The organism is Micromonospora sp. NPDC048898 (assembly GCF_043198035.1).
Taxonomy (GTDB): Bacteria; Actinomycetota; Actinomycetes; order Mycobacteriales; family Micromonosporaceae; genus Micromonospora.
On sequence record NZ_JBICUF010000001.1, the window covers coordinates 521,941 to 578,847 of the forward strand.

The window sequence follows — 56,907 nt, forward strand, 5'->3', positions numbered from 1 at the left end:
GCCGCGCGCCCCCCCCCCCCCGCCCCCGCCCCCCCCCCCCCCCCCCCCCCCCCCCCCCCGCGCGCCCCCCCCCCCCCCCCCCCCCCCCCCCTCGGTGTATTCCGCCAGAAGAAAGTTGGCAGACGCCTCAGCCCTTCTCCAGGTATTCGGCGCGTTCCTCGTCGACGAGTGCGGCCACCGAGGCGGCCAGCGCCGGGTTGCGGGTCAGGTCCGGGTCGTCCTCGATCAGGGTGATCGCCTCGGCGCGGGCGTCGCGGATCAGGTCGGCGTCGCGGCGCAGCGACAGCAGCCGCAGGTGCGAGCGGTGCCCGGACTGGGTCGCACCCAGCACGTCGCCCTCGCGGCGCTGCTCCAGATCCAACTCGGCGAGTTTGAAGCCGTCGCTCGTGGACGCCACCGCGTCCAGCCGTTCCCGTGCCGACGAGCCCTCGGCCGCCTCGCTGACCAGCAGGCAGAGCCCGGCGGCGGCGCCCCGGCCGACCCGGCCCCGCAGCTGGTGCAGTTGGGAGACCCCGAACCGGTCGGCGTCCAGCACGATCATCACTGTCGCGTTCGGCACGTCCACGCCGACCTCGATCACGGTGGTCGCCACCAGCACGTCCAGGTCACCGGCGGCGAAGGAGCGCATCACGGCGTCCTTCTCGTCGGCCGGCAGGCGACCGTGCAGCACCCCGATCCGCAGGCCGTGCAGCGGCCCCTCGGCCAGCAGCGGGGCCACCTCGGTCACCGCCACCGGCGGCCGTCGGCCGTTGTCGTCCTCCGGCGGCGGTTCCTCGTCGCTGGTCGGCCCGTCGCCGATCCGCGGGCACACCACGTACGCCTGGTGGCCGGCGGCCACCTCCTCGCGCAGTCGACGCCAGGCCCGGTCCAGATAGGCGGGTTTCTCGGCGGCCGGCACCACGTGCGAGGCGATCGGCGACCGCCCCCGGGGCAGTTGGGAGAGGGTGGAGACCTCCAGGTCGCCGTAGACGGTCATCGCCACCGTGCGCGGAATCGGGGTGGCCGTCATCACCAGCACGTGCGGCGGCTGGTCGGCCTTGGCCCGCAGGGCGTCGCGTTGCTCCACGCCGAAGCGGTGCTGCTCGTCGACGACCACCAGGCCGAGGTCGGCGAAGTCGACTCCCTCGTAGAGCAGGGCGTGGGTGCCCAGCACGATGCCTGCGGCGCCACTTGCCACCTCGCCGAGCGCCCGCCGGCGGGCCGCCGCGCCCAGTGAGCCGGTGACCAACTCGACCCGGGTGGCGTGCTCGGCGGAACCCAGCTCGCCGGCCCGCCCGAGCGGCCCGAGCAGGTCGAGCATGCCGCGGTGGTGTTGGGCGGCCAGCACCTCGGTGGGTGCCAGCAGCGCGGCCTGCCCGCCCGCGTCGACCACCTGGAGCATCGCCCGCAACGCCACCACGGTCTTGCCCGAACCCACCTCACCCTGCAACAACCGGTGCATCGGGTGCGGGGTGGCGAGATCTGCGGCGATCTCCACGCCGACGTCGCGCTGACCGGCCGTCAGCTCGTACGGCAGTCGGGCGTCGAAGGCGTCCAACAGCCCGCCGGGGCGCGTCGGGCGGGGCCGGGCCGGCCAGTCCGCCGCCCGGTGCTTGCGCTGCACCAGGGTCAACTGGACGGCGAACGCCTCGTCCCACTTGAGCCGCCGCCGCGCCCGGTACAGTGCCTCCTTGCTGGACGGCCGGTGGATCTCCGTCAACGCGGTGCCCAACCCGACCAGCTTGCGGCTGGCGCGCACCTCGCCGGGCAGCGGATCGTCCGGTGGGGTGAACGTGTCCAGCACGACCCGCACACACCGCGCGATCACCCAGGTCGGCACCGCCGCGGCGGCCGGGTAGACGGGGATCAGCGCACCGGCGAACTCCTCGATCTCGCCGTTGGCCGCCGCCTCGCCGTCACCACCCTCGCCGAGCAGGACGTACTCCGGGCCGTTGAGCTGCCGGTTGCCCCGGAACTCGGTGACCTTGCCGGCGAACAGCCCCCACCGGCCGGGGCGCAGCTCCCGCTCGCGCCACGCCTGGTTGCCGAAGAAGGTCAACGTCAGCAGCCCACCGGAACCGTCGCCGACTGTCACCTCCAGCAGGTTGCCCCGTCGCTGCCGCATCGGGCGCACGGCGGTGCGTTGCACCTGGGCCAGCACGGTGACCTGCTCACCGACGTCCAGCGAGCGGATGTCGGTGTGCTCGCCACGCTCGTCGTAGCGACGCGGGAAGTGGTAGACCAGGTCACCCGCGGTGTGCAGGTCGAGGTGCGCGGCCAGCGCCTTGGCTGTCTTGTCCCCGACCAGCTTCTTCAGCGGAGTGTCCACGGTGGCTGGTTCGCTCATTCGATCCCTACCAGGAGCGGATAAAACGGTTGGCCGCCCGGGTACGTGTGCACCTCGACGAACGGCCAGCGCCTCGCGACGTGCGCGCGGACGGCATCGGTGAGCCCGGCCGGAGCGTCGGCCCCGGCCAGCAGGGTGACCAGCTCGCCCCCGCCGCCGAGCATCCGGTCGACAACTGCCGCGCAGGTGTCGGTGAGGTCGGTGCCGATCAGGTGCACCTCACCCTCGACAAGCGCCAGCACGTCGCCCGGACGGCACGGGCCGGCCACGGTCAGCGCCTCCCGGCTGGCATGGCAGACCTCGGCGTAACGGCAGGCCCCGGCGGCCTCGGCCATCGCGATCACGTCGTCCTCGAAGCGGCGGTCGGCGTCGCGGACCGCGAGGGCGGCCAGCGCCTGCACGGGCGAGCGGGTCGGCACCACGCTCACCTTGATGCCGTGTCGATGCGCCTCACGGGCTGCCGCGCTCGCCACCGCCTGGGTGTTGGGGTCGTTGGGCAGCATCACCACCCGGGCCGCGCCGGTGCCACGGATCGCGTCCAGCAGCTCACCCGTGGACGGGTTGCCCGGCACCACAGTCGCGCCCTCAGCGGCGAACAACTCGGCGATGCCGCCGCCGGTGGCCACCACCACCGCGGCCCGGCCGTCCGACACCGGGCCGCGGGGCGGCTCCGGTTGGTCGGCGAAGCGGGTCACCGAGATCCGGTACGGGCGGCCGGCGGCGACACCCGCCTCGACCGCCGCGCCCACGTCGTTGACGTGCACGTGCACGTTCCAGGTGCCCTCCGGCTCGCGCCCGTCGCCGACGACGACGAGCGAATCCCCAAGTGCGGCAAGCGCCCGCCGCATCCCGGCCACCGCCTCGGCCCCCGCGTCGAGCAGGAACTGCACCTCGTACGCGTACTCGTCGGAACCGGCCTCCCGGGCGACGGTGGCCGCCGGCCGGGCGGAGCGCGGCGTCGGTGCGGGCCCGGCGGTGCTCTCCCCGGTCAGCACCTCCACCAGGGCGTCCAGCAGCACGCAGAGCCCCCGCCCACCCGCGTCGACGACGCCCGCGCGGGCCAGCGCCGGCAACTGCTCCGGGGTCCGGGCGAGCGCCTCGGCCGCCGCCCGGGCCGCGAGGCGGGCCACCGCCGGCAGGTCGTCGCTGTCGGCCCGGTCGGCCGCGGCGGCGGTCGCCGCGACCACGGTGAGCAGGGTGCCCTCGACCGGCCGGGCGACAGCGGTGTACGCGGCGGCGGTGCCGGAGCGCAGCGCGGCGGCCAACTCCCGGCCACGCACCGCCGGGGCCACGGCGAGCTCGTCGGCGAACCCCCGCAGGATCTGCGCGAGGATCACCCCGGAGTTGCCCCGTGCCCCGAGCAACGCGCCCTGGGCCATCAGCCGCAGCGCGTGCCCGTGCGCCGTCGGGCCGCTGTCGGGGAGGGTGTCCAGATCCATCGCGAGTGCCTGCTGGGCGGAGGTGAGGGTGAGCACCAGATTGGTGCCGGTGTCGCCGTCGGGCACCGGATAGACGTTCAGCCTGTCGATCTCACCCTGGTGACGCTTCAGCGCGGCCAGCCCACCCGCACACCAACGGCGCACCGCAGCGGCGTCGAGGGTGTCCAGCACGGCCAGAAGCCTACTGGCGCGCACCGACACGCGCCGGGCTCGTCCGGCGTGTCCGGTTACCCCGCACCCGGCCGGGCCGCCCCCCCCTGGCCCGGGCGGACGGGATCCGCCCTCCGGGTACAGTTGCCGCCGGAACCACCGCCGCCACCCGGCGGGCCGACCACCGCCCACGTGCGGAGGGGCGGCTGATCACCGGGCCAGGGCGGTTGGTCACCTCGGCGGGGCATCGGGTAGGCTGACGCGGTTGCCCGTGCAGCACCTCTGCCGGCAACCTCATGAACGTTTCAATCCCAGGAGTATCCCGTGGCTAGCGTGTGCGACGTCTGTGGCAAGGGGCCGGGCTTCGGCCACAACGTGCCCTGGTCCAAGAAGAAGACCAACCGCCGCTGGAACCCGAACATCCAGTCGGTGCGCACCCCGGCCGGTGGCGGCAACACCAAGAAGCTGCAGGTCTGCACCTCGTGCATCAAGGCCGGCAAGGTCACCCGCGCCTGACGCGGCGGCACCACAAAACTTCTCGTACGGCTCAGCCGGCGGACCCTGAGGTCCGCCGGCTCTGTCGTGCTCCCGCGACACCAGCGCCGAAGACCCCGGCTCAGAGCGTGCGGCCGAAGGAGATGCAGCCCTCCGCGTCCTTGTAGAAGCCGAAGTTCGGGATCCGCTCGTAACCGGCGGAGCCGTACATGGCGATCGCCTCGGGCTGCTTGTCACCGCACTCCAGCACCACCCGCTTGCGGCCCTGCTCACGGGCCGAGCGTTCGATGGCCGCCAGCACGGCGCGGGCCACGCCCCGCCCCCGCGCCGCCGGGGCCGTGTACATCCTCTTCAGCTCTGCGGTGTCCGCGCCGTGGCTGCGCCAGCCACCGCAGCCGACCGGGTCGCCGGCCAGATAGGCGACGAGGAACGCGCCGTCGGGCGGCTCGAACTCGGTCGCGGCGACCGGGGTGTCGTCACCGGAGCCGCCGTAGCGGACACCGAGGTCGGCCAGTGCGGCATGGATCAGCTGCTGCGCCACAGGTGCGTCGAACCGCACGGCCCGGATCTCAATCTCACTCACGGTATCCAGAATACGACCGGCGCCGGGCCTCACCGGAAGTGGTCCCAGCCGGCCGGGCCGTCGTGGGGTGCGCCGTCGACAGTCACCCCGACACCGTCCGTGACCACTCCGATCGGCCGCCAGTCCGGCGGCAACACCACCCCCGGCGGGAAGGTCGCGACCAGCGCGTGGTCGTCGCCACCGGTGAGGATCCAGGTGTACGGGTCGACGCCGAGGGCCTGCGCCGCGTCGGCCATCTGCCGGGGTATCTCGAACGCGGCGCGGCGCACGTCGATCGCGACCCCGCTGGCCGCCGACACGTGCCCGAGGTCGGCGAGCAGCCCGTCCGACACGTCGATCATCGACGTGGCGCCGAGCCGGGCGGCCAGCGGCCCGGCCGGGTAGGGAACCTGTGGCCGCCGGTACGCCTCGACCAGCAGCCGGGGGGTGCGGAAGCCCCGGGTGAGCACGGTCAGCCCGGCTGCCGCGTACCCGATTCGCCCGGCCAGGGCGAGCACGTCCCCCGGGCGGGCACCCGAGCGCAGCACGGGCGGGCGGCCCTGCAGGTCGCCCAGCGCGGTGACCGCGACGGTCAGGGTGGGGCTGGCCGACATGTCGCCGCCGACGACGCTCGCACCGACCGTGGCCGCCTCGGCGGAGAGCCCGTCTGCCAACTCCTCCGCCCAGCCGGTGTCCAGGTCCGCGGGCATGCAGAGGGCAACCAGCAGGGCTGTCGGTGTGGCGCCCATCGCCGCGATGTCGGCCAGGTTGGCCGCCGCCGCCCGGTGTCCGACGTCACGGGCGGAGGACCAGTCCCGCCGGAAGTGCCGCCCGTCGACGAGCACGTCGGTGGAGGCCGCCACCCGTCCGTCCGGCGCGGCCACCACCGCGGCGTCGTCGCCGGGGCCGAGCAGGGTCGTCGGTCCGTACGTCAGTCGCGCGGTGATCCTTCCGATCAGCCCGAACTCCCCGATCCCGGACACGCTGGTGCCCCCGCCGGCGTTCCGTCCGCGCTGCCCGGCTCCGCCGTGCTCGCTCACCGCTGCTCCTTGACCACCGATAGGGATCGGACCTGCTCCGTAAGGTAGTTTCACCGTTCGGGCCGCTCCTGAGCGGCGACGGACGGAGGTCTACTCGTGGTACAGGCGTACATCCTCATCCAGACCGAGGTCGGCCGCGCACGCGACGTGGCGGGTCTCATCGCGGACCTCGCCGGTGTGGTGCGCGTCGACGCCGTCACCGGGCCGTACGACGTGGTGGTCCTCACCGAGGCGAACACCGTCGACGAACTCGGCAAACTCATTGTCAGCAAGGTGCAGATGGTGCCCGGCATCACGCGCACCCTCACGTGTTCGGTGGTGCGGCTGTAGGTGGACGAGATGACGAGCTCCTCCGCTGCGGTGGACGACGACGGCCCACGCGACACGTCCGACGGGACACGCGAGCCGGCTGACGGTATCCGCGAGCCGGCCGACCCGGCCGCCGCCGCGCCGGTCGGCCGGGACCGGAGCAATCGTGGCGCCGCTCTGGTGGCCACGTTGATCGCGGTGCCGGTCACGCTGCTGGTGGCCGTGCTGGCCGTCACCAAGCTCGCCCCGGACACGCCGGCCGCCGCGCCGTCCCCGTCCGCGACCACCGCCCGGGTGCAGTCCACCGCCCCGGTGGAGATGGCCGCCCCGGCGCTGGCCGCCCGCCCGGCCGTGGTCTGCCGGGCCCTGCTCTCCCAGCTGCCGACGACCATCCGCGACCTGGCCCAGCGGCCGGTCACCGCCGGCCCGGAGCAGAACGCCGCGTACGGCGACCCCGCGCTCACCGTGGCCTGCGGCGGCACCGAGCCGACGTTCCCCGCCACCGACGAGGTCTGGACGGTCAACCGGGTCTGCTGGCACCTGGCCGAGCAGGGCGCGGAGACCGTGCTCACCACCGTCGACCGGGAGACGCCGGTCGCGGTGCGGATTCCGCGCTCGTACGAGCAGCCGTTGCAGTGGGTGTCACCGATCTCCAGCACGATCGTGGCGAGCGTGCCGTCCGGCGGCGCCATCCCCTCCGGTTGCCAGCGCTGAGCTGACCCCGTCCGCGCCGGCTGACCTGCGCGAGCGGGGCCGGGCGACTCAGTGCAGGCCGACGCCGCGCCGCTGGGCGGTACGGATCAGCCGGTTGACGAGCTTCGGGTATTCCAGGCCGGAGGCCGCCCACATCCGCGGGAACATCGACGTCGGGGTGAACCCGGGCATCGTGTTGATCTCGTTGAGGTAGACGTCCAGCTCGGGCGTGACGAAGAAGTCGGCACGGGCCAGGCCGGCGCAGTCCAGCGCGGTGAACGCGCGGACCGCGTACTCCTGCACCTGGCGGGTCACCCGCTCCGGCAGGTTGGCCGGAACGTCGTACTCGCAGGAGTCGTCGAGGTACTTCGCCTCGAAGTCGTAGAAGTCGTGGTCGGTGACGACCCGCACCTCGGCCAGGACCGACGCCTCGGGCGCGCCGCCGGCCTCGCCCTCCAGCACGCCGCACTCGACCTCGCGGCCGACGATCGCGGCCTCGATGATGACCTTCGGGTCGAACTGCCGGGCGGCGGCGACGGCGGTGTCCAGATCCGCCCAGTCGGTGACCCGGGTGATGCCGAACGACGACCCGGCCCGGGACGGCTTGACGAAGACCGGCAGCCCGAGCCGCTCCTTGTCCTGCTCGGTGAGCGTCATCCCGTTGCGCAGCACGGCGTACGTGCCGACCGGGATGCCCTCGACGGCGCAGAGTTTCTTGGTGAACTCCTTGTCCATCGCGGCCGCGGACGCGAACACGTTCGCCCCGACGTAGGGGATGCCGGCCATCTCCAGCATGCCCTGGATGGTGCCGTCCTCGCCGTACGTGCCGTGTAGCACCGGGAAGACCACGTCGACGTCGGCGAGCACGCGGGGGCCCTCGGTCGGGTCGAGCACCATCAGCCCGTTGCCGGTGGGGTCGGCGCGCAGCACGATGTCGTCGCCGGAGTCGGCGGTGATCTCCGGTAGCTGACGGGCGTTGATCGCGAGTTGGGCGGGATCTCCGCTGGTCAGCACCCACTGGCCGGCTCGGGTGATGCCGACCGGCACCACCTCGAACTCGTCCGGGTCGAGTGCGCCGAACACGCTGCCGGCGCTGACGCAGGAGATGCCGTGCTCCGGGCTGCGGCCGCCGAAGACGATCGCCACGCGGGTTTTGCCTGGGGTGGTCACTCCGGTCACCTCTTCGTACGCGACTGCGGCTGGTCGTGCTCGCGGGTGGCGCTCACCCGGTTGACCTTACTGTGCGTGGCGATAGGGCGAGGCGATACCCGGCGAGCCGCAGCGCGACACGGCGATTGGCCAGCACAGGATATACGGTGCGTAACGGGACTATTGCCGTGCGACAGATCGGTCATCGTGCCCGCTCAGTCGCGGGAGTGCCGGCGGCCGACGGCGATCACCTTCACCCGCTGTCGACCGGCGCGCACCATGCCCAGCGCCATGAACGCTCCGGCGATCCGGTCGGCGGCCTCCCGGCTGCTGGCGCCGACCACCTGGCGGCGGCGCTCCGGCGCGGTCCGCTCGTCGCGGTCGATGCCCTGGGCCGAGCGCACGTCGGTGAGCACCACCAGGAAGCGGGTCATCGAGGGCCGACCAGCCGCACGGCGGGGGGCTCCGGAACGGTACGCACGTCGTCGTCTCCTTCCGGCGGGCCGGGATGGCGCGGCACGCGACGATCGGGCACGGGGGAGAAACCCGATCGCCGCGCGCCCCATCCCTCCGGTCGCTCACCACCACCGTCGCCACGACAACCGGCGGTGAGGACGCGCTAACAGATTGACACGTGGACAGCCATGAATGCAACTCTCATCGCCACTCTCCCATGCAGACGTTCTCACGAATGTGTGCGACCATCGATGCATGGCCCCGAAGACAGCCCGTGCCCGCCGGCTCGGCATCGCCCTGCGCCACCACCGGGAAGCCGCCGGCCTGACACTGGAGACCGCGGCGGATGAGATCAACAGCACCCGCAGCACCCTCTCCCGGTACGAGAACGCCCAGTCCCTGGTCACCCCGGCCACCGTGCGCGCGCTGCTCACCTCGTACGGGGTGGGCGCCGAGGAGGTGGCCGCCGCGGTGCAACTCGCCAAGGACGCCCGCAAGCCAGGCTGGTGGGTCTCGTACTCCTACCTGCTCGATCCGCGCACCATCGACTTCATCGCGCTGGAGGCCGAGGCGACCGCCATCGCCAACTTCGAACCCTCGGTGGTGCCCGGCCTGCTCCAGACCGCGGACTACATCCGTGGCGTGATGCGCGGTGGCCCGCACACCCTCGGCGACGACCTGGTGGAGCAGCGGGTCAAGGTCCGACTCGATCGGCAACAGCGGCTCACCGGCGACGACCCGCCCATCCTCGACGCGATCATCGACGAGGGCGCGCTGCTACGCCCGGTCGGCGAGCAGTCGGTGATGGACGGCCAACTGCGGCACCTGGTCAAGATGGCCGAGTTGCCGAACATCACCGTTCAGGTGATCCCGCTCTCCGCCGGCTACCACCGGGGCACCCGAGGCTCGCTGCACATCCTCGAGTTCGCCGATCCGGAGGATCCGATCATCGCCTCGGTGGAGACCGTCGCCGGCCAGATGATCCTCGACCGAGCCGGCGAGACGCGGACCTGCACCAAGATCATGGAGCATCTCCGAAGCGTGGCGCTCAGCCCGGCCGACAGCCGCGGAATGCTCCTGACAGCCCTGAAGGGACGGTAAGACCGATGACACCGACGATCACAGCGGCCCTGTCCGCGGCGGCGTGGCGCAAGAGCAGCCGCAGCGGCGACGAGGGCGCCTGCGTGGAGGTGGCCGCGATCCCGCGGCTGGTGGCCGTCCGCGACTCCAAGGACCCGGCCGGCCCGGCGCTGCTGTTCCCGCCGGCCGCCTGGGCCGTCTTCGCCCAGGCACCACCCCTGCGGTGACCGGGAGGCCGCAACGCTGACCCGACCGGCCGCACCACCAACCCGCCGCCCCGACCGCCCGCCCCGCTGACCACCGGGCGCGGCGGCCGGGGCGGGCTCAGGCTCAGGCGACAAGCGGACGGGGCTCCGGGACGGCACGGAGCGCCTCCAACGCGGCGATCGCCACGCCCCGGGCGCCGGCCATGTCCCGGTCCGGCACCAGCGCGAAGGTGGCCACCGCCGCCTGTTCCTCCCGAAGCACGGTGTGCTCGCGGACCGTCGCCAGGAACCAGTCGCGGAACTCCGGCGTCGCCTCCACCACCCCACCACCGACGAAGTACGCGTGCGGATCGGTGAAGTTCGCCGCGACGGTGAACAGGCGGCCCAGCGCCATCGCCTGCTGGGTGAAGAGGTCCCGCGCGAGGGCGTCCCCGCGCTCGCCGTGCCCCCGGACCAACTTCGCGGCCCGGGCCACCGGCTCGGCGGCAAGGGGGTGGTCGGGATAGCGGGTCAGCCAGTACGGCAGCAGATTGCGTTCGATGCCGGTCAGCGAGGCGATGCTCTCCACGTCCCCGGTGAAGCCGCAGGCGCAGCTGGGCTCCCCCTGCCCCGGGCCGAGCAGCCCACCCAGCGGGATGTGCACGTGACCGAGTTCCCCGGCCATCCCGGCGGCACCGGCGATCACCCGGCCGCCCTCGACCACACCGCCGCCGAGCCCGGTGCCGACGATCGCGGAGACCGACGAGCGGTTCATCGCGTCGTCGCCGAAGTGCACGTGGTGGGCGTAGAGCGCGGCGGCGTTGCCGTCGTTGTGGTAGATCACCGGCAGGCCGAGGCGTCGCTCCAACGCGCCCCGCACGTCGAAGCCCCGCCAGGCCGGCTGCGAGAAGTTGGTGGAACCCCGCGACGAGATGACGCCGTCGGCACTCGCCGGGCCGGGCGTGTCCAGTCCGACCGCCCGGACCAGCTCACGCGGCACGCCGGTCTGCGCCAGGGCACCGTCCAGAGCCCGGGCCAGCGCCTCGATCGCCGTCTCCGGCCCGGCCCGCACCTCGCTGGGGATCTCCAACAGCCCGTCCACCAGGAAGCGGCCGTCCACCGTCAGCACTGTGGCGTTGTTGCTGGTGCCGCCGTTGTCCAGCCCGACGACCACCGGCACCCCTGCGCTGCCCACCGAAAACCGCCTCCCGCCCGTAAGAGTGTGAGCCGAGGCTAGTGCCAACCCCTCTCCCCCGCCACGCCCGGCCACCCGCCGGATGGCAGAGGTACCGACAAGCGTCACCGCACGTCCCGTTTGACCAGAAGATCTGGTCTCGCGCGTGCCGCGGCCAGCTCGACGGTGCCGTGGCGCCGCCGCCAGGTCTCGCCCCCACCCTCCTCCTACCCGCCTTTGCTCTGCACCCGCCCATGCGCCGGTTACGGACCGTTCGTGGTGCGCGGGCGGGTGCAGAGCAAAGGACGCGCAAGGGGTCCCGGCAGGCCCTGCCCTCGACCGAGGAGCGGCCGACGCGGTGCCGTCCGCGACGCGGGCTCAGTCGGGCCGTCGGGCAGTCACCGCGGTGCCGTCCAGGTCCTCGTCCTGCCGCACGTCCGGCACCAGCCCAGCTGCCTCGAACGCCGCGCAGAGCGCTGTCACCTGCGTGACGCCGGCCTCGACGACCAGGTGCCCACCGGGCGCCAACCAGTCGGCCGCCTCGGCACCCACCCGGCGCAGCACGGCCAGCCCGTCCGGGCCGCCGTCGAGTGCCACCGGGGCCTCGTGCAGCCGTGCCTCCGGCGGCATCAGCGCCACCGCGTCGGTCGGCACGTACGGGGCGTTGGCCACCACCAGGTCCAGCCGACCCCGCCAGCGCGCGGGCAGGGGCGCGAAGAGGTCACCCTGGTACACCTCGACGGCCAGCCCGGCGACGTTGCGGCGGGCGCACGCCACGGCCGCCGGGTCGATGTCGGCGGCGGCCAGCCAGCGCGGAGCGAGCCGGTGCGCCAGCGCGACGGTGGTGGCCCCGGAGCCGCAGCACAGGTCGACGACGGCCGGAGCCGGGCCGGTCACCTCGGCCGCCAGCTCGACCAGCAGGGCGGTCCGGGCGCGCGGCACGAAGACGCCCGGGTCGACGGCGATCCGCCGGTCGCAGAACTCCGCCCAACCGAGCAGGTACTCCAACGGCTCGCCGGCCACCCGACGGTCGGTCAGGTCGGCCAGCACCGCCGGGGTGTCCGCGGCGGCCAGCAGCAACTCGGCCTCGTCCTCGGCGTAGACGCAGCCGGCGGCGCGCAGCCGGCTGACCAGGGAGAGCCGGTCGATGGATACCACCGGTCCCCTCAGACCGGCCCGGCGGCGTCCAACGCGGCGGCGATGTCGGCCACCAGGTCGGGGGTGTCCTCCACACCGCAGGACAGCCGGACGAAGCCGGGGGCGGTGTCGTCACCCCACTGCGCCCGCCGGTCCGCGGTGGTGTGCAGCCCACCGAAGGAGGTGGCCGCCGCCACCAGTCGGGCTGCGGCGACGAACCGGCCCACCCGGTCGGCGTCACCCAGGTCGAAGGAGAGCACCCCGGGCATCCGGCGCATCTGCGCCGAGGCCACCGGGTACGCCGGGTCGTCCGGCCGCCCCGGCCAGCGCAGGCCTGTCACGTCCGGCCGGTCGGCGAGCAGGTCGGCGACGGCGGCGGCGTTCGCGCTCTGCCGGGCCAGGCGCAGGTCGAGGGTCGCCAGCGACCGGTGCCCCAGCCAGGCGTCGAACGCGCCCGGGACCGAGCCGGTGGCGGTACGCCAGGTCGTGACCGCCTCGATCAGCTCGGTGGACCGGCTGGCCAGGTAGCCCAGCAGCAGGTCGGAGTGACCGGTGAGCGCCTTGGTGCCGGAGGCGACCACCAGGTCGGCACCGAGGTCCAGCGGGCGCTGACCGAGCGGGGTGGCGGTGGTGTTGTCCACCGCGAGCAGCGCACCGGCGGCGTGGGCCTGCTCGGCCAGGGCGGCGACGTCGACCACGTCCAGACCCGGGTTGGCCGGGGTCTCCACAAGCACCAGCCGGACGCCCTCGAAGGACGGGTACGGCCCCACGGTCGGCACGAAGAGCACCCGCACGCCGATCGTCTCCAGCACGGCGGTGGCGAACGCCCGGACGGGGAAGTAGCCGTCGGCGGGCAGCACCACGGTGTCGCCCGGGCGCAGCAGAGTGAGCAGCGTCCCGGTGATGGCCGCCTGACCGGTGGCGAAGACCCGACAGTCCCCACCCTCCAACTCGCCCACGGCCGCCTCCAGCAACCGTCGGGTCGGGTTGTCCGGGCGACCGTAGCCGTTCGGCGACGTGCCCTGGCCCTGCCACGGGTCGAGGTGGTACGGCGCGGCGAAGACCGGCCCGGGCAGGAACGGGTCCCCCGGTGCCGGCTCGGGCAGGCCGGCGCGGACGCAGCGGGTGCCGTCACCCAGTTCGCTCATCGGGTCCTCACTCGTACGACTCGGGCTTGGCGGTCCGGCTCATCAGGGTCTCCACGGCGAGGCGCGGGTCCATCCCCTCGTGGCAGATCCGTTCGACGTGCTCGGTGATCGGCATCTCCACACCGTGCGCCCGGGCCAGGTCCCGGATAGCCAGGCAACTCTTCACACCCTCGGCGGTCTGCCGGGTGGCGGCCTGGGCCTGTTCCAACGTCTCGCCGCGGCCCAGGTGCTCGCCGAAGGTGCGGTTGCGGGCCAGCGGGGACGAGCAGGAGGCGACCAGGTCGCCCATGCCCGCGAGGCCGGCGAAGGTGATCGGGTCCGCGCCGAGCGCCACGCCCAGCCGGGCCGTCTCGGCCAGCCCCCGGGTCATCAGCATGGCCCGGGTGTTGTCGCCGAAACCCATCGCGGTGGCGATGCCGTACGACAGGGCGATCACGTTCTTGACGGCCCCGCCCAGCTCACAGCCGATCACGTCGTCGTTGGTGTACGGGCGCAGGTACGGCGTCCGGATCGACGACTGCACGAGCACGGTGCGGTGGCTGTTCGTCCCGGCGACCACTGTCGCGGCGGGCTGCTCGGCGGCGATCTCCGGAGCCAGGTTCGGGCCGGAGACGACGACCACCCGGTCGGCGGCGACCCCGGCGGTCTCCACGATGACCTCGCTCATCCGTTTGGTGGTGCCGAGCTCGATGCCCTTCATCAGCGACACCAGTGTCGAGTCGGGGTGCAGGTGCCCGGCCCATTCGGCGAGGTTGCCGCGCAGGGTCTGCGAGGGCACGGCCAGCACCACCACCTCGGCGCCGGTGATCGCCTCGGCCGCGTCGGCGGTGGCGGTGACCCGGGCCGGCAGCAGCACGCCGGGCAGGTACTCCCGGTTGCGACGCTCGGTCCGGATGCTCTCGGCGACCGGCGCACGACGGGCCCACACCGTCACGTCCCGCCCCGCGTCGGCGAGGATCTTGGCGAACGCGGTGCCCCAGGAACCGGCACCGAGCACCGCGACGTGGCCGGTCACGCGACCGCTCCGGAGCGCGTCGGGGCGGCCCCGGTGCCGGAGCTGACGCCTCGCCCGTTCACGCCGCTTCACCCTGCTGCTCGTGCCCGGCGGAGGACCGGGCCGGTCGCTCCCACAGCGGCGGCGGGGTGCCGCCGCGGATCTCGCCGAGCATGTCCCGCAGCCGCAACATGATGGTGTCCGTCATCTCCTCGAGGGTGACCCGGGTCGGCTGGGCGTCCGCCCACCGGCTCAGGTCGATCGGTTCCCCGGCGACAACCGTCACCGGGATCCGCGGGCGCGGGTTGACGCGGCTGGTCCGCGGGTCGAAGAGCCGCTCCGGCCCCCACATCACCACCGGCACGACGGGAGCGCCGGTGGCCAGAGCCAGCCGGGCGGCCCCGGTCTTGGCCTTCATCGGCCACAGCTCCGGCTGTCGGGTGGTGGTGCCCTCCGGGTAGATCACCACGGCGCCACCCTGGTCGAGGGCGGCGACCAGGGAGTCCAGCGAGCGGACCGCGTCGACGCTGCCCCGCTCGACCGGGATCTGCCGGCACCGGTGCAGGATCCAGCCGACCACCGGCACCCGGAACACACTGGCCTTGCCCAGGTACTGCGGCCAGCGCCCGGAATCGTAGATGAAGTGCGCGGAGACCAGCGGGTCGGCGTGCGAGAGGTGGTTCGCCACGATGATCATGCCGCCGTCGCGCCGGAGGTGCTCCTGGCCACGCCAGGTCCGCCGGGTCCACACGGTCATCACCGGTTTCACCAGCCCCACGGCGAACCGTTGCCAGAACCCCAGCCTCCGCCGTGCCACTCTGCCTCCTCGTCGCGCCCCAACCCCGCCGCGAAACCCCGCCCGCGACACCCGCAGCGGAAATCATGCCTGCTCGCCCCCGGTACGGCCAGCGAGGGTCCCGCCGTCGGGCTGGCAGGATTGCGGGCGTGAGTCAGCCGAGGTGGGCCGTGGTGGTGCCGGTGAAGCATCTGGCAGCGGCCAAGAGCCGGCTGCGGGGCGCGCTGCCGGGCGTACCCCACGAGGAGCTGGCGCTGGCCCTGGCGGCCGACACGCTCCGCGCGGTGCTGGCCTGCCCGGCGGTCGCCGAGGCCCTGGTGGTGACCGACGACGCCCGGGTGGCGGATGCGGCGCGGGCCGCCGGCGCGCGGGTGCTGCCCGACGAGCCGGCCGCCGGACTGAACGCCGCGTTCCGGCACGGCGCGACCGCGACGACCGCCGGGTGGGTGGCCGGGCTCACGGCGGACCTGCCGGCGCTGCGCCCCGCCGAGCTGGCCGGTGCGCTGCTCGCCGCGCGTAACGGGCGACCCGCGGTACGCCGTTTCGTGCCCGACGCGCCCGGCAGCGGCACGGTGCTGCTCACCGCCCCGCCCGGTGTCGCGCTGGACCCTCGCTTCGGGGTGGGTTCGGCGGTCGCACACGAGGCGAGCGGGGCGCTGCCGCTCACCGGCGACTGGCCCAGCCTGCGCCGGGACGTGGACACCGCCGCGGACCTGACCGCCGCCGCCCGGCTCGGGCTGGGGCCGCGCACCGCCGCCCTGGTCACCGCCGGCCGCACGGCCCGCACGGCGGGCTGACCCGCACGGCCCGCACGGCGGGCTGACCCGCACGGCCCGCACGGCGGGCTGACCGCCGGGTGTACGGTGCCAGCATGCAGGGCACGGTGGCCAGCTATGACGCGGCGACGCGCAGCGGAGTCCTGCTGCTCGACGACGGCACCGAGATGCGCTTCCCCGCCCGGGCCTTCGACGCCTCCGGGCTGCGGCTTCTCCGGCTTGGCCAGCGGGTTCGCATCGACACCGATCCCGACGGCGAGGTCGTCCGGGTGACATTGCCGACGATGATCTGACCCGGCGAGCCCAAGTTCATTTTGCGTTTACCGTAATCGGGTGATTATGAGCGGGTGAGCACCCCTCGCGAGCACCCGGCCAACCCGCCCGCCACCGACCTCCGCAACGGCTCCCGCGCACGCGGTACCGACGGCCGCTTCCGCCCGTCCCGTGCCGAACGGGCCGGCGCCGCCCGCGCCGACACCCTCGCCGACGACCCCGGCGCCGCCTCCTCCGGGCTGGACGAGGTCCTCGACCCCGCGCCGGTGATCGAGGCGGACGGCCCGGCCGCCGGTGACGTCCACCCGGTCCTGCCGAGCGACCTACCGACCGGCGCCCAGGAGGACGACGACGAACCGCCGGCGGCCCCGCCGCTGCCGGAGGACCGTTTCCTCAACCGGGAGCTCTCCTGGCTCGACTTCAACGCCCGGGTGCTCACCCTGGCCGAGGATGAGCGCACCCCGCTGCTGGAACGGGCCAAGTTCCTGGCGATCTTCGCGAGCAACCTGGACGAGTTCTACATGGTGCGCATCGCCGGGCTGAAGCGGCGGCTCTCCGCCGGCCTGCCGGTGCGCGGCGGGGACCGGCTGCCCCTGCGTACCCAGTTGGAGCTGATCGCCGACCGGACCGCCGCACTGGGTGCCCGGCACGCCGCCTGCTTCGTCGACGACGTGCTGCCCAGGCTGGCCGACGAGGGCATCCGCATCCTGCGCTGGGCCGAGCTGGGCGACCCCGAGCGGGAGCGGCTGCGCACCTACTTCCGGGAGCACATCTTCCCGGTGCTGACGCCGCTCGCGGTGGATCCGGCGCACCCGTTCCCGTACATCTCGGGACGGTCGTTGAACCTGGCGGTGGCCGTTCGCGACCCGGACGGGGGTTCGGAGCTGTTCGCCCGGGTGAAGGTGCCCAACAACGTCCCCCGCTTCGTCCGGGTGGACCGGGACCAGCCGGGCGTGCGGATGCTGCCGGTGGAGGACCTGATCTCGGTGCACCTGGGCCAGCTGTTCAGCGGCATGCAGGTGGTCGAGTGCCACCTGTTCCGGGTCACCCGCAACGCCGAGGTGGAGGTCGACGAGGACCGCGACGAGGACCTGCTCCAGGCCCTGGAGCGGGAACTGGCCCGGCGACGGTTCGGCCCACCGGTCCGCCTGGAGGTCGCCGCGTCGATCTCCGACCACATGTTGGAGCTGCTCCTTCGCGAGCTGGACATGGACGACCAGGACGTGCTGCGGGTGCCCGGCCTGCTGGACCTGTCCGCGTTGTGGCAGGTCTACGGCGAGGCCGACCGGCCGGACCTCAAGGACCCGCCGTTCGTGCCGGCCACGCACCCCCGGCTCGCCGAGGGCGAGGTGCCACGCAGCGTCTTCTCCACCCTGCGCGACGGGGACATCCTGGTGCACCACCCGTACCACTCGTTCGCCACGAGCGTGCAGCGCTTCATCGAGCAGGCCGCCGCCGACCCGAACGTGCTGGCCATCAAGCAGACCCTCTACCGCACCAGCGGCGACTCCCCGATCGTCGACGCGTTGGTCGACGCCGCCGCCGCCGGCAAGCAGGTGGTGGTGCTGGTGGAGGTGAAGGCCCGGTTCGACGAGGTGGCCAACATCGGCTGGGCCCGCACGCTGGAACGCGCCGGCTGCCACGTGGTGTACGGCCTGGTCGGCCTGAAGACGCACTGCAAGACCGCGCTGGTGGTCCGGCAGGAGGGCAACCAGATCCGCCGCTACTGCCACATCGGCACCGGCAACTACCACCCGAAGACGGCCCGGCTGTACGAGGACTTCGGCATGCTCACCGCCGACCCGGAGATCGGCGCGGACCTGACCGACCTGTTCAACGTGCTCACCGGGTACAGCCGGCAGACCGCGTTCCGGCGGTTGCTGGTCGCCCCGCAGGGCATCCGCAGCGGGCTCGTCGAGCGGATCGAGCGGGAGATCTCGCACGTCCGACTGGGCATGCCCGGCCTGGTCCAGTTCAAGGTCAACTCGCTTGTCGACGAGGGGGTGACCGACGCGCTGTACCGGGCCTCCCAGGCCGGCGTGCACGTCGACCTGCTCATCCGGGGCATGTGCACCCTGCGCCCGGGGGTGCCGGGCCTGTCGGAGAACATCCGCGTCCGCTCGATCCTCGGTCGCTTCCTGGAGCACTCCCGGGTCTTCCGGTTCGGCAACAACGGCGAGGCCGAGTTCTGGATGGGCTCCGCCGACCTGATGCACCGCAACCTCGACCGCCGGGTGGAGGCGCTGGTGCGGGTGAGCGACCCGATCGCCCGCGCCGAGCTGGACCACGTGCTGACCGCCGCGATGAGCCCCGACGTGGACGCGTTCGAACTGGCCGCCGACGGCACCTGGACCCGGCGTACCGGCGAAGACACAAAAGCGCGGGCCCACCTGCAGGAACTGCTGCTGCGCCGGGTCGGTGGCACGGCCAGTTGACCGATCAACGCCTAGGCTGAACCGATGGTCGAGGAGGAACAGAAGTACGAGGTGGACGACGCCTACGTGCTGCCGGACCTGGCCCCCACGGCACCGGCCGGGGGTCGGGTCCGGGAGCTGCCACCGGTGACGCTCGTCGCGCGCTATCTCGACACGGTCGACCTGCGGCTGGCCCGCGCCGGTGCCTCGCTGCGCCACCGCCGGGGCGACGGGCAGCCGTGGACGGTGAAGCTTCCCACCGGGACGCCGGGCGTCCGGCACGAGATCTCCCGCCCCGGGCCCAAGGGCCAGCCGCCGCCGGAGTTGGTCGAGCTGGTCACCGTCCTGCACCGGGGGGCGCCGCTGGCACCGGTGACGGTGGTCCAGACGGTCCGGCACGCGTACGAGGTGTGTGACAGGGCCGGCACGGTGCTCGCCGAGGTGGTGGACGACCGGGTGACAGTGCTCGACGACACCGGCGCCGCCACCGGCACGTTCCGCGAGTTGGAGGTGGAGTTCAAGTCCGGCGACCGGGCACTGCTCGACCGGGTCGGCGCGGTGCTGCGCGAGGCGGGCGCCCAGAGCGGCACGTTCACCCCGAAGCACGTACGGGCGTTGGGGGCGCCGGCGCAGGCCGACCCGGACCTGGTCGCGCCGGCCGGGCTGACCGCCGAGCCGAGCGCCGGCGACGTGGTGACCGAGGCGGTCCGCAAGGAGATCCGCCGACTGTTGGCGCACGACCCGCTGGTCCGGCTGCGCGCCCCGGCGGGCGGTGGCGACACCGCCGTGCACCAGATGCGGGTGGCCTGTCGGCGACTGCGCAGTGACCTGCGTACCTTCAAGCCGTTGCTCCGCAGGGCCTGGTCCCGCCCGCTGCGCGACGAGCTGCGCTGGCTGGCCGGTGTCCTCGGCGCGGCCCGCGATGCCGAGGTGCTGCGCGAGCGGCTGCGCGACACCGCGAGCGCCGACCCGCTCAGCCCGCTCGACCAGGGCGCGGTGGAGCGGCTGGACGAGGTGCTCGCCCAACGGCAGCGGCGGGCGCTCGCCGCCATCGACGAGGCGTTGCGCTCCCCGCGCTACCTGGCCCTGGTGGACTCGCTGGTGCTGGCCGCCCGCACGCCCCGGTTCACCCGTCGGGCGGCTGCCCCCGCGGCGCAGGCGCTGCCCGCGCTGGTGGCCCGCCCGTGGCGGCGGCTGACCGGGCCCGACGGCGTCGACGGGCTCGACGCCGAGGCACCGGACGACCGCTGGCACGCCGTTCGCAAGGAGGGCAAACAGGCCCGGTACGCGGTGAACGCGGTGGCCTCGACCGTCGGCAAGGGTGCGCGCCGGCTGTCCCGCGCCCTCGCCGGCGTGCAGGACGTGCTCGGCGAGCACCAGGATGCGGCGGTGGCGGCGGACACCTGGCTGGAGATCGCCGCCGAGCGGCCGGACGACCACGACCTGGCGGTCACCGCCGGGCGGCTGGCCGAGCGCGAACGCCAGTCGGTACGCCGGATGCGGGCCCTCTTCCCGGGCGCCTGGCACCGGGCCACCCGACGGCGGCGGACCAGTTGGCTGCCGTGACCGGCATCCGGGCGGCGGGCGGGGTGCCGTGGCGGCCCTCGGCCGACGGTGTCCGCGTCTGCGTGGTGCACCGCCCCCGCTACGGTGACTGGACGCTGCCGAAGGGCAAGCTGGAGCCGGGCGAGCACGCACTCGCCGCCGCGGTCCGCGAGGTGGCCGAGGAGGCCGACGTGCGGGGCGTACCGCAGGTCCGGCTGCCGTCGGTGCGCTACCGCAGCGAGGGGCAGGCCAAGCTTGTCGACTACTGGTCGATGCTCGCGGTGGACAGTGGCGGTTTCCAACCGGACACCGAGGTGGACGACATGCGCTGGCTCGCGGTGGACGACGCGATCCAGTTGGTCAGCTACCCGCACGACGCCGAGGTGTTGGCGGCGTTCGCCGCGCTGCCGGCGGTGACCGCGACTGTCGCGCTGGTCCGGCACGCACACGCCGGAAAACGGGCCACCTGGTCCGGTCCGGACGTCGGCCGGCCCCTGGACGCCGAGGGATGGGCCCAGGCGAGCGCGCTTGCCGGTCTGATCACCCTGATCCGACCGGCCCGGCTGGTGTCGGCGTCGCCGCGACGCTGCGTGCAGACCCTGGACCCGGCCGCCGCGCTGCTCGACCTGCCGATCGAGATCTGCGGCGACCTGGACGAGCCACAGCCCGGCCAGCAGCCCGACGAGCAGATCCTCGCCACCGCCGCCACCGTGCTGGAGTTGGCCAGCGCCGGTGGGCAGGTGGCGGTGTGCAGCCAGGGCAAGGTGCTGCCGGGTGCCCTGAAACGGTTGACCGGCCGCACCGACGAGGACTTCGCCACCCCCAAGGGCGGCGGTTGGCTGCTCGCCTTCAGCGGCGACCGGCTGCTCGCCGCCGACCGCCTCTAGGCGCGGCGGTCAGCGGGGCGGGAGGGTCAGGGTCACCGCGACCGGCAGGTGGTCGCTGGCCGTGCCGCGGGGTGCGACCGGGTCGGTCGCGGTGAGGCCGGGCGAGACGAAGACGTGGTCGATCTGCTCGCGCGGGTCGTCGGCGGGGCTCGTCGCCAGCGGCCGGGCGGCTGCCAACGCGTCGACCAGACCGGCGCCGGTGAACTGTTCGAACGCCTCGTCACCCGGCTCCGTGTTCAGGTCGCCCGCCACCACCAGGGGCCGGCCGGCCGCGTACTCGGTGGCGAAGGTGGCGACCGCGCGGGCCTGGACCACCGGGCCCTGCCCGGGCGGAGGTTGCAGGTGGGTGCTGACCACTGCGGTACGGACGCCGGCACCGAGGTCCAGCGTGACCGCGAGTGCCTGCGCGCCGGTGGGTGCCCCGACGGCCGGCAGGGCACGGGTCCGCAGATCGGTGACCGGCCAACGGCTGAGCACCGCGTCGCCCCAGACCGGGTCGGCGGCCGGCCCGAAGACGTACGCCATACCGAGCCGGTCGGCCAGCAGGTCCAGGGTGTCGTGCCCGCCGTTGAGCAGCCAGGCCCGGTCCACCTCGCTGAGCAACACCACGTCCGGCCGCTGCCGGTCGACGGCGTCGGTGAGCCCGGCCAGGTCGAACCGTCCGTCCAGCCCGAAACCCATCCGGATGTTGTACGCCACCACGGTCAGTCGCTTCGGTGGACCTTCGCGGTTGCTGGCCACCGGCACGTCGTCGGCGAACACCGGCGCGAGCAGGGCCAGCGCGGTGACCGCGGCCGTGGCCCGCAGCGGCGCAAACGGCCCGGGGAGGCGGTGCACGACGGGACGGGCGGCGAACGCCACGACGGCGACCAGCACCGCCACCAGCACGGGCACCGCCGCGTTGGGGTACCCGAGATCGTAGGCGGAGTAGTACCCGACCGCCCCCAGCGCGAAGACGAGCATGCCGGTGGCGACCGCGTACCCCCGGCGGGCCGCCCACCTCCGGTCATCCCCGTCAGCGCCGGCAGCGTCGGCGGTACCGGCAGCGTCGGCGGTGCCGCTGTTCGGGTGGGTGGCGTCGTCGGTGCGGGAGAGGCAGGCACCGAGACCGACGGCGGCGAGCAGGACGGCTGGGAGGAGCAGGTCACCCTGGTGGAGGGCGAACAGCACCGCGCCGGCCAACAGCGCCGCCGGCCCGTACGCTCGGCCCCACCGCTCGTGCGGCCGGGTCAGGGCGGTGTACAGGAACCCCGCGACCGCCACCGGCACCGGTGCCATGCCGAGCAGCGGCGAGCGCGCCACACCGTCGCCGGCGACCAGGTACGACATTCCGGTCCGGGCCAGCGCCGGGGAGAGCGCCACCATCCCGGCCAGCAGCAGCGCCGGCCCGGCCAGCAGCCAGGCCCGCACGCCACCAGCGCCCGCCCGACCGCCGGACCCCGCCATCTCGGCCCGCGGCTCATCGGCCGGGAAGGCGGACGCCTCCGCCACGGCCCGGGAGCCGGGCCGGATGGTGCCGAACAGGAAGAGCGCCACCGCGACGAAGCTGAGCAGCCACGCCACCCAGTCGCCCCGCCAGACCAGGTCGAAGGTGTCCAGCACCGCGTGCAGCGCCGCGTCGACCGCGAGCCCCAATGCCAGCCCCGGGACCGGTCGGTCGGTGTCGGCGGCGACGCCGACCAGCCAGACCAGCCCGGCGAGCAGCCCGACGGTGGCCAGCCAGAGCTGCGTACGCCCTCCGGGCGCGGTGGTGAGCACGAGCCGGGCGAGGGCGAGCACGACGGCGGCGACGACAGTGACCGGGCGGGCGCCCACCCGCCGGACCACCGCCGGTGCGCCCATCGCGAGCACGAACCAGCCGAGGGCGAACGCACCCATCAGCTCGGCCGGGGTGGAGGCGGCCTGACCGAAGATGGTGATGATGCCGGGCAGCCAGACGCGCAGCACGTCGATGAGGAGCAGGACGCCCAGCGCGAGCGTCCCGGTGGTGACCTGGCGGTAGCGCACCGGCGCCCCATTTCCGTGTCGGCGGACCGGCGGAGGGGGGCCGGCACGGCGATTCTGCGCGAGCGAGCCGACCGGGTCAACGGCTCCCTCGTACGCCGAAAGGGCGTCCACCAACGGGTGGACGCCCTTTCGGAGAAGCTCGGTCAGCGCTTGCTGGCCGCCTTCTTCGCCGGGGCCTTCTTGGCCGCCGTGCTCTTGCTCGCCGCCGCGGTGGTCTTCTTCGCCGTGGTCGACTTGGTCGCCGCGGTGGTCTTCTTCGCCGCGGTGGTCTTCTTGCTGGCGGCCGTCTTGGTCGCCGTGGTGCTCTTGCTCGCCTTGGCCGGGGCGGTCTTCTTGTTGGCGACCGTCTTGGTCGCCGTGGCGGTCTTGCTCGCCTTGGCCGGGGCGGTCTTCTTGCTGGCCGCCTTGGCCGCGGTTGCCTTGCTGCCCGTGGCCTTGGCGCCCGCGGCCTTGGCGCTTGTCGCCTTGGTGCCCGCGGCCTTGGCGCTTGTCGCCTTGGTGCCGGTCGTCTTGGCCGCGGCGGTGGTGGTGGCGGTCTTCTTCGCCGCCACCGTGGCCTTCGGCACCTTGCCGCTGGCCACCATCTCCTTGAAACCGGCGCCGGGGCGGAAGGTCGGGACGGATGTCTTCTTGACCTTCACCGCCTCGCCGGTCCGCGGGTTGCGCGCTGTTCGCGCACCACGCACACGCTTTTCGAACGCTCCGAATCCGGTGATCGCCACCTTCTCGCCCTTGGTGACCGCCGCCTGGACCTCGGTGAGGACCGCCTCGAGGGCGTTCGTCGCCGTCTTCCGGTCCCCCAGGCGAACGGCGAGCGCCTCGATGAGCTCGGCCTTGTTCACGACTTCCTCCCGATTGTGCAACTGACTCGTCGCGAGCCATTCTGCGCGCACGTTATGCCCTGCGCTGCCGGGACACAAACATTCGGTAGAAAAAAGCCCTTGTGTCGTAACGGATTCACCCCCACCGGTCGGACCGATGGGGGTGAAATCCGCTGTGCGGCCGGGCGTACGGCTATGCCACGGAGGGCAGGAACGGCAGTCGCCGGGCCTCGTAGGAGTCGATGTCGGCGACGTTGCGGAGGGTGAGTCCAATGTCGTCGAGGCCCTCCAGCAGCCGCCAGCGGCTGAAGTCGTCCAGCGGGAACGACCAGTGGGCGTCCCCGGCCCGGACCTGGCGGGCGGTCAGGTCGACGGTCACCGGGGTGGTCGGATCCGACTCGACCAGGTCCCACAGCTCTTCGACGGCTTTCAATTCCAACTCGACCGGCAACAGACCTTCCTTGAGGGCGTTGCCGCGGAAGATGTCGCCGAACCGGGGTGCCACCACCGCGCGGAAGCCCCAGTCCCGCAGTGCCCAGACGGCGTGCTCCCGGGATGAGCCGGTGCCGAACTCCGGGCCGGCGATCAGGATCGACGCACCGGAATAGCTTTCATCGTTGAGGACGAATGTCGGATCTTCCCGCCACGCGCTGAACAGCCCGTCGGCGAAGCCCGTACGGGTCACCCGCTTGAGGTACACGGCGGGGATGATCTGATCGGTGTCCACGTTGGACCGCCGCAGCGGCACGGCCGTGCCGGTGTGGGTGGTGAACTTGTCCATCTCCTCGGTCCCTTCTACAGGTCGGCGGGGGCGGCCAGCCGGCCGACCACGGCGGTCGCGGCGGCGACCGGCGGGGAGACCAGGTGGGTACGCCCACCCCGGCCCTGACGGCCCTCGAAGTTGCGGTTCGAGGTGGAGGCGGAGCGTTCGCCCGGCTTCAGCGTGTCGGGGTTCATCCCCAGGCACATGGAGCAGCCGGCGAACCGCCACTCGGCCCCGGCGTCGGTGAAGACCTTGTCCAGCCCCTCGACCTCGGCGGCCTCCCGCACGGCGGCGGAACCGGGCACCACGAGCATCCGGACGCCGTCGGCGACCTGGTGCCCCCGCAGCACGTCGGCGGCGGCCCGCAGATCCTCGAGCCGACCGTTGGTGCAGGAGCCCACGAAGACCACGTCGATGGGCAGCTCCCGCAGCGGGGTGCCGGGGCGCAGGTCCATGTATTCCAGGGCACGGCGAGCGGCGGCGCGCTCCGAGTCGGTGGTGAACTCCTCCGGGTCCGGCACGGGCGCGCTCAGCGGCGCCCCCTGCCCGGGGTTGGTGCCCCAGGTGACGAACGGGGTGATCCGGCTGGCGTCCAGGGTCACCTCGGCGTCGAAGCTCGCGCCGTCGTCGGTGGGCAGCGTCCGCCACCACGCCAGCGCCGCGTCCCAGTCCGCGCCCTGCGGCGCGTTCGGTCGACCCTTGAGGTACGCGAAGGTGGTCTCGTCCGGCGCGATCATGCCGGCCTTGGCACCCCACTCGATGGACATGTTGGCGATGGTCATCCGCCCCTCCATGGAGAGGGCCCGGATCGCCTCGCCGCGGTACTCGACGATGTGCCCGCGCCCCCCACCGGTGCCGACCTGGGTGATCAGCGCGAGCACCAGGTCCTTGGCGGTGACGCCGGGGGCGAGGCGGCCGGTCACGTTCACGGCCATCGTCTTCGGTCGGCTCTGCGGCAGCGTCTGGGTGGCCAGCACGTGCTCCACCTCGCTGGTGCCGATGCCGAAGGCGAGCGCGCCGAACGCGCCGTGGGTGGCGGTGTGTGAGTCGCCACAGACGATCGTCATGCCCGGCTGGGTGACACCGAGCTGCGGGCCGATCACGTGCACGATGCCCTGGTTGTCGTCACCGAGCGGGTGCAGCCGCACCCCGAACTCGGCGCAGTTGCGGCGCAGCGTCTCGATCTGCGTACGCGACGTGGGGTCCTCGATGGTGAGCAGGTCACCACGGCGGAGGCGAAACGCCGGGTCGGCGTACCCGGTCGGGGTGTTGTGGTCCTCGGTCGCGAGGGTCAGGTCGGTACGACGCACCCGGCGCCCGGCGAGACGCAACCCGTCGAACGCCTGCGGGCTGGTCACCTCGTGCAGCAGGTGCAGGTCGATGAAGAGCAGATCCGGCTCACCAGCGGCGGATCGTACGACGTGTGCGTCCCAGACCTTCTCGGCCAGGGTCCTCGGCTCAGGAGTGACTCCCACCATCTGGACATCCTAAATTCTGGGAGGTAAGTTTCGGCTTGTGGGACACAGTATGAGCGGTGTCGGCGTTCTCGACAAGGCGGTGGTCATCCTGGCCGCCTGCGTCGACGGCGCCAGCCTGGCCGAACTCGTTGATCGCACCAAGCTGCCCCGAGCCACCGCACATCGGCTGGCCCAGGCCCTGGAGATACACCGGATGCTGGTCCGGGACACCCAGGGCAGGTGGCGCCCCGGGCCTCGTCTGGGCGAGCTGGCGAACGCCGCACCGGACGTGCTGCTGACCGCCGCCGAGCCCCTGCTCGCCGCACTGCGGGACGCCACCGGGGAGAGCGCCCAGCTGTATCTGCGCCGCGCCGACGAGCGGATCTGCGTGGCGGCGGCGGAACGCGCCAGCGGCCTGCGGGACACCGTCCCGGTCGGGTCGGTGCTGCCGATGACCGCCGGCTCCGCGGCCCAGATCCTGCTCGCCTGGGAGCCACCGGAGGCGGTGATGCCGCTGCTGCCGCGCAGTAAGTTCACCGGGCGCACCCTCGCCGAGGTACGCCGCCGTGGCTGGGCGCAGAGCGTCGCCGAACGGGAGGCCGGTGTGGCGAGCGTCTCCGCCCCGATCCGTGACCGCACCGGCCGCGTGATCGCCTCGGTCAGCATCTCCGGCCCGATCGAGCGCCTGGGCCGCCGCCCCGGCGAACGCCACGCCATGGCCGTAGTAAGAGCCGGCCAACGCCTGTCCGGCCTCTAACCCCCGCCGCCCCGCTCTCTCCCCTCTCCCCCACCCCAGTTGCGTTGATCATGGAGTTATGGTCGCGACACGCCGAGGCCAGTGGCTATAACTCCATGATCAACGGGGGGATTTAGGCGTGTGAGCCGGGAACGGGAAAGGCTCACCTCGCGGAGCGAGATGAGCCTTTGGGTGTAGCCCCGACCGGATTCGAACCGGCGCTACCGCCTTGAGAGGGCGGCGTCCTGGGCCGCTAGACGACGGGGCCAGAACTTTCCTGTTCACCGCCCTCGCGAGCGGTGCGGCTGTAGTCTAGCGGCACCGCCGGTTGGGGCGAGCGCGGGGTGCAGGACCCGCGGCGGCGCGGCACGGAGGCCATGGCAGCGCGGCACGGCCCCTCACGGCAGCTCCGGCACGACCCCCGGGGCAGCTCCGGCACAGACAACGAAACAGCCCGCCTCACCAGGTGAGACGGGCTGTGCACGATGTAGCCCCGACCGGATTCGAACCGGCGCTACCGCCTTGAGAGGGCGGCGTCCTGGGCCGCTAGACGACGGGGCCAGAACCACTTTTCGCTCCCCCACCCCTGCGGGCGGAGGAGCTGAAACTCTGCCGGAGACCACTCTCCGCCCCCGAGGGGGCGGAGTCGAACTCCGTCAGAATCCAGCGTCCGGAATTCTCGCGAACTCCGGTAGCGCTGGGGTACCAGGACTCGAACCTAGACTAACTGAACCAGAATCAGTCGGGCTGCCAATTACCCCATACCCCATTGGCCCCTTGCGGCGCCGGGAGTGAACTTTACCCTCCCGGTGCCGGCAGGCCAAATCGGATCCCCCCGAACCGCCCGTGAGCTGCGGAAACAGGGGCATCCGGCCGATCAGGCGACCGGAACCACCGGGTTGCTGAGCTCGCCGATGCCCTCGATTCGCACGGTGACCGTATCCCCCTCGGCAAGCGGGCTAACCCCTGCCGGAGTGCCGGTGAGGACGACGTCACCGGGCAGCAGGGTCATCACGTGCGAGATGTACGACACGAGGCCCGGCACGTCGAAGACCATGTCCTTCGTGCGGCCGAGTTGGCGTACCTCCATCTCCTCCGGGTTGCGACCCACCTCACAGCGGATCTCCAGGTCGGAGACGTCCAGACCGGTGGTGATCCACGGGCCGATCGGGCAGAACGAGTCGAAGCCCTTGGCCCGGGTCCACTGCCCGTCGGAGCGCTGGAGATCCCGAGCGGTGACGTCGTTGGCGCAGGTGTAGCCGAAGATGGCGCGCTCGGCGGCGGCCCGGTCGGCACGGCGCGCGCCCGGCGCACCGATCACGACCGCCAGCTCCGCCTCGTGCTCGACCTGCTTGGAGAAGATCGGCAGGCGGATGGCGTCCCGGGGGCCGATCACCGAGGTGGACGGCTTGAGGAAGAGCAGCGGCTCCTTGGGCACCTCGTTGCCGAGTTCGGCGGCGTGGTCGGCGTAGTTGCGACCGACACAGACCACCTTGCTGGGCAGGATCGGCGAGAGCAGCCGAACGTCGGAGAGGGCCCACCGGGCCCCGCTGAAGGAGAGTTTGCCGAACGGGTGGCCCTCGATCTCGGCGATGGTCAGGCCCTCCGGCCCGGCCCCCGCTTCACCTTCGACGGCACCGAACGACATTCCCTTGGCATGGGCGAAACGAGCGATACGCACCCGGCCAATCTAGCCCCGCCGACACCCCCACCGGCCAGGACCGGCCGTGGGGTGTGCTCAACCCGTCAGCGGGCGGCAGCCTACCGGTGCGGGAGGTGACCGGGGCGGGGTTCCCGACTTCGTACCCGCCCGGAGGCGGCTCGCCCCTAGCGTCGGCTCCGGAGGTTCGTTCGTATGCCTGCATCGACACGACACCACAGAGCCCTCGCAGTGTTCGTCCACTGCCTCGGCATCCTCGCCGCCGTGCCGGCCCTGCCGGCGGTGGCCCCGGAGGCGCCGCCCGCGCACGCACCACCGGCCGCGCCCCGACCACCGGCCGCGCCACCACCATCCGCCGCGCCAGTGCCAGTGGCCGGGCGAGCACCATCCGCCGCGCGGGCCCCAGCGCCCGCGCAGGCCCCAGCACCCGCGCAGGTGCCAGCAGCCACGCTGACACCACCACCGGGCGTCGCGACTCGACCGAGCGCCGTGCCGACCGGGGCGACGGCCGGGGTCGCGGCCGGGGCGACGGTCGCCCCGGCGACGACCACGCGGCCACCGGTCGCGGTGCTCGCGCGGATGGCCGTCGAGCCCACCCCGCCGTCGGCGCCACCGGCGATGGGGCCGCCGTCCCGGGCACCGGCGTCGGCGCCCCCGCAGCAGGTCACGGTGGCGGTCGCGCCGGAGACCAGCCCCGCACCGAGGTACCGGATCCAGGTGCGCAACGTGGGCAACGCACCTGTGGACACCACCGTGCGCCAGGAGCTGCCGGCCGGGTCGTCGCCGACCGCGATCAGCGCCGGCGGCCGGTCCACCCGAGCTGGCGGGTCGACCACCGAGGTGACCTGGCGGTTGAGGCTGCCGGCGCACAGCAGCACCACGCTGGGCACCGCGCTCGCCGCGACCGCGCCCGGTCAGCCGCTGACCGCGCCGGCCTGCGCGTTCACCAGTGACGGCACCCGGCCGTACGACTGCGCCACGGCCACCTGGAAGGCGGCGGCGGCACCGGCGGCCGAGGTCACCGAGGCACCGCCCTGGCGCCGGTACCCGGTGCTGCTCGCCGGCCTGGCGGTCCTGCTGCTGGTCAGCGCCGCCCTGGCCTGGGTGTGGCGACGTCGGCGCGCGGGGCGGGTCACGGCTGCCGCACTGGCCAGCGGGGGCGGGTCCGACGGTGGTCGCGGGACGATCTATCCGCGCCCGGCAGCCCCGAGTGCGCCGCGGCGTCGGCGTACCCCGCCGGTCTGGTTGGTGGTGGGTGCGGCCGTGGTGGTCCTCGCGGGCGTCATCGGCACCGCGGGTTGGACGGCGACCCGGCGGGTCTCGGCGATCGACACGCAGAAGCAGCCCACCAGCGGCGCGTGGACGGGGACCGGGGTCACCGGGCCGGTGGGTGTGCCACTTCGCGAGTCGGCGTTCGAGTTCACCGTGTACCGGATGTCCTGCGGCACACCAGGGAAGGCCGACGGCGGCGGTGCCGCCCCGGCCAGCGGCCGACGCTGTCAGGCCACCGTGGGTGTGCGTAACGTCACCGGTGACCACCAGCCCTGGCACGGCCAGCTGCAACGGGCGTACCTGCCCGGCGGGCGCTGGGTGAGCACCGACGAGTCGGCCACCCGGGCGGCCAACCTGGGTCGGGACATCTTCGCCGACCCGTTGGCCGCGGGCAGTCGGATGGTGCTGCCGCTGGTGTTCACCGTCGACGGACGGGACCCGCCCCAGCAGTTGGAGCTGCGCAGCGGGGTGTTCTCCGCCGGCGTGCGGGTGCACATGCCCTGACCGGGTGCGCGGGCGGCGGTCGTACCCTGGGGTGCGTGACCGCCGCCCTCGCCCCCGCCGTGCTCGACGCGGCGGCGTGGCACGCCCGCCGGCGCACCCACGAGGAGCGGGTGGACGTCTGGTTGACCCCGCACCTGGCCCGCCGGCGGCGCGGTGAGCGGCATCCGGTGGCCGACTTCCTGTTCACCTACTACTCGCACCGCCCGGCCCAGCTCCGTCGCTGGCATCCGGGCGCCGGGGTCAAGCTGCGCGATGCCGATCCGGCCGAGTTCGGCCGGGACTACCGCGCCACCACCGCCGGGGTCACCCTCGACACCGATGGGGTACGCGCGCGGCGCGGCGAGTCGATCGCCTGGATCCGCTCCCTGCTGGCGGCCACCGCCGGGCGGGCGCCACACTTCGGCTGCTTCGGGATGCACGAGTGGGCGATGGTCTACCGGCAGACCCACGAGGAGGTGCGGCACAACGCCTGGCCGCTGCGGCTGACCCCGGAACGGACCGCCGCGGTGGTGGAGGAGCGGGGCGTGCGGTGCAGCCACTTCGACGCGTTCCGGTTCTTCACGCCGCCGGCCCGCTCGTTGAATCTGCTCACCCCGACGCGGGAGACGCAGCACGCACTCGACCAGCCGGGCTGCCTGCACGCCAACATGGATCTGTACAAGTGGGCGTACAAGTTGTCGCCGCTGGTGCCGTCCGAGCTGGTCGCGGACTGCTTCGAGCTGGCTCGGGAGATCCGCACCCTGGACATGCGGGCCAGCCCGTACGACCTGGCGGCGCTGGGTTACCCGGCGGTGCGGGTGGAGACCGCCGACGGGCGGGCGGAGTACGCCGCCGCGCAGCGCGGGTTCGCCGAGCGCGCCGCCGTGCTGCGCGACCGACTGCTCGCCGCCGTCCCGGGCTGATCGGGGGGGGGTCGGCTCAGCCGGCCGTGCGGGTACGCAGACCATCGACGAGCAGGTCGACAACGGCCGTCAGGTCGTCGTCGAGCCCGGGCTCGGTCCACTCGGTGCGGTGTGCCGGGTGGTGGAACCGGGCGGTGGCCTGCAGCAGCGCCCGCCCGGCCACCGCCGCGTCGGGCACGCTGAACTCTCCGGTCGCCACACCGTCCGCGACGATCAGGCTGAGCTGACCGGCGAGCACCTCCAGGTGGTTGGCGACGGCGCCCTCGGAGAGCGTGGCGAGCTGGTGGAAGTTGTCGAACAGCTCCGGGTCCTCCCGGGCCATCCGGCGTTTGGTGCCGCTCAGCTCGGCCAGCCACCGACGCAGCCGCTGCGCGGCCGGCTCGGGGCCGGCGCCCACGTCGATCAGTGGGGTGGAGACCCGGGCCAGCCAGCGTTCGGCGACCGCCTCGCGCAGGGCGGCCTTGCTGGCGAAGTGCCGGTAGACGCTGCCGTGGCTGACGCCCAGCGCACGTGCGACGTCCAGCACGGTGGCCTTCGCCGGCCCGTACCGGCGCAGCACCTCCTCGGCGGTGTCGAGGATGCGGTCGGCGGTCAGGGCGGTGGCGTCGCTCATCAGGCCAGCCTCCCTGACCGCGCCGGCAACCGTGGCGCGGCCCCCGGACCGGCGGTCGCGCCACGGCCCGCGGTCATGGGCGCTCGCTGTCCAGGAAGGCCATCTGCGCCTCGTCGTAACGGGTTCCGGCCGCCGCGCCGGCCGGGACGGCGGATTCGATGGCGGCCAGGTCCCCCTCGGTCAGGGTGACGGTCGCGGCGCCCAGCGCCTCGGTGAGCCGCTCCCGGGTGCGGGCGCCGATCACCGGGACGATTGTCGCGCCGCGGGACAGCACCCAGGCGATGGCGATCTGCGCCACGGTCACGCCGCGCGCCTCGGCGATGGCACGCAGCGCGTCCACCAGGGCGAGGTTGCGGTCCAGGTTCGCGCCGGCGAACCGGGGCAGGTGACTGCGGAAGTCCGTACCGGTGGTCTGCTGCCCGGGCTGCCAGTGGCCACTGATCAGCCCGCGGGAGAGCACCCCGTACGCGGTGATCCCCACGCCCAGCTCGCGGGCCGTCGGCAGGATCGCGGCCTCCGGGTCGCGGGAGATCAGGGAGTACTCGATCTGGAGGTCGCTGATCGGGTGCACGGCGTGTGCCCGGCGCAGCGTCTGCGCGTTCACCTCGGACAGGCCGATGTGCCGGACGTGACCGGCCTTGACCAGCTCGGCCAGGGTGCCCACCACCTCCTCCACCGGGACGTCGGGGGAGAGTCGGGCGGGCCGGTAGACGTCCACGTGGTCGGTGCCGAGCCGGCGCAGCGTGTACGCCAGGAAGTTCTTGATCGCGACCGGCCGGACGTCGTTGCCGTTCCAGCCGCCCGCGACGTCGCGAAGCGCACCGAACTTGACGCTGATCACCGCGTTGTCCCGGTTGCGACCGCGCAGCGCGTCGCGCAGCAGCATCTCGTTGTGGCCCATGCCGTAGAAGTCGCCGGTGTCCAGCAGGGTGATGCCGGCGTCCAGGGCGGCGTGGATGGTGGCGATGCTCTCGGCCTCGTCGGCTTCGCCGTAGAAGTCGGACATGCCCATCAGGCCGAGCCCGAGGGCGGAGACGGTGGGCCCGGTGGTGCCGAGGGAGCGGGTGTCCATGGGGGTTCCTCTCGCTGGATGACCCACCCACCGTACGACATCTGGCTGACAGATTCCACATTTTGTCACCGAGGGTCCGAACGACGACGGCCGTCGAGCCACCGAAGGGCAGGGCCGCGTGCTCCCCGCGCCGGGCCGCGATCGACTCAGCTTCCCGGCAGAATCGCCAATGTGATTGATGGGGATAGGATTTCTCATCGATGATTCCTCGTCTCGTGTTAGCTTGATTATCGTGATTACCGGTGCGCGACCACTACTGTTCCTTGCCGGTCTTCTGACGATCGGTGTGACGGCATCCGGGACGCCCCTTTCCGCGACTGCGGCGTTCGCCAGTCCCGTGCCTTATGGGGCGGCCGGGGCATTCGGCCCCTTCGGGCCCTCCACCTGCACTCAGGGAAACGTGTGGCGGGAGGCGACGCCGGGCGACCACGTCTGCGTGGACCCGAAGACCCGACAATCTGTGAAGCTGGACAACGGAAACCCCAATCAGTTTCGCAACCCCGCCGACCGGACGTTCGGGCCCGACACCTGTCAGCAGGGGTTCGTGTGGCGGGAGGCGACGCCCCAAGACCATCGCTGCGTCGCGCCCCAGGTCCGCGAGACGCACAGGAAGTTCAACGAGAGCGCCGCCACCCGATGGGTGGCCACCGTTTCGAAGCGGGGCGAGACCACAACCGTGCCATTTGTGCAATTCGGCGAACTCGAACGACTCCACAGCGTCTATTCGGGCCGAAACGACCTCGCCGTCGACGTGACGGACATGAAGGTGCAACCCGATACAAACAGGCCGAGTCAGCGATTCTTCTTCCTCCGCCGAGGCGGGAAGGTCGCTTACCAGAATGCCTTCCAGCTCAGGGACGCCGCCGGCCGGCGGTGCCTGAGCGTACGCGACGCCGCGACGGGAAATGGGGCTGGTCTGGTGCTGGAGACCTGCGGCTGGCGGCCGAACCAGACCTGGCACCTACAGCGTCGCGCCGATGACAAGTGGGAGCTGCGGGTCGGGCACAGCGACAAGTGCCTCGATGCGGCCAACTCCGCCCTGACGGCCCCTGCGCCCGGCGCCTTCGTGCAGCAGTGGGAGTGCATCGGCGGCCAGAACCAGGCCTGGAGCTTCACTGGCTGACGTCCACGGCGGGGCCAGCCGCGTACCCGACAACCCCGCTCGACACACGCCCTAGTCGTCGTCGGCGCGGCGGTCCCGCTTGCGCTGGGACTGGCGCTTCTTCTCGGCCAGCCGGCGCTCCTTGGCCCCACGGGACGGGCGGGTCGCCCGCCGGGCCGGCGGTGGGGGTGCGGCGGCCTCCCGCAGCAGCGCGGTCATCCGCTCGCGGGCCGCCTCCCGATTGGCCAGCTGGGCTCGATGCTCACTGGCGGCGATGGTCAGCACCCCGTCGACCAGACGGTTGGCCAGCCGGGCCAGCGCCCGGGACCGCAGCCACTCGGGCACGGCCGGCGAGTTGGCCAGGTCGTAACTCAACTCGACCCGGGAGTCGGCGGTGTTCACACCCTGCCCACCCGGCCCCGACGAGCGGGAGAAGCGCTCCCGCAGCTCCCCGGCGGGGACGACCCACCGATCGGTCACCCGCAGTCCGTCGTCCACGCCCCGAGGCTAACCCGTGGGGACTCAGCAGGGGTCATCGGCGCGGGGTCTCACTCTGCGTCGGGGACTCGCCGGGCGCCGGCCCCGCCGTCTCCTCGTCGGAGCCGACCGCCGCGTACGCCACCGCACCGAAGAGCAGCAGCGCGATCACGCCGGCCTTCACGGCGACCCCGCGGATCAGCGACCAGGCGCCTCGACGGGCGCCCGGCACCGATTTCCGGACGGTCTGGTAGTCGGTCCACCCGCGTCGTGCCCGGGCGTACGCCGACCCCACCGCACATCCGATGACCAGGCCCACCAGCAGGAGGACCGCGAGAAGAGGACGCTCCACCTCCGCCAGTATCCATACCGACAGTAATATTTCCATGGCCCGATGCCGTCACGCCGGATATCTGACACTGGCAGCGCGCCGCCAGGCTGTCTGGGCAGGTCAGCCGCCCTTGCCGATGATCGTGTCGGCCGTCTGCTGCACCTGGTCGATCGGGATGGCGAACCCGATGCCGATCGAACCGTTCCCGTCGATCGTCGCGATGGCGGTGTTCACTCCGACCACCTCCCCCCGGGCGTTGACCAGTGGTCCACCCGAATTGCCAGGGTTGATGGACGCGTCGGTCTGCACCGCGCGGTGCCGGTTGTTGCCCAGCCGCACCTGGCGGTCCAGCGCGCTGACGATGCCCGCGGTGACCGTTCCGGCCAGGCCGAGTGGTGAACCCACCGCGAGCACCGGCTCGCCGACCCGGGTCGCGCCCGGCTTGGCCAGGGGCAGTGGGGTGAGACCGGCCGCGGCCGGCACCTTCAGCACCGCCAGGTCGCTGCGAGGCTCCCGCCCGATTACGTCGGCGGCGAACCGGCGGCCGTCTGGCAACTCCACAGTCACCGGCCCGCCACCGCCCTTGGCCAGGATGTGATCGTTGGTGATCAGGTGCTGCTGGTCGTCCACCGCGAAGCCCGAGCCGGTCGCGGACCCGGCCGACGTACCGCCGGCCAACACCGACACCACCCCGGGCACGGTCCGTTCGGCCGCGGTGACCAGCTCGGCCGACACCGGGGCGGCGGACGCCGCGGCCGGGCCGCCAGCCCCGTCCCGGGCGGCCACCACGCCGCCGGCGACGGCCCCCGAGACGGCGGAGAGCGCCACCACGGCCAGTGCGGCGAGCAGCCGTCGCGGCCTGCGCTCACCCGGGTCACGCTCGGGCGTGTCCCACCACCCGCGCCCGTCCGGGTCGAGTTGCGGTGAGATGAACCAGGGACCGCGCGGTTCGCCCAGTCCGGTCTGTACTGCCATGCGTACTCCTCACGGTCGACAGCTGTGGTGCGCGGCGGTCAGGGCAGGCGGGAGAACCAGCGCATCGAACCGGCCGCGGCGCCCATCGCGAACACCAGTCCGAGGCCGATGAACCGGGCCGAGACGTCCTGCCGCTCGGTGCGGTAGCCGACCGAGCTGCCGATGTCGTCGTAGACGGCCCGCAGCTCGTCGGTGGTGCTGGCCTCGTGGAAGATGCCGCCGGTCTCCTCGGCGACCGCCTTGAGGGTCTGGCCGTCGACCGGCACCTGGATGGGCCGTCCACCGCGGTCGACGAACCCCGACGGCGTCCCGAAGGAGATCGAGTGCACCGGCACCTCCGCCTTCACCGCCTCGGCGGCCGCCTCCATCGGGTCCATTCCGGAGGTGTTGGCGCCGTCGGAGAGCAGGATGATCCGGGCCGGTGGGGTCTCCTTCGCGGCCTCGCTGTCCAGGCTCTTGACCGCGCCGAGGGAGGTGTTGATGGCCTCGCCGATCGCGGTGCCCTGGACACCGGTGATGCCCTCGGCGAGCCGGTCGATCCCCTCGTCGAGGGCGTCCCGGTCGGTGCCGGGTGGCACCAGCACGGCCGCGCTGCCGGCGAACGCGACAAGACCCACGTTGAACTCGTCGGGCAGGCCCTCGACGAACCGTCGGGCGGCCTCCTTCGCCGCGGCCAACCGGTCCGGGTCCACGTCGGTGGCGAGCATCGACGTGGACACGTCCACCGCCACCATCACCGTGGCCCGCTCCCGGGGCACCCGAACCTCGGCGCTGGGACGGGCGAACCCGACCACCAGCAGGGCCAGCATCGCCAGGAAGAGCCCGGCCGGTACGTGCCGACGCCAGGCGGGCCGCTCCGGCGCCACCCGGTCCAGCAGTCGCAGGTTGGTGAAGCGGACCGCGTACCGGCTGCGCCCCCGTTGCATCAGCAGGTACACGCCGACGAGAGCGAGTACGCCGAGCAGCAGCCAGAGTCGCAGCGGCGACTGCCAGGTCACGCGACACCTCCCCGTGCCGGGCCGACCGGCGCGGCGGCCAGCCGACGCTGGGCCCGCACGTGCCGGACGATGTCCGCGCACCAGTCCCCGTCGGTGCGCAGGGGCAGGTGGGTGGCTCCGCTGCGGCGCAACGACCCGTGGATCTGGTCGCGCTGGGCGGCGGCGGCCTCGGCGTACCGCTCGCGCAGCCGACGGTCCGATGTGCACACCTCGCGGCGACGACCGGTCTCCGGGTCCATGAGCGTGATCAGGCCGACGTCCGGTAACTCCAGCTCACGTGGGTCGGTGACCTCGATCGCCAGCACCTGGTGTCGGGCGGCGAGGCGGCGCAGGGTCCGTTCCCACGGCGCCGGCTGGCCGGGGTCGTCGGGCAGGCCGTCGAGGAAGTCGGAGACCACCACGACCAGACCACGCCGGTTGGCGACCCGGTGCAACGCGTCGAGCCCGTCGGCCAGGTCCGGCGGCCTCGCCGACCCCCACCCCGGCCGGTCGCCGGGCGCGGTGGGTCGCGGGGCGGCGAGCAACGTGCGCAGCAGAGCGAGCAGATGGGTACGCCCGCTGCGGGCCGGAAAGCGGCGTACCCCGTCGACCCGCAGCACCTGGGCGCCGAGGCGGTTGCCGACGCCCGCGGTCAGGAAACCGATCGCCGCGACCGCGGCCACGGCCAACTCCCGCTTGTCCAGCTCGGCGGTGCCGAACTCCATGCTGGCGCTGCCGTCGACGAGCAGCCAGGTGGTCAGTTCCCGGTCGGCGTCGACCTGCCGGACGTGCGGCACGGCGGTGCGGGCTGTCACCGCCCAGTCCATCCGGCGGACCTCGTCCTCGCCCGGCCGGTACTCGCGGCTGCCCGCGGGTTCACTGCCCGGTCCGGGCAACAGCCCGCGGTACTGGCCGTGCAGCAGGCCGTTCAGTCGACGCGTGACGGTCAGCTCCAGGCGACGTACCCGCTGATCCGGGGCCAACTCGGCCAGGCCCGGGCCGGCCGGCGCCACGATCGCTCGTCTCATGCCGCCGCCAGATCCGGCGTCTGCTGCGGGTGGTCGGTGGCCAACCGGGGCGGTGGCACCGCCTCGACCAACCGCCGCACCACGCTCTCGGCCGACACCCCGTCGGCCACCGCGTCGAAGGAGAGCACCAGCCGGTGGGCGAGGACATCGACGGCCAGGTCACGAACGTCCTCGGGCAGCACGTACTCCCGGCCGCGCAGCAGCGCCTGGGCCCGAGCGGCCGCGACCAGGCCGAGGGTGGCCCGCGGGCTGGCACCGTACGCCAACAGCGGGGCGATCTCCGGCAGCCCGAACCGGCCCGGGTCACGGGTGGCGAGGATCAGCCGCACCACGTACTCGGCCAACGCGTGGTGGACGAAGACCCGCTCGGCGTGGGCCTGGAGGTCCCGCAGTCGTTGCGCGTCGAGCACCGGACGCGGGCTCGGCCGGTCGGTGCTCATCCGGTAGAGGATGGCCAGTTCGTCGGCGTCGCTGGGGTAGTCGACCACCACCTTCATCAGGAACCGGTCCCGCTGCGCCTCCGGGAGCTGGTAGACCCCCTCGGACTCGATCGGGTTCTGGGTGGCCAGCACCAGGAACGGTTGCGGGACCGGCCAACTGCGCCCGCCGATGGAGACCTGCCGTTCCGCCATCGCCTCCAACAGCGCCGACTGCACCTTGGCCGGGGCGCGGTTGATCTCGTCGGCCAGCACCAGGTTGGCCATGATCGGACCCAGTTCGATGTCGAAGGTCTCCTTCGAGGCCCGGTAGATCCGGGTACCGACGATGTCGGAGGGGACCAGGTCCGGGGTGAACTGGATCCGGGAGAAGGTGCCGCCGACGACGGTCGCGAGGGTCTGCGCGGCCAGGGTCTTGGCCACACCGGGTACGCCCTCCAGGAGACAGTGCCCATTGGCGATCAGTGCGGTGAGCAGGCGTTGGACGAGCCGATCCTGCCCAACGATCACGCGTTTGACCTCGAAGAGGGTCTGTTCCAGCTCGACGCCCGTCGGCTCGGGATCGACCGAGCTGGGCATGCTGGCCAGGGTGTCCGAGATGTCCGTCACGGTGCTTGCTTCCCTGGCCGAGGGCCTGGCAAACGTCGGATTGTGCGGCCGGGACGGGCCCGGAGTGGCCGGAACAGGGACAAGTCGCACGGAAGCGCGACGATCGGCACGAGCCCACCAAGGAACCCTCAACCGTGCCGCCGCCGAGGGTCAGCGGCAGCGCGGGCAACGAGCGGCAGCGCGAACAACGAGCGGCCCCCGCGCACGAAGCGCGGGGGCCGGGTTGTCGATTCGGTCAGGGCGTGTGGGTGAGCAGAGTGAAGCCCAGGTCGGCCGGCACTCCCGCCGAGTTGCGGGTCTGGATGAAGACCGCGTTGGGCGTGCTCAGCCGCGGGGCAACCGCGACCTCACCGGCCGGCGGGATGCAGCAGGCGTCGAATCGGGAGATGGTGGCCAGGAAGGCCCCCGCCGACACGTTGTAGCCGAACTGCACCTCGTACTCGCCGGTGCCGTACTTGAGCACCGTGCCGGTGCCGCGCGCCTTGGTGCCGTTGGCGTTGACGACGGTGAACCAGTTGGCAGCCGCCATCGTGGTGACCCCGCCGGCCTTCAGCGCGGCCTTCGCCGAGCGTGCGGACTCGGCGGTGACCGGCGGCTGGCTGCTCGTGCCGCGGACCGTCGGCTTGACGGCCGCCTGCGGCGCCTTCGCCGACGGCTGGGCGATGGCGATCCCCCCGCCAGCCAGGGTGAGCGCCAGGACAGCGAACGTGACCGCTGCCGCCTTACGTCGGAAGGATTTTTCCATGACAGGTCCCCCTTGTATGACCGTGCGAATTCGACCGACCCGCGGGGCGGGACGGATGACTGCCCATAAATAGGCGGACGACGACATTGGGGTGCCGAAAACCTAGCCCACTGGCAACCGGTGAGGTTGATTTCTGAACGTTCTACATCCCATCTGAGCTGCAGTTACTACTCAGAGTGGCGTCGCTTGAACCAGATGGAACGTAGCACCGCAAAAAGCCCGCCGTCAATAGTTGATCTCACTTTGTCGAGGTGTCGACCAGCCGTCAGATAAACTGTGAAATGTGAAGGCGCTGCCATTCACGAATTGCATTCGGAGCGCCCACTAGGATCACCGTCATGATCGTCGACGGTCCGACCAGGTCCACACCCACGCCCACGCCGAGGTGGTACCGCGGCGCTCGGCTCGGCACGGTGCTCTGCTGGCTGACTGTCGCGCCGACAGCCCTCTGGGCCGCCGTGCGGCTGCTCGGCCTGGACCGGGGTCCGTTGGTGCAGGCGCTCGCCTTCACGCCGTACATCGCAGGTGTCAGCGTGCTGCCCCTGGCCCTCGCACTCGCCCTGCGGCGATGGTGGCCGGCGGCGGTCGCGGCCCTGGCGGCGGTGGCGCTGCTCGGCGTCGTCGCAACCCGGGCGTTGGCCGCTCCGCAGCCCGCGGCGGCCGGGCCGACCGTGCGGCTACTCACCGCCAACCTGCTCGCCGGGACGGGCGACGCGCGGACGTTGGTCGAGCTGGTCCGGCGGTACGAGGTGGACGTGCTCACCGTGCAGGAGTTCACGCCGGACGCGCAGGCCGCCCTGGATCAGCTCGGCCTCGACCGGCTGCTGCCGCACCGCCAACTCAACGCGGAGGTCGGCACTCCCGGCTCCGGGCTCTACTCAAGGTGGCCGCTCACCGACGTGGGCCTCCGGCACAACCTCAACGGCTGGGGCTTCACCCAGGCGTACGGAACGGTGACCATCCCCGGCGCGCCCCCGGTGCGGGTCGAGTCGGCGCACCCCTCCGCGCCGTATGCGCTCGACCAGGTCGGTTCCTGGCGTGCCGACCTGGCCGCACAGCCACCTGCCACTCCGGACGGCGGCCTGCAGATCCTCGCCGGGGACTTCAACGCGACCCTCGACCACGGCCCGCTGCGAGCCCTGCTGCGCACCGGTTACGTCGACGCCGCCGACGCCGCCGGCGAGGGCCTGGTCGGCACCTGGGGCCCGTACGACGGTGACCTCATCCCACCGGTCACCATCGACCACGTGCTGGTCGACCGGCGCATCGCGGTCCGCTCGGTGCGGGTGCTCACCCTCCCCGGCAGCGACCACCGCCCCGTCCTGACGACCCTCACCCTCCCCACCTCCCGCGATCTTGCACTTTCTGCCTCGACATAGAGGCCAGAAGCCGCAAACCGGCGACACAAAGTGCAAGATCGCGGGGGTGGGGTGGGGTGGGGTGGGGTGGGGTGGGGTGGTTAGACCGTGGTGGGGGCCAGGCCGTAGGTGAGGGCGTCGATCAGGGCGTGCCAGCTGGCCTCGACGACGTTGGGGTGTACGCCTACCGTCGTCCAGTCGCGGCCGGTGCCGTCGGCGGTCTCCAGCAGCACCCGGGTCACCGCGCCGGTGCCGTGGCTGCCCTCGAGGATGCGGACCTTGTAGTCGGCCAACTCGAAGGCGCGCAGCTGTGGGTAGTGCCGGGCGAGCCCCACCCGCAGCGCCTCGTCGAGCGCGTTGACCGGGCCGTTGCCCTCGGCGGTGGCGATCACCCGCTCCCCACGTACCCGGATCTTGACGGTCGCCTCGGAGACCACCGAACCGTCCTCGCGGTGCTCGACGAGCACCCGGTACGACTCCAGGGTGAACGGTCGGGCCGGGCCGCCCTCCGGCAGCTCGGAGCGGACCAGCAGCTCGAAGGAGGCGTCCGCGGCCTCGAAGGACCAGCCGCCGGCCTCCAGCTCCTTGACCCGCTTGGTGACCCGGGTCAGTGCCTCCGGACTGGCGGCCAGGTCCAGACCGAGCTCGCGACTCTTGAGCTCGACGCTGGCCCGGCCGGCCATCTCGGTGATCAGGATCCGCATGTCGTTGCCCACCACCGACGGGTCCACGTGGTTGTAGAGCAACGGGTCGACCTTGATCGCGCTCGCGTGCAGCCCCGCCTTGTGGGCGAAGGCGGCGGCCCCGGCGTACGCCTGGTGGGTGTCGGGGGCGATGTTGGCGATCTCGGCGATGGCGTGCGAGACCCGCACCATCTGCGCCAGGCAGCCCTCCGGTAGGACCGGCATGCCGAGCTTGAGTTGGAGGTTGGCGGCGACCGCGAAGATGTCGGCGTTGCCCGGACGCTCGCCGTACCCGTTGGCGGTGCCCTGGACGTGGCGGACGCCCGCCTCCACGGCGGCGATCGTGTTGGCCACCGCGCAGGAGGTGTCGTTCTGGGCGTGCATGCCGAGCAGCGCGGGGTCGATCCCCAGCCGGTCGGTCAGGTCGGTGACGACGGCGGTCACCTGGGACGGCAGCATGCCGCCGTTGGTGTCGCAGAGCACCATCCGCTCGGCGCCGGCGGCCAACGCGGTCTGCACCACGGCCGCGCCGTACGCGGGATCGTGCCGGTAGCCGTCGAAGAAGTGTTCGCCGTCGACGAAGACCCGTCGGCCCTCCCGGACGAGGTGGCTGACGGTGTCGTGGATCATCGCCAGGTTCTCCGCGCCGGTGGTGCGCAGCGCGCGCTCGACGTGCCGGGTGTCGGCCTTGGCGACAAGCGCCACCGCCGGGGTCTGCGCGTCCAGCAGTGCGCGCACCTGGGGGTCTTCGGCGACCGCGACACCGGCCTTGCGGGTGGCGCCGAACGCGACGAGCACGGCGTGCCGCAGGTCCAGCTCGGTGCGCGCCCGGCGGAAGAACTCGGTGTCCTTGGGCACCGCGCCCGGCCAGCCGCCCTCGATGAAGCCGACGCCGAACTCGTCGAGCAGCCGGGCCACCGCCAGCTTGTCGACCACCGAGTAGGTGAGCCCCTCGCGCTGGGCGCCGTCGCGCAAGGTCGTGTCGTAGACCTGGAACGTCATCAGGATCCTTTCTCTGAGCAACAAAAAGACCTCCCGCGGGTGCGGGAGGTCTGCGCGCTCGGCGGAGGGGAGAGCCGGCGCGCTAGGTCGCAATAATCAGGGAGGTGTTGCTCACGGTCACCACTTTGCCACCCGCCCCCGAATGTGGGAAGAACAATCCACATACCGGGACCACTACGGACGGTGCATTCGGCAAGGGGGCAGCCGGAGCCCGCCATCGGTGCTCGGCCCCACCAGCCCCTAGGCTGCCAACCGGCGAAACAGCGATGCGAAAATATCTGGAACAGATCCAGTTTACGGCCACCGTGCCGCCCGAAAGGAGGACCAGTGCTCACTGTCGGTGACCGCTTCCCCGAGTACGAACTCAGCGTCTGCGCCTCTCTGGACGCCAACAAGGCGTTCGACGTCTCCGAGGTGCTGCGGGTGCTCGACGCGCTGCAGACCGACGAGCTGTGCCCGTGCAACTGGAACAGGGGCGGCGGCACCCTCGACGCCAACGCGCTCCTCGCCGGCGCCGGGGTCTGACCATGGGCCTGGACGCGATCAAGGCGGCCCTGCCGGAGTACGCCAAGGACATCAAGCTCAACCTGGGCTCCACGGTCGGCACCTCGACACTGACCCCGACGCAGACCTGGGGCACCGCGCTGGCCTGTGCGGTCGCCGCCCGCAACCCGGTGGTGCTGCGGGAGATCGCGGCCGAGGCACTTGGGCACCTCGGGCGGGAGGGTGTCGAGGCGGCCAAGGGCGCCGCCGCGATCATGGCGATGAACAACGTCTACTACCGGGCCAAGCACCTCATCGGCGACGACCAGTACGCCTCGATGCCGGCCCGTCTGCGGATGCAGATCATCGCGCGGCCCGGCGTGGACAAGGGCGACTTCGAACTCTGGTGCCTCGCCGTGTCGGCGATCACCGGCTGCGGCGTGTGCCTGGAGTTGCACGAGAAGAAGCTGCGGGCCGGCGGCCTCACCCGCGAGCAGGTGCACGAGGCGCTGCGGATCTCCGCCGTGGTGCACGCCGCGGCGGTCACCCTGGACGCCGAGGCCGCCCTCGCCTGAGCAGGTACGCCCCGACGTGCCGACACCGCACCTCGCGGCGTCGGCCCGCCGCCGCATCTCGCGGCCCGCGACCCGCCGCCACACCTCACGGCCCGCGACCCGCCGCCACACGTCGCGGCCCGCGACCCGCCGCCGAGCCTCGGCCCGCCGCCGTTTCCGGCCCCCGACGGCCGGGTAGCTCCTGCGGGGACGACGTACCCGCCTACGCCGAGACGATCGGCGACAGTCAGGAGTGAACGGCATGGACAGCATCGATCCGCACGCCACCCACGCCGGGCCGGACCCGCTGCGCGGCGGCGACCAGGGTGCCGTGCCCGGCGGCGCGCCGACCGGCACGTTCGACCCCTGGCGGTACCGGGACCAGGCCGGGGTGGCCGACGCCGACCTGGTCGGCTACAAGGTCGAGGCCAGTGACGGCGGAGTCGGCAAGATCGACAGTGCCAGCCACGAGGTGGGCGGCAGCTACCTGGTGGTGGACACCGGCCCCTGGATCTTCGGCAAGAAGGTGATGCTGCCGGCCGGCACCGTCAACCAGGTCGACCACGACCAGCGCACCGTTTCCGTCGACCGGACCCGGGACCAGATCAGGGCCGCCCCGGAGTACGACGAGAGCAGCCACAGCGACCCGAGCTACCGGGATCAGTTGGGCGGCTACTACGACGAGACGTACGGCGCCCTCCCGCCGGGCACGGCCCGGTAACTGTTCGCCCCGACGGCCGGTGGGGTGCGGCCCCGCCGGCCGTTACCGTGTGCACGTGGACGCCATCGACGACAGCCGCCAGATCTCGTTGCCCGCCACCTTCAACTTCCGGGAGGTCGGTGGCTACCTCGGCCACGGCGACCGACCCGTACGCCGGGGCCGGCTCTTCCGTTCCGACTCGCTGCACCGCCTCACCGAGCAGGACCAGGACGCGTTCGCCGCGATCGGGATCCGCACCGTCATCGACCTGCGCCGCCCCAGCGAGGTGCAACGGGACGGCCGGGTGCCGGCGTACCAGGGGCTGACCTACCGGAACATCCACCCGGAGCACGACGACTGGGCGGGCACACCGCACGAGGAGGGTGCCAGCCTGGCCCGTTACCTCGCGGACCGGTACGCCGACCTGGCCCAGACCGGCACCGCCGGGCTGGCCGAGGCGGTCGGGCTGATCGCCGACTCCGCGAACGCCCCGGTGGTGGTGCACTGCGTCGCCGGCAAGGACCGCACCGGCATCGTCTGTGCGCTGACCCTCGCCGTGCTCGGTGTCGACGACGCGGACATCACGGCGGACTACGCGCTCAGCACCGAGGCGTCGGCCCGGTTCAGTGCCTGGCTGAAGGCCACCAGCCCGACCAGCGGGGACGTGCCGGCGCCGTTCCTGGCCTCGCCCGCCGAGGCGATGCAGATCTTCCTCGACGAACTACGCGAGGGGCACGGCTCGATCGAGGCGTACCTGCGGCACGCCGGGGTGACCGACGAGCAGCTCGCCGCGCTCCGCGACCACCTGCTCGACGAGCCGACCGAGGCGTAACCCGCCGAGGCGCAGCCCGCCCAGGCGCAGCCCGCCCAGGCGCAGCCGACTGTGCCGGCCCGTCCGGTGGGGACGGGCCGGCCAGCCACGTCGGTCAGAGGACGCGCTGCACCCAGCCGTACTCGTCGGCGGTCTTACCACGCTGGATGTCCATCAACTGCTCACGGAGGGTCATGGTGACCCGGCCGGGCTCGCCGCCGCCGACCAGGAACTCGCCGTCCGGGAAGCGGACCTGACCGATCGGGGTGACCACCGCGGCGGTGCCGCAGGCGAACACCTCCTTCAGGCGTCCGCTGGCCGCGTCGGCCTGCCAGTCGGCGAAGCTGACCGGCCGCTCCTCGACCCGGTGCCCGGCTGCCCCGGCCAGCGTGAGGACCGCGTCGCGGGTGATGCCCGGCAGGATCGTGCCGGTCAGCGGCGGGGTGACGATCGAGTTGTCGTCGTAGACGAAGAAGACGTTCATGCCGCCCAACTCGTCCACGAACCGGCGCTCCACCGCGTCCAGGAAGACGACCTGGTCGCAGCCGGCCTCGATCGCCTCGGCCTGGGCGGCCAGCGACGCGGCGTAGTTGCCGCCGCACTTGGCCGCGCCGGTGCCACCGGGTGCGGCCCGGGTGTAGTCGGGTGAGACCCAGACGGTGACCGGCTTGACCCCACCGCTGAAGTACGACTCGACCGGCGAGGCGATCACCATGTAGAGGTATTCGTTGGCCGGGCGGACGCCGAGGAAGACCTCGCTGGCGAACATGAACGGCCGCAGGTAGAGGCTGCCGTCCGCGCCGGTGGGGATCCAGTCCCGGTCGATCTCGATGAGCCTGTGCAGCGAGTCGACGAACACCTCGGGCGGCAGCACCGGCATCGCCATCCGCTGCGCCGAGGTGACGAAGCGGGCGGCGTTGGCATCCGGCCGGAACATCGTCACGCCACCGTCGGCCGTCCGGTACGCCTTCAACCCCTCGAAGATCTCCTGCGCGTAGTGCAGCACCGCGCTGGCCGGGTCCATCGGAATCGGGCCGCGCGCCTCCACCCGGGCGTCGTACCAACCCTTGCCCTCGGCGTAACGCACGGTGACCATGTGGTCGGTGAAGACGCGGCCGAACCCGGGGTTGGCCAGCAGGGCGGCCCGATCGGCGGCCGATACCGGCGCGGGATTCGGACGGATCTCGAAGTCGAGCATGTCACCACCGCTCATCGCGCTGACCTCCCTGCGGGACAACGGCATGCGGGACCGCACACCGTATGGGCTGTGCCAGAAACTTACCCCGAACGGTCGTTCAGCGGGTAACGCCACCCGGGCGGGAAAGGGTGCCCGGCCAGGCCGATGCCGGGCCGGTCAGGCTACGGCGTGGGCGGCGAGCCGGTCGCCGACCTCTTCGGTACGCAGCGCCACACCCGGAGTACGGCTGGCCAGCTCGGCGGCGACCGCGGCGTTGACCCGGGCGGCGGACTCGCCGTGCCCGAGCTGCTCCAGCAGGAGCGCGGCGGAGAGCACGGCGGCGACCGGGTCGGCGATGCCTCGCCCGGCGATGTCCGGCGCGGAGCCGTGCACCGGCTCGAACATCGAGGGGTACGCGCCCTCGGGGTTGATGCAGCCACTGGCCGCCAACCCGATCCCACCGGTGACGGCGGCGGCGATGTCGGTGAGGATGTCGCCGAACAGGTTGTCGGTGACCACCACGTCGTAGCGCTGCGGCTGGGTGACCAGGAACATGGCGGCGGCGTCGACGTGCTGGTACTCGGTGGCGATGTCCGGGTGCTCGGCGGCGACCACGTCGAAGGTGCGCGACCAGAGCGAGCCGGCGTGGGTGAGCACGTTGGTCTTGTGCACGAGGGTGACCTTGCGCCGCTCGCGGCGGCCGGCGCGGGCGAACGCGTCGCGGATCACCCGCTCCACGCCGTGCCGGGTGTTCAGGCTCTCCTCCGTGGCGACCTCGGCGGGGGTGTCCCGGTGCAGCGAACCACCGGCCCCGGCGTAGAGGCCCTCGGTGCCCTCGCGCACCACCACGAGGTCGACCTCGCCCGGCTTCACGCTGCCCAGCGGGCCGGCGACCCCGGGCCAGAGGCGGGAGGGACGCAGGTTGACGTACTGGTCGAAGGCGAACCGGAGCTTGAGCAGCAGCCCCCGCTCGAGCACACCCGGTGGGACCGTCGGGTCACCGACCGCGCCGAGCAGGATCGCGTCGTGCCCGGCCAGCTCGGTCAGCACCGAGTCGGGCAGGACCTCTCCGGTACGGTGCCAGCGGGCCGCGCCGAGGTCGTACTCGGTGGCCTGCACGTCGGGCAGCACCGCGTCGAGGACCTTGCGGGCCTGCGCGACCACCTCGGGCCCGATGCCGTCCCCGGCCACCACCGCGATCCGCGCCACGACCGCACTCCTCTGCTCAACGGTTCCGTTCTGGGCAACGGTACGTTGCCGTCCCGCTTCCCGGTACGCTACGTCCAATATCTGGGAAGGCGTAATGCACAGCAGCCTCTCAGCTGGGATTCATGAGCCGATCATGTGGGCTGCCTACCCTGGTGGTCGGCGGGTCGCGGGGGCCCGTCCACCACTGGCCGCGACGACGCGGCGCCGAGTGCGAGGGGGCAGGTGCGATGCGCATCGACGAGCAGCCGCGGACCCGCTGGCCGGACCCGTCGGCGTTCCGCAACCGCCGGCCCGACCTTCGCCTCGGCAGCCGCCGGCACCGCATCGACCCGGCCGGCGCCACCGAGGGCCGGATCGCGGTGCAGCACACCGTCCGCACGGCGACCGCCGAATACACCCTGCTCCTCAACGCCCCCGAGTGGCTCGGCCGCCGGGGCGTGGGTGAGGCCCTGCGGGACAGCGTCGCGGAGCTGCGCGCCATCGACCTCACCTACGGCCCCAACCGGCCGGAGAGCCTGGTCTCCCGGCTACGTCGGGGCGAGATCAGCCCTGACTCGTACCCTCCGCTCGCCGACCTGGTGGACCGCTGCGCGGCCATGCGCGCGGCCACCGACGGGTGGTTCGACGCCTGGGCGGTGCCCGGCGGCTTCGACCCGGGGGGCCTGCTCGGTGGCTGGGCGGTGGAACGCGTCGCGCAGAGGCTTCGGGCCGCCGGCATCCACGACTACGCCGTCGTCACCGGGGCCGACCTCGTCGTCCGTGGCCACGCACCGCACGGCGGGCCCTGGCGGGTCGCCGTGCACCACCCGACCGCAGCCGAGCGCGCGCCACTGGTGCTGGAGATGACCGCCGGCGCGATCGGCACCTCCGGGGTGAGCGGACGGCAGGGGCACGTGGTGGACCCACACACCGGCGAGCCGGCCAACCAGCTCGTCGCCGCCACCGTCGTGGGCCCCGACCTGACGATCGCCGACGGCTACGCCACCGCGCTCTACGCCGCCGGCCCCACCGGCCTGGCGTGGTTCCGCGGCAACTCCGACTATCGCGCGCTCTTCGCACACCGTCGCTGAGCACACCAGCGCGAAGCAGACCGGCGCTGGGCACACCAGCGCCGCATCGAGCCCGTCTCACCGCGGCGCTCCGGCCCGATTCGCACCTCGGTCGCCCGCTGCCGGCGGACACACCGCCTCGGTGGTCGACGACCGGTCGGGCTTGCGATCGGCCCCCACGCTCTCGGCAACGACCGTGGGGGCCGATCAGCGACGAGTGCGCGTGGCTCGCACAATCGAGGGGTGCGGACCGGTCGGGTCGGACGTCGACCGCGTCACCCGAAGACGGGCCGGCGCCTCGCACTCGGCCAGTAACCGCAGTACGTACGCTAGCGAATCGACGCAACTCGACGCAAGAGTCTCTACACCGGACCGTCGTGACGGGAGACCCCGGGCCTCGGCGGTTGACCGGCGGTGAGGCAGTTTCGACATGGTGAACGGCGGATGGCACGCTATCCGCCGTGAGTTTCGATCTGAGCGTGTGGGCCCTGGAGGACGGGGCGACGCCCGAGGACGTACGGACAGCGGTCGACGGTTGCCGACAGGGGCGACACGTGGACCGTTACCCGGACCCGCGGGTGGTCGGCTTCTACCGGGCGATCACCGCCTCCTATCCGGACCGCCACCCCGGCGCGGACAGCCCGTGGGCGGTGGCTCCACTGCACGCCGCCCACGACCATGTCGAGCTGAACCTGCACCCGACCTGCGCGGACCAGGTGCTACTGGACATCGAGCGGTTGGCCGGCGAGCACGGGCTGATGCTCTTCGACCCGCAGGACGGCTCGGTCTACCCGCCCCCGGCCCGACTGCCCGGCTGATCGACCCGACTGACCGGCCGCCCAGGTGGCCGGCCGATCGGCTGCCCGGCGGTGCGGGCCGGCTGATCGGCTGCCCGGCCCGGCGGGCCGGCTGATCGACCCGGTGCGGGGTTCGGCCCCCACCCCGGGGTACGACGAAGGGGCCCAGCGGATCGCCGGGCCCCCCTGCCGCGTGCCGTGGACTACTCGCGAAGGTCGGCGGCGCTGGCCGCGGTGGCGCCGATCGAGTCGGCGGCCGAGGTGAGCAGGTCGGCACCGAGCGCCTGGTCGACGGTGAGCGTCATCAGCGTCTCGCCGCCCGCCTCACGCCGAGCCACCTGCATGGCGGCGATGTTGATGCCCGACTCGCCGAGCAGGGTGCCGACCGTGCCGACGACACCGGGCCGGTCCGCGTAGCGCAGGAAGAGCAGGATGCCCTCGGCGCCGATCTCCACGTCGAAGCCGTCCACCTCGGTCAGCTTGAGCACGTCGCGAGCACCCGAGTGGGTGACGGTGCCGGAGACACTCACCGTCCGGCCGTCCGGCAGGGCGCCCCGTACAGTGACCAGGGTGGGCTGCTCGGCCGTCTCGGCCAGGGTCGCCAGGGCGACCTCGACGCCACGCTCGGCGGCCAGGTGCGGGGCGTTGACGTAGGTGACCTGCTCCTCGACGACCGAGCTGAACAGGCCCTTCGTCGCGGCGAGCTTGAGCACCGACACGTCGTGCGCGACGATCTCGCCACGGACCTCGACCGTGACGCTCGCGGCGACGCCGCCGGCGACCGCGGTGAACGCCCGGCCGAGCTTCTCGGCCAGCGGCAGCAGCGGGCGCACGTCCTCGGCGACCACGCCGCCGGCCTGCACGTTGACCGCGTCCGGCACGAACTCGCCCTGCAACGCGAGCTTGACGCTCTTGGCCACGGCGAGACCGGCCTTGTCCTGCGCCTCGTTGGTGGAGGCGCCCAGGTGCGGGGTGGCCACCACGTTGTCGAAGGCGAACAGCGGCGAGGAGGTGCACGGCTCCTTGCTGTACACGTCGATGCCGGCACCGGCGACCCGACCCTCGGCGATGGCGTTCGCGAGCGCCTGCTCGTCGACGAGGCCACCACGGGCGGCGTTGACGATGCGAACGCCGGGCTTGACGATCGCCAGCTCCTTCTCACCGATCAGGCCCACCGTCTCCGGCGTTTTCGGCAGGTGGATGGAGATGAAGTCGCTCTCCCGCAGCAGCTCCTCCAGACCGACCAGGCGGACGCCGAGCTGCGCCGCACGGGCCGGCTGGATGTACGGGTCGTACGCGATCAGCCGGGTGCCGAACGCGGCGATGCGCTGTGCGAAGAGCACGCCGATGCGACCGAGCCCGACCACGCCGACGGTCTTGCCCTGCACCTCGACGCCTGTGTACTTCGACCGCTTCCACTCCCCCGCCTTGAGCGCGGCACTGGCGCTCGCGGTGTTGCGGGCGACGGCGAGCAGCAGCGCGACGGCCTGCTCGGCGGCGGAGACGATGTTGGAGGTGGGCGCGTTGACGACCATCACGCCCCGCGCGGTGGCGGCCGGCACCTCGACGTTGTCCAGCCCGACACCCGCCCGGGCGACCACCTTGAGCCGCGGCGCGGCGGCGACCGCCTCCGCGTCGATCTGGGTCGCGCTGCGCACGATGACGGCGTGGGCCTCGGAGAGCGCCGAGAGCAGGGCCGGACGGTCGGTGCCGTCGACGTGCCGGACGTCGAAGTCGTGGGCGAGCACCTCGATGGCGGCGGGGGCGAGTTCTTCGGCGATCAGTACGACAGGATTCATCGGTCCTCGTAGAGGTCGTGTTTGCGATCGGCGCGGCGGCCGGGCGCCGCACTGCGCCCTGCGCTGATCCGTGCCGTGGCCGTCAGGTGCCTGCTGCTGCACCTACAGGCGATCGTAGGGGCCGGGCCGGGCGGCGTGTTCTGGTCTGTGGGGTGAGTGCCCTCACACGCCCGGTCGAGCGACGGACATCGACCGTTCACCTCACCGAAACGGTCGCGCCCGCAAGACGCCGGCCGCCAACGCCGCACGTAGTTGCGCACGGGCGCGTCGACCGCCCGCGCGCCCACAAACGCCAAGATCCGCGCAAGATCAGGGAAACAGCTGCCTCCTGCGGGCCCCGAGGGGCCACCATCCCTGATGTTGCGCGGATCTCGGCGCGGGCTCGGGCGCGGGACTCGGGCGCACGGGGGCGCCTGGACAGGCGCCGGCCCGGTCGCAGCGGGGAGAGCCGCCGGCCCGGGCGCGGCGCTGGGGAGAGCGCCGGCCCGGGTCCGGTAGGAGTTGTCGTCCGGACCGTCAGGCGGTCTCGGTGATCGGGCGGTCGACCCAGCTCATCATGCCGCGCAGCTTCTTGCCGGTCTCCTCGATCGGGTGCGCCGCGCCCTCGGCCTGCCACTTGGTGAAGTTGGGCCGGCCGGCCTCGTCCTCGGCGACCCACTCGCGGGCGAACTCGCCGGACTGGATCTCACTGAGGATCTTGCGCATCTCGTCCTTGACCCGGGAGTCGATGATGCGGTGGCCGCGGGAGAGGTCGCCGTACTCGGCGGTGTCGGAGATGCTGTAGCGCATCTTCGCGATGCCGCCCTCGTACATGAGGTCGACGATCAGCTTCAGCTCGTGCAGGCACTCGAAGTAGGCGACCTCCGGGGCGTAGCCCGCCTCGGTGAGCACCTCGAAGCCGGTCTGCACCAGCGCCGAGGCACCGCCGCAGAGCACCGCCTGCTCGCCGAAGAGGTCGGTCTCGGTCTCCTCGGTGAAGGTGGTCTTGATCGCGCCGGCGCGGGTGCCGCCGATGCCCTTGGCGTACGCGAGGGCGAGGGCGAACGCGTTGCCGCTGGCGTCCTGCTCGACGGCGACGAGGCAGGGCACGCCCTTGCCGTCGGCGTACTGGCGGCGGACCAGGTGCCCGGGGCCCTTCGGCGCGACCATCGCCACGTCCACCTCGGCCGGCGGCTTGATCAGGTCGTACCGGATGTTGAAGCCGTGGCCGAAGAAGATCGCCTTGCCCGGGGCGAGGTGCGGGGCGATCGACTCCGTGTAGATGGAACGCTGCGCGGTGTCCGGTGCGAGCACCATGATCACATCGGCCTCGGCGGAGGCCTGCGCCGGCGTGAGAACCCGGAAGCCCTGCTCCTCGGCCTTGGGACGGCTCTTCGAGCCCTCCGGCAGACCGATCACCACGTCGACGCCCGAGTCACGCAGCGACAGCGCGTGGGCGTGACCCTGGCTGCCGTAGCCGATCACCGCGACCTTCCTGGCCTGGATCAGGCCGAGGTCGGCATCGTCGTCGTAGTACACCTCAACGCTCATGAGAACTTCCCTTTCGTACGACGGCCGGGACGGCCCGTCGTGGTCTGTGCGGATGGGTTCGGTCACGGCCCACCGGGGCCGACCGGTGGCGGTCAGGCGGCCCGCAGCGCGGGCCCTGCGGTGATCGAACGCGAGCCGCGCCCGATCGCCACCAGCCCGGACTGGACCATTTCCTTGATGCCGAAGGCTTCGAGATCGCGCAGCAGCGCGTCGAGCTTGTCCGGGGTGCCGGTGGCCTCGATGGTCAGCGTGTCCGGTGCGACGTCGACGACCCGGGCGCGGAACAGGTTGACGGTCTCCAGCACCTGGGACCGGGCGGACCGGTCGGCGCGCACCTTGACCAGCAGCAACTCCCGGGCGACCGAGACCTGCGGGTCCAGCTCGACGATCTTGAGCACGTTGACCAGCTTGTTGAGCTGCTTGGTGACCTGCTCCAGCGGCGACGACTCGGCGTTGACCACGATGGTGATCCGCGAGACGTCCGGGTTCTCGGTCTCGCCCACGGCGAGACTGTCGATGTTGAACCCGCGCCGGGAGAACAGGCCGGAGACCCGGGCGAGCACGCCGGGCTTGTTCTCCACGAGGACGGAGAGGGTGTGCATGGTCATGCCACGCCCTCGCTTCGCTCGGTCGTGCCACGACCGTTGACAGGGCTGAGCTTGCTGATTCGTTCGCTGAGCTCACTCATGCCACGGCCTCGCTTCGCTCGGTGGTGCCACGACCCTGGGCAAGGATTCGTTCGCTGTGCTCACTCATGTCAGATGTCATCCTCGTCGAAGGTCGGGCGGACGCCACGGGCGAACATGATCTCGTCGTTGCTGGTGCCGGCGGCGACCATCGGCCAGACCATCGCATCCTTGCCGACCACGAAGTCGATCACGACCGGAGCGTCGTTGATCTCCATGGCGGCGGCGATGGTCTTGTCCACGTCGTCGGCATTCTCGCAGCGCAACCCGACGCAGCCCAGCGCCTCCGCGAGCTTGACGAAGTCGGGAATGCGGTGCTTGTGCGTGCCGAGGTCGGTGTTGGAGTAGCGCTCGTTGTAGAACAGTGTCTGCCACTGCCGGACCATGCCGAGATTGCCGTTGTTGATGACGGCGATCTTGACCGGGATGCCCTCCAACGCGCAGGTGGCCAACTCCTGGTTGGTCATCTGGAAGCAGCCGTCACCGTCGACCGCCCAGACCACCGTGTCCGGCTTGCCGACCTTGGCGCCCATCGCCGCCGGCACCGCGTAACCCATGGTGCCGAGGCCGCCGGAATTCAACCAGGTGTACGGCTTCTCGTAGGAGATGAACTGGGACGCCCACATCTGGTGCTGGCCCACCCCGGCCACGAAGATCGCATCCGGGCCGACGATCTCGCCCAGCCGCTTGATCACGTACTGCGGCGAGAGCGTGCCGTCCGACGGCTCCTCGTAGCCGAGCGGGTAGCGGTTGCGCAGGTCGTCCAGCTGCGTCCACCAGTCACCCAGATCGGTGGTACGCCCCGCTGACCGCTCGACTGTCACCGCGGCGATCAACTCGTCGATGACGTGCTTGGCGTCCCCGACGATCGGCACGTCCACGTGCCGGTTCTTGCCGATCTCGGCGGGGTCGATGTCCGCGTGGACCACCGTCGCGTCCGGGGCGAACGAGTCCAACTTGCCGGTGACCCGGTCGTCGAAGCGCGCGCCGAGAGCGACGATCAGATCCGACTTCTGCAGGCCGTAGACCGCGGCGACCGTGCCGTGCATGCCGGGCATGCCCAGGTGCTGCCGATGCGAGTCGGGGAACGCGCCGAGCGCCATGAGCGTGGTGATGACCGGGATGCCGGTCAGCTCGGCCAGTTCACGCAGCCCGTCCGTGGCACCGGCCTTGAGCACCCCGCCACCGACGTAGAGCACCGGCCGGCGGGCGGCGGCAATCAGCCGGGCCGCCTCCCGGATCTGCTTGCCGTGCGGGTGCAGGGTGGGCCGGTAGCCGGGCAGGCCCAGGGTGGGCGGCCAGGTGAAGGTGGTCGGTGCCTGGAGCACGTCCTTGGGGATGTCGACGAGCACCGGGCCGGGCCGACCGCTGCTGGCCAGGTGGAACGCCTCGGCCAGCACCTGCGGGATCTCCTCGGCGTTCTGGACGAGGAAGTTGTGCTTCGTGATCGGCAGGGTGATCCCCTGGATGTCCGCCTCCTGGAAGGCGTCGGTGCCGATCATCGGTCGGGCCACCTGCCCGGTGATCGCCACCATCGCCACCGAGTCCATGTACGCGTCGGCGATCGGGGTGACCAGGTTCGTCGCGCCCGGCCCGGAGGTGGCGATGCACACGCCGACCTTGCCGGTGGCCTGCGCGTACCCGGTCGCCGCGTGCCCCGCGCCCTGCTCGTGCCGGACCAGGATGTGCCGGACGGAGGAGTCGTAGAGCGGGTCGTACGCCGGCAGGATCGCGCCGCCCGGAATGCCGAAGACGACGTCGACGTCGAGCGCCTCGAGGGACCGCACGAGCGAGCCGGCCCCGGAGACCTGGGCCGGAGCGGATGGCCGTACCGCCGGGGCGGCCGGGGTGGCCGCGGGACGCACGGCGGCCGGGTCGACGTCGACTGTCGGGTCGGCGGCCGCGCGGGCTCGGCGGGCGGAGTGGGCGAGGGTCTCGGGCGTGGGTCTCGTCATGGCGGTTCTGGCCTTCGGCTGGAGTGGCTGGTGGCTAGTCAAGCGATGCGACACGGGCGGGGCCCGCCTCGCCAGGTTCCGATGGCAATAAAAACGGCCCTCGTGCAGATGCACGGGGCCAGCGCACTCTCAATCAGGGAGAGTGCGCTCAGGTAAGTACTCGCAGCGACCGGTACGACGACATGCGGCTAAGCCTGACGCATCTCACGCGATGAGTCAACTGCTCCCACATGTTGGTCAACGGACGTCGGCGCGTCGCCCGGCGACGCGCCATCGGCAGGCGGCGTGACCTGTGCGTACCCACCCGGGACCCGGCGTGGCGCGGGCGGTGACGCGGACCGCGCGCCCGGTGACGTGGCCGCCTCCAGCATCGCTTCCAGGTGCTCGGCCGGCACCCCCCAGCCGAAGAGTGCGCCCTGGCCGAACCGACAACCGGCGGCCACCACCGCGGCCAACTCGGTCGGCGCGGTCACCCCCTCGGCGATCACCTCCAGCCCCAACTGGTGGCCCAACCGCATCACGATGTCGACCATCGGGGCGAAGGCCGGGCCGTCCTGGTCGACCGGCCGGACCGGCTCGTGCTCGGCCACCAGGCTGTGGTCGATCTTCAGGATGTCGATCGGCAGCCGGCGCAGCTGCCCCAGCGACGAGTAGCCGGCCCCGAAGTCGTCGAGCGCGATCCGCACGCCGGTCAACCGCAGCGCGGTCAGCCGCCGGATCAGCTCGTCCAGGTCGGTGGCGACCGCGTGCTCGGTGACCTCCAACACCAGCCGCTGCGGCGGCACGTGGTGGGCGCGCAGCGCCTCGGCGACCTGGACCACGTACGCGGGGGCGTGCAGCTCGTGCGGGGAGACGTTCACCGACACCCAGACGTCGTGGCCGTCCGCCAGCCAACGGGAGAGCTGGTAGCAGGCCTGGTGCAGCACCCAGGCCCCCAGCGGGGCGATCATGCCGCACTCCTCGGCGAGCGGGATGAACTCGTCCGGACCGACGTTGCCCAGCTCGGGGTGGTGCCAGCGCAGCAGCGCCTCCGCGCCGACCGGCCGCACCGACGGCAGCGACGCCACCGGCTGGAAGGCCAGCCGCAGCTCGTCGCGCTCGATGGCGCCCCGCAGCTCGTGCTCCACCGTCGTGCGTCGGCGCAGCAACTTGTCGTACGCGGCGTCGTAGCGTTCGATCCGGTTCTTGCCGCGCTGCTTGGCGTAGCGCAGTGCCAGGTCGGCGTGGCGCAGCAGCAGCTCCACGTCCGGCTCGCCGGCCCACCCGGCCACCCCGATGCTCACCGACAGGAAGACCGGCCCCTCCGGCTCGTCGTACGGCCGGTTGAGCACCCCGAGCAGCCGCTCGGCGACGCGGTCCGCCTCGGCCGGCTGACCCTGCATGAGGACGGCGAACTCGTCGCCGCCCAGTCGGGCGGCCACGTCGCCGGGGCGCAGGTTGCTCCGGAGCCGCCGGCCCACCTCGGCCAGCACGGCGTCGCCCACGTCGTGGCCACGCATGTCGTTGACGTTCTTGAAGCCGTCCAGGTCGAGACCGAGCAGCACGCACGGAGTGCCCGCCGCGGCGGCGGCGTGCAGTGCGCGCAGCAGCCCGCGCCG

The 56,907-nt window shown here is 72.6% G+C and carries 54 protein-coding genes and 3 tRNA genes (1 of these 57 only partly in view); 21 read left to right on the forward strand and 36 right to left on the reverse strand.

Translation table 11 applies throughout. The annotated features are described in order from the left end of the window. Positions 1-127: 127 nt before the first annotated feature. Together recG and ACGFIQ_RS02480 are read right to left on the reverse strand one after the other, a co-directional pair. On the reverse strand, positions 128-2,326 hold the full coding sequence (gene recG / locus ACGFIQ_RS02475) for an ATP-dependent DNA helicase RecG (protein WP_393238041.1): 2,199 nt from the start codon (positions 2,324-2,326) through the stop codon (positions 128-130). Then, entirely contained in the window at positions 2,323-3,936 is a 1,614-nt protein-coding gene (locus tag ACGFIQ_RS02480; protein ID WP_393238044.1) for a DAK2 domain-containing protein, read from the reverse strand. The genes recG and ACGFIQ_RS02480 overlap by 4 nt, the downstream gene beginning before the upstream one ends. Positions 3,937-4,239: 303 nt before the next feature. Between ACGFIQ_RS02480 and rpmB the strand changes: the two genes are divergently transcribed. Then, positions 4,240-4,431: a 50S ribosomal protein L28 gene (gene rpmB, locus ACGFIQ_RS02485; protein WP_091671657.1), complete on the forward strand. Its 192-nt coding sequence runs from the start codon at positions 4,240-4,242 to the stop codon at positions 4,429-4,431. A gap of 100 nt (positions 4,432-4,531) precedes the next feature. Here rpmB and ACGFIQ_RS02490 read toward each other — a convergent pair whose 3' ends face one another. Together ACGFIQ_RS02490 and ACGFIQ_RS02495 are read right to left on the reverse strand one after the other, a co-directional pair. Then, positions 4,532-4,993, reverse strand: a complete 462-nt coding sequence (locus ACGFIQ_RS02490; protein ID WP_393238047.1) for a GNAT family N-acetyltransferase — start codon at positions 4,991-4,993, stop codon at positions 4,532-4,534. Between the two features lie 29 nt (positions 4,994-5,022). Beyond that, entirely contained in the window at positions 5,023-5,955 is a 933-nt protein-coding gene (locus tag ACGFIQ_RS02495) for a thiamine-phosphate kinase (protein WP_393240312.1), read from the reverse strand. A gap of 153 nt (positions 5,956-6,108) precedes the next feature. Between ACGFIQ_RS02495 and ACGFIQ_RS02500 the strand changes: the two genes are divergently transcribed. Beyond that, entirely contained in the window at positions 6,109-6,342 is a 234-nt protein-coding gene (locus tag ACGFIQ_RS02500) for an Lrp/AsnC ligand binding domain-containing protein (protein ID WP_013284547.1), read from the forward strand. Next, complete coding sequence (locus ACGFIQ_RS02505; protein ID WP_393238050.1) at positions 6,343-7,035, forward strand: DUF3515 family protein; 693 nt, start codon at positions 6,343-6,345, stop codon at positions 7,033-7,035. It abuts the gene before it with no gap. A gap of 48 nt (positions 7,036-7,083) precedes the next feature. Here ACGFIQ_RS02505 and ACGFIQ_RS02510 read toward each other — a convergent pair whose 3' ends face one another. After that, entirely contained in the window at positions 7,084-8,184 is a 1,101-nt protein-coding gene (locus ACGFIQ_RS02510) for a D-alanine--D-alanine ligase family protein (protein WP_393238053.1), read from the reverse strand. A 194-nt stretch (positions 8,185-8,378) separates the two neighbouring features. Next, positions 8,379-8,597: a hypothetical protein gene (locus ACGFIQ_RS02515; protein ID WP_393238056.1), complete on the reverse strand. Its 219-nt coding sequence runs from the start codon at positions 8,595-8,597 to the stop codon at positions 8,379-8,381. A gap of 277 nt (positions 8,598-8,874) precedes the next feature. On the opposite strand from ACGFIQ_RS02515, the gene ACGFIQ_RS02520 reads away from it, so the two are divergent. Next, positions 8,875-9,720, forward strand: coding sequence for a helix-turn-helix transcriptional regulator (locus ACGFIQ_RS02520; RefSeq protein WP_357077731.1), 846 nt, complete (start codon positions 8,875-8,877; stop codon positions 9,718-9,720). A 5-nt stretch (positions 9,721-9,725) separates the two neighbouring features. Then, positions 9,726-9,926: a DUF397 domain-containing protein gene (locus tag ACGFIQ_RS02525; protein ID WP_393238060.1), complete on the forward strand. Its 201-nt coding sequence runs from the start codon at positions 9,726-9,728 to the stop codon at positions 9,924-9,926. A gap of 103 nt (positions 9,927-10,029) precedes the next feature. Here the strand turns inward: ACGFIQ_RS02525 and ACGFIQ_RS02530 are convergent, their stop codons facing one another. From ACGFIQ_RS02530 to ACGFIQ_RS02550, 5 genes are all read right to left on the reverse strand, one after another. After that, positions 10,030-11,079, reverse strand: a complete 1,050-nt coding sequence (locus ACGFIQ_RS02530) for an ROK family protein (protein ID WP_393238063.1) — start codon at positions 11,077-11,079, stop codon at positions 10,030-10,032. 357 nt (positions 11,080-11,436) lie between these two features. After that, the gene (locus ACGFIQ_RS02535; RefSeq protein WP_393240315.1) at positions 11,437-12,228 is read right to left on the reverse strand and encodes a putative protein N(5)-glutamine methyltransferase; all 792 of its coding nucleotides are present in this window, start codon (positions 12,226-12,228) and stop codon (positions 11,437-11,439) included. After that, a complete protein-coding gene (locus ACGFIQ_RS02540; protein ID WP_393238066.1) occupies positions 12,225-13,343 on the reverse strand; it encodes a cystathionine gamma-lyase in 1,119 nt (372 codons plus the stop codon). The genes ACGFIQ_RS02535 and ACGFIQ_RS02540 overlap by 4 nt, the downstream gene beginning before the upstream one ends. A 7-nt stretch (positions 13,344-13,350) precedes the next feature. Next, positions 13,351-14,358, reverse strand: coding sequence for an NAD(P)H-dependent glycerol-3-phosphate dehydrogenase (locus ACGFIQ_RS02545; protein ID WP_393238068.1), 1,008 nt, complete (start codon positions 14,356-14,358; stop codon positions 13,351-13,353). A gap of 58 nt (positions 14,359-14,416) precedes the next feature. Further along, positions 14,417-15,154 carry a lysophospholipid acyltransferase family protein gene (locus tag ACGFIQ_RS02550; protein ID WP_393238071.1) on the reverse strand — a complete coding sequence of 246 codons (738 nt, stop codon included), beginning with the start codon at positions 15,152-15,154 and terminating at the stop codon, positions 14,417-14,419. 128 nt (positions 15,155-15,282) lie between these two features. On the opposite strand from ACGFIQ_RS02550, the gene cofC reads away from it, so the two are divergent. From cofC to ACGFIQ_RS02575, 5 genes are all read left to right on the forward strand, one after another. Beyond that, positions 15,283-15,930, forward strand: a complete 648-nt coding sequence (cofC, locus tag ACGFIQ_RS02555; RefSeq protein ID WP_393238074.1) for a 2-phospho-L-lactate guanylyltransferase — start codon at positions 15,283-15,285, stop codon at positions 15,928-15,930. A 74-nt stretch (positions 15,931-16,004) separates the two neighbouring features. Beyond that, positions 16,005-16,202, forward strand: a complete 198-nt coding sequence (locus ACGFIQ_RS02560) for a cold-shock protein (protein WP_030335323.1) — start codon at positions 16,005-16,007, stop codon at positions 16,200-16,202. 54 nt (positions 16,203-16,256) lie between these two features. Then, positions 16,257-18,617 carry an RNA degradosome polyphosphate kinase gene (locus ACGFIQ_RS02565; RefSeq protein ID WP_393238077.1) on the forward strand — a complete coding sequence of 787 codons (2,361 nt, stop codon included), beginning with the start codon at positions 16,257-16,259 and terminating at the stop codon, positions 18,615-18,617. Between the two features lie 24 nt (positions 18,618-18,641). Further along, positions 18,642-20,162, forward strand: a complete 1,521-nt coding sequence (locus tag ACGFIQ_RS02570; protein ID WP_393238079.1) for a CHAD domain-containing protein — start codon at positions 18,642-18,644, stop codon at positions 20,160-20,162. Beyond that, positions 20,150-21,028 (forward strand): NUDIX domain-containing protein, encoded by an 879-nt coding sequence (locus tag ACGFIQ_RS02575; RefSeq protein WP_393238082.1) that lies wholly within the window; start codon positions 20,150-20,152, stop codon positions 21,026-21,028. The genes ACGFIQ_RS02570 and ACGFIQ_RS02575 overlap by 13 nt, the downstream gene beginning before the upstream one ends. A 9-nt stretch (positions 21,029-21,037) precedes the next feature. On the opposite strand, the gene ACGFIQ_RS02580 is transcribed toward ACGFIQ_RS02575, so the two are convergent. From ACGFIQ_RS02580 to leuC, 4 genes are all read right to left on the reverse strand, one after another. Then, positions 21,038-23,035, reverse strand: coding sequence for an endonuclease/exonuclease/phosphatase family protein (locus ACGFIQ_RS02580; RefSeq protein ID WP_393238085.1), 1,998 nt, complete (start codon positions 23,033-23,035; stop codon positions 21,038-21,040). 143 nt (positions 23,036-23,178) lie between these two features. Continuing rightward, positions 23,179-23,877 carry an HU family DNA-binding protein gene (locus tag ACGFIQ_RS02585; RefSeq protein WP_393238087.1) on the reverse strand — a complete coding sequence of 233 codons (699 nt, stop codon included), beginning with the start codon at positions 23,875-23,877 and terminating at the stop codon, positions 23,179-23,181. Positions 23,878-24,049: 172 nt separating this feature from the next. Continuing rightward, entirely contained in the window at positions 24,050-24,637 is a 588-nt protein-coding gene (leuD, locus tag ACGFIQ_RS02590) for a 3-isopropylmalate dehydratase small subunit (protein WP_393238090.1), read from the reverse strand. A gap of 14 nt (positions 24,638-24,651) precedes the next feature. Continuing rightward, positions 24,652-26,097, reverse strand: a complete 1,446-nt coding sequence (leuC, locus tag ACGFIQ_RS02595) for a 3-isopropylmalate dehydratase large subunit (RefSeq protein ID WP_393238092.1) — start codon at positions 26,095-26,097, stop codon at positions 24,652-24,654. A 49-nt stretch (positions 26,098-26,146) separates the two neighbouring features. Between leuC and ACGFIQ_RS02600 the strand changes: the two genes are divergently transcribed. Continuing rightward, positions 26,147-26,833, forward strand: a complete 687-nt coding sequence (locus ACGFIQ_RS02600; RefSeq protein ID WP_110562481.1) for an IclR family transcriptional regulator — start codon at positions 26,147-26,149, stop codon at positions 26,831-26,833. 174 nt (positions 26,834-27,007) lie between these two features. Here ACGFIQ_RS02600 and ACGFIQ_RS02605 read toward each other — a convergent pair. The 4 genes from ACGFIQ_RS02605 to ACGFIQ_RS02620 form a co-directional block, all read right to left on the reverse strand. Beyond that, a tRNA-Glu gene (locus tag ACGFIQ_RS02605) sits at positions 27,008-27,080 on the reverse strand. A 220-nt stretch (positions 27,081-27,300) separates the two neighbouring features. Beyond that, positions 27,301-27,373, reverse strand: a tRNA-Glu gene (locus ACGFIQ_RS02610). Between the two features lie 136 nt (positions 27,374-27,509). Further along, positions 27,510-27,581: transfer RNA gene (locus ACGFIQ_RS02615), tRNA-Gln, on the reverse strand. Between the two features lie 108 nt (positions 27,582-27,689). Then, positions 27,690-28,493 carry a fumarylacetoacetate hydrolase family protein gene (locus ACGFIQ_RS02620; protein ID WP_393238094.1) on the reverse strand — a complete coding sequence of 268 codons (804 nt, stop codon included), beginning with the start codon at positions 28,491-28,493 and terminating at the stop codon, positions 27,690-27,692. A 174-nt stretch (positions 28,494-28,667) separates the two neighbouring features. Between ACGFIQ_RS02620 and ACGFIQ_RS02625 the strand changes: the two genes are divergently transcribed. Together ACGFIQ_RS02625 and ACGFIQ_RS02630 are read left to right on the forward strand one after the other, a co-directional pair. After that, positions 28,668-30,248: a hypothetical protein gene (locus tag ACGFIQ_RS02625; protein WP_393238096.1), complete on the forward strand. Its 1,581-nt coding sequence runs from the start codon at positions 28,668-28,670 to the stop codon at positions 30,246-30,248. A 35-nt stretch (positions 30,249-30,283) separates the two neighbouring features. Then, a complete protein-coding gene (locus ACGFIQ_RS02630) occupies positions 30,284-31,150 on the forward strand; it encodes a 3-methyladenine DNA glycosylase (protein WP_393238098.1) in 867 nt (288 codons plus the stop codon). 16 nt (positions 31,151-31,166) lie between these two features. Here the strand turns inward: ACGFIQ_RS02630 and ACGFIQ_RS02635 are convergent, their stop codons facing one another. Then, a complete protein-coding gene (locus ACGFIQ_RS02635) occupies positions 31,167-31,763 on the reverse strand; it encodes a TetR family transcriptional regulator (RefSeq protein ID WP_393238100.1) in 597 nt (198 codons plus the stop codon). A gap of 73 nt (positions 31,764-31,836) precedes the next feature. Beyond that, a complete protein-coding gene (locus ACGFIQ_RS02640; protein ID WP_393238103.1) occupies positions 31,837-32,835 on the reverse strand; it encodes an aldo/keto reductase in 999 nt (332 codons plus the stop codon). A 232-nt stretch (positions 32,836-33,067) separates the two neighbouring features. Here ACGFIQ_RS02640 and ACGFIQ_RS02645 point away from each other — a divergent pair, with 232 nt between their 5' ends. Next, positions 33,068-33,958 carry an RICIN domain-containing protein gene (locus ACGFIQ_RS02645; RefSeq protein WP_393240318.1) on the forward strand — a complete coding sequence of 297 codons (891 nt, stop codon included), beginning with the start codon at positions 33,068-33,070 and terminating at the stop codon, positions 33,956-33,958. Between the two features lie 51 nt (positions 33,959-34,009). Here ACGFIQ_RS02645 and arfB read toward each other — a convergent pair whose 3' ends face one another. The 7 genes from arfB to ACGFIQ_RS02680 form a co-directional block, all read right to left on the reverse strand. Continuing rightward, a complete protein-coding gene (arfB, locus tag ACGFIQ_RS02650; protein ID WP_099851126.1) occupies positions 34,010-34,435 on the reverse strand; it encodes an alternative ribosome rescue aminoacyl-tRNA hydrolase ArfB in 426 nt (141 codons plus the stop codon). A 34-nt stretch (positions 34,436-34,469) separates the two neighbouring features. Next, a complete protein-coding gene (locus ACGFIQ_RS02655) occupies positions 34,470-34,766 on the reverse strand; it encodes a hypothetical protein (RefSeq protein WP_393238105.1) in 297 nt (98 codons plus the stop codon). Positions 34,767-34,865: 99 nt separating this feature from the next. Beyond that, complete coding sequence (locus ACGFIQ_RS02660) at positions 34,866-35,720, reverse strand: S1C family serine protease (protein WP_393238108.1); 855 nt, start codon at positions 35,718-35,720, stop codon at positions 34,866-34,868. A 38-nt stretch (positions 35,721-35,758) separates the two neighbouring features. Further along, a complete protein-coding gene (locus ACGFIQ_RS02665; protein ID WP_393238111.1) occupies positions 35,759-36,718 on the reverse strand; it encodes a VWA domain-containing protein in 960 nt (319 codons plus the stop codon). Continuing rightward, on the reverse strand, positions 36,715-37,725 hold the full coding sequence (locus ACGFIQ_RS02670; RefSeq protein ID WP_393238113.1) for a DUF58 domain-containing protein: 1,011 nt from the start codon (positions 37,723-37,725) through the stop codon (positions 36,715-36,717). The genes ACGFIQ_RS02665 and ACGFIQ_RS02670 overlap by 4 nt, the downstream gene beginning before the upstream one ends. Beyond that, entirely contained in the window at positions 37,722-38,771 is a 1,050-nt protein-coding gene (locus ACGFIQ_RS02675; RefSeq protein WP_393238115.1) for an AAA family ATPase, read from the reverse strand. Before ACGFIQ_RS02675 ends, ACGFIQ_RS02670 begins: the two co-directional genes overlap by 4 nt. A 235-nt stretch (positions 38,772-39,006) precedes the next feature. Further along, positions 39,007-39,516: a hypothetical protein gene (locus ACGFIQ_RS02680; RefSeq protein WP_393238118.1), complete on the reverse strand. Its 510-nt coding sequence runs from the start codon at positions 39,514-39,516 to the stop codon at positions 39,007-39,009. A 413-nt stretch (positions 39,517-39,929) separates the two neighbouring features. Here ACGFIQ_RS02680 and ACGFIQ_RS02685 point away from each other — a divergent pair, with 413 nt between their 5' ends. Next, a complete protein-coding gene (locus ACGFIQ_RS02685) occupies positions 39,930-40,895 on the forward strand; it encodes an endonuclease/exonuclease/phosphatase family protein (protein ID WP_393240321.1) in 966 nt (321 codons plus the stop codon). 80 nt (positions 40,896-40,975) lie between these two features. Here the strand turns inward: ACGFIQ_RS02685 and cimA are convergent, their stop codons facing one another. Continuing rightward, a complete protein-coding gene (gene cimA / locus ACGFIQ_RS02690; RefSeq protein ID WP_393238121.1) occupies positions 40,976-42,559 on the reverse strand; it encodes a citramalate synthase in 1,584 nt (527 codons plus the stop codon). Between the two features lie 327 nt (positions 42,560-42,886). Here cimA and ACGFIQ_RS02695 point away from each other — a divergent pair, with 327 nt between their 5' ends. The 4 genes from ACGFIQ_RS02695 (at position 42,887) to ACGFIQ_RS02710 (ending at position 45,128) form a co-directional block, all read left to right on the forward strand. Further along, complete coding sequence (locus ACGFIQ_RS02695) at positions 42,887-43,084, forward strand: hypothetical protein (RefSeq protein WP_393238124.1); 198 nt, start codon at positions 42,887-42,889, stop codon at positions 43,082-43,084. Between the two features lie 2 nt (positions 43,085-43,086). After that, positions 43,087-43,617 (forward strand): carboxymuconolactone decarboxylase family protein, encoded by a 531-nt coding sequence (locus tag ACGFIQ_RS02700; RefSeq protein WP_393238127.1) that lies wholly within the window; start codon positions 43,087-43,089, stop codon positions 43,615-43,617. A gap of 241 nt (positions 43,618-43,858) precedes the next feature. Next, positions 43,859-44,317 (forward strand): PRC-barrel domain containing protein, encoded by a 459-nt coding sequence (locus ACGFIQ_RS02705; RefSeq protein ID WP_393238129.1) that lies wholly within the window; start codon positions 43,859-43,861, stop codon positions 44,315-44,317. 55 nt (positions 44,318-44,372) lie between these two features. Next, on the forward strand, positions 44,373-45,128 hold the full coding sequence (locus tag ACGFIQ_RS02710) for a tyrosine-protein phosphatase (protein WP_393238133.1): 756 nt from the start codon (positions 44,373-44,375) through the stop codon (positions 45,126-45,128). Between the two features lie 94 nt (positions 45,129-45,222). Here the strand turns inward: ACGFIQ_RS02710 and ACGFIQ_RS02715 are convergent, their stop codons facing one another. Together ACGFIQ_RS02715 and ACGFIQ_RS02720 are read right to left on the reverse strand one after the other, a co-directional pair. Beyond that, a complete protein-coding gene (locus tag ACGFIQ_RS02715; RefSeq protein WP_393238136.1) occupies positions 45,223-46,320 on the reverse strand; it encodes a branched-chain amino acid aminotransferase in 1,098 nt (365 codons plus the stop codon). A 141-nt stretch (positions 46,321-46,461) separates the two neighbouring features. After that, positions 46,462-47,493, reverse strand: coding sequence for a 3-isopropylmalate dehydrogenase (locus ACGFIQ_RS02720; protein WP_393238139.1), 1,032 nt, complete (start codon positions 47,491-47,493; stop codon positions 46,462-46,464). A gap of 227 nt (positions 47,494-47,720) precedes the next feature. On the opposite strand from ACGFIQ_RS02720, the gene ACGFIQ_RS02725 reads away from it, so the two are divergent. Next, entirely contained in the window at positions 47,721-48,563 is an 843-nt protein-coding gene (locus ACGFIQ_RS02725; protein ID WP_393238142.1) for an FAD:protein FMN transferase, read from the forward strand. Positions 48,564-49,003: 440 nt separating this feature from the next. After that, positions 49,004-49,360, forward strand: a complete 357-nt coding sequence (locus ACGFIQ_RS02730) for a hypothetical protein (protein WP_357071530.1) — start codon at positions 49,004-49,006, stop codon at positions 49,358-49,360. A gap of 182 nt (positions 49,361-49,542) precedes the next feature. On the opposite strand, the gene serA is transcribed toward ACGFIQ_RS02730, so the two are convergent. From serA to ACGFIQ_RS02755, 5 genes are all read right to left on the reverse strand, one after another. Beyond that, the gene (serA, locus tag ACGFIQ_RS02735) at positions 49,543-51,138 is read right to left on the reverse strand and encodes a phosphoglycerate dehydrogenase (RefSeq protein ID WP_393238145.1); all 1,596 of its coding nucleotides are present in this window, start codon (positions 51,136-51,138) and stop codon (positions 49,543-49,545) included. Positions 51,139-51,654: 516 nt separating this feature from the next. Further along, positions 51,655-52,668 carry a ketol-acid reductoisomerase gene (ilvC, locus tag ACGFIQ_RS02740; RefSeq protein ID WP_393238147.1) on the reverse strand — a complete coding sequence of 338 codons (1,014 nt, stop codon included), beginning with the start codon at positions 52,666-52,668 and terminating at the stop codon, positions 51,655-51,657. Positions 52,669-52,760: 92 nt separating this feature from the next. Beyond that, entirely contained in the window at positions 52,761-53,276 is a 516-nt protein-coding gene (gene ilvN, locus ACGFIQ_RS02745) for an acetolactate synthase small subunit (protein ID WP_088946549.1), read from the reverse strand. Positions 53,277-53,425: 149 nt separating this feature from the next. Next, entirely contained in the window at positions 53,426-55,309 is a 1,884-nt protein-coding gene (locus ACGFIQ_RS02750) for an acetolactate synthase large subunit (RefSeq protein ID WP_393238151.1), read from the reverse strand. Positions 55,310-55,497: 188 nt separating this feature from the next. Beyond that, positions 55,498-56,907, reverse strand: partial view of a putative bifunctional diguanylate cyclase/phosphodiesterase gene (locus ACGFIQ_RS02755; protein WP_393238154.1) — the 3' portion only. The gene runs 942 nt beyond the window's last position; 1,410 of the gene's 2,352 nt are visible here — the last part of the coding sequence; its start codon lies off the right edge, out of view; it ends in the stop codon at positions 55,498-55,500.

Coding starts and splice junctions, on each gene's coding strand:
- ACGFIQ_RS02600 (WP_110562481.1), top strand. CDS start 26,147: ATGAGCGGTGTCGGCGTTCTCGACAAGGCGGTGGTCATCCTGGCCGCC.
- ACGFIQ_RS02640 (WP_393238103.1), bottom strand. CDS start 32,835: ATGGACACCCGCTCCCTCGGCACCACCGGGCCCACCGTCTCCGCCCTC.
- ACGFIQ_RS02560 (WP_030335323.1), top strand. CDS start 16,005: ATGCAGGGCACGGTGGCCAGCTATGACGCGGCGACGCGCAGCGGAGTC.
- ACGFIQ_RS02750 (WP_393238151.1), bottom strand. CDS start 55,309: ATGACGAGACCCACGCCCGAGACCCTCGCCCACTCCGCCCGCCGAGCC.
- leuD (WP_393238090.1), bottom strand. CDS start 24,637: ATGGACAAGTTCACCACCCACACCGGCACGGCCGTGCCGCTGCGGCGG.
- ACGFIQ_RS02635 (WP_393238100.1), bottom strand. CDS start 31,763: ATGAGCGACGCCACCGCCCTGACCGCCGACCGCATCCTCGACACCGCC.
- leuC (WP_393238092.1), bottom strand. CDS start 26,097: ATGGTGGGAGTCACTCCTGAGCCGAGGACCCTGGCCGAGAAGGTCTGG.
- ACGFIQ_RS02570 (WP_393238079.1), top strand. CDS start 18,642: ATGGTCGAGGAGGAACAGAAGTACGAGGTGGACGACGCCTACGTGCTG.
- ACGFIQ_RS02520 (WP_357077731.1), top strand. CDS start 8,875: ATGGCCCCGAAGACAGCCCGTGCCCGCCGGCTCGGCATCGCCCTGCGC.
- ACGFIQ_RS02515 (WP_393238056.1), bottom strand. CDS start 8,597: ATGACCCGCTTCCTGGTGGTGCTCACCGACGTGCGCTCGGCCCAGGGC.
- recG (WP_393238041.1), bottom strand. CDS start 2,326: ATGAGCGAACCAGCCACCGTGGACACTCCGCTGAAGAAGCTGGTCGGG.
- ACGFIQ_RS02540 (WP_393238066.1), bottom strand. CDS start 13,343: ATGAGCGAACTGGGTGACGGCACCCGCTGCGTCCGCGCCGGCCTGCCC.
- ACGFIQ_RS02660 (WP_393238108.1), bottom strand. CDS start 35,720: ATGGCAGTACAGACCGGACTGGGCGAACCGCGCGGTCCCTGGTTCATC.
- ACGFIQ_RS02670 (WP_393238113.1), bottom strand. CDS start 37,725: ATGAGACGAGCGATCGTGGCGCCGGCCGGCCCGGGCCTGGCCGAGTTG.
- ACGFIQ_RS02700 (WP_393238127.1), top strand. CDS start 43,087: ATGGGCCTGGACGCGATCAAGGCGGCCCTGCCGGAGTACGCCAAGGAC.
- ACGFIQ_RS02705 (WP_393238129.1), top strand. CDS start 43,859: ATGGACAGCATCGATCCGCACGCCACCCACGCCGGGCCGGACCCGCTG.
- ACGFIQ_RS02715 (WP_393238136.1), bottom strand. CDS start 46,320: ATGAGCGGTGGTGACATGCTCGACTTCGAGATCCGTCCGAATCCCGCG.
- serA (WP_393238145.1), bottom strand. CDS start 51,138: ATGAATCCTGTCGTACTGATCGCCGAAGAACTCGCCCCCGCCGCCATC.
- ilvC (WP_393238147.1), bottom strand. CDS start 52,668: ATGAGCGTTGAGGTGTACTACGACGACGATGCCGACCTCGGCCTGATC.
- ACGFIQ_RS02680 (WP_393238118.1), bottom strand. CDS start 39,516: ATGGAAAAATCCTTCCGACGTAAGGCGGCAGCGGTCACGTTCGCTGTC.
- ACGFIQ_RS02525 (WP_393238060.1), top strand. CDS start 9,726: ATGACACCGACGATCACAGCGGCCCTGTCCGCGGCGGCGTGGCGCAAG.
- cimA (WP_393238121.1), bottom strand. CDS start 42,559: ATGACGTTCCAGGTCTACGACACGACCTTGCGCGACGGCGCCCAGCGC.
- ilvN (WP_088946549.1), bottom strand. CDS start 53,276: ATGACCATGCACACCCTCTCCGTCCTCGTGGAGAACAAGCCCGGCGTG.
- ACGFIQ_RS02625 (WP_393238096.1), top strand. CDS start 28,668: ATGCCTGCATCGACACGACACCACAGAGCCCTCGCAGTGTTCGTCCAC.
- ACGFIQ_RS02725 (WP_393238142.1), top strand. CDS start 47,721: ATGCGCATCGACGAGCAGCCGCGGACCCGCTGGCCGGACCCGTCGGCG.